Here is a 54,535-nt window from a genome sequence, read left to right on the forward strand (position 1 = left end):
CATCGTCTCTATGGACAGAAAGCGGACGTGCGACCTGATTAGCAATCGGCGTGCCGCACGCTGACGCGAGACGAGGGCATGACGGATGCTGTTTCTCTCATCGCGAGAACAGCGTGATTCAGACGGGAGAATGTCATGACCAAGGTAGCCGATGTAATGACACGAGACGTGCAGGCGATCGCGTCGGGCGACACGATTCGCCGCGCGGCCGAGCTGATGGACGAATTGAACGTAGGCGCGCTGCCGGTATGCGACGGCACGCGGCTCAAGGGCGTCGTGACGGATCGCGATATCGTGGTTCGCGCGGTATCGGCGGGCAAGGATGCTTCGTGCGCCGTGCAGGAAGTGGCGAGCGAGCCGGTGGAATGGTGCTTCGAGAGCGACGATATCGAAGACGCGATGCGCCGGATGGAACGGTTGCAGATACGCCGTATGCCCGTCGTGAACGGAGAAAAGCAACTCGTCGGGATGCTTGCGCTGGGAGATATCGCGACATGGTCGGACGGCGAAGTTGCGTCGACGCTCGGCGCGATATCGACGCCGTCCGTGCCGAGTCGCGATGAACCGAAATAGCGTCGTGTCGAAGTCCGTCCGAGCGGTACGGGATTTGCTCGCGTTGCGACAGGATGCGCGTCCCTTCAAACACCGGGAGCCGGCCGCAATCGGCCGGAATCGACAATGCTGTTTCTGTTCGTCGAAGATGATGCAAACGTCGCCGCGGCTTTCGCCGAACTGGCCGCCTCGCTCGGCCATCACGCGGACGTCGCGCGTACCGGCGGCGAGGCGCTGCGCATGACAGGCCAGACTCGCTACGACTCCGTGTTCATGGATATCGGCTTGCCGGATATCGACGGACGCAAGCTCTGCGAATTCGTGCGCTGCGCGGGCGCATCGACGGAGGCGTGCATCGTCGCGGTGACCGGTACGCGCGGATTCGACATGGATTCATCGCGTCAATTCGACGGCTATCTGCGCAAGCCCGTTACCGCATCGGAACTCACGGATGTCATACGAAGCTGCTGAGGCGCCGTGCGTGCGACGTTGCGCGGATCGCGCGGCTACGTATCCTGCATAACATTCGCTTGAGGTGAGCGACGCTACGATCGCAGCACGACAACGCACGTGCTGCCTTCATGAACCGATACTTCACCAACACGCAGGGCGCCATCCGCCGCATCATCGATCTGAAGCGCAACGGGCCCGAGGCGAGCCGCGCGAACGTCGTCGGCCAGCAGAAGGACGGCACGGAAGTCCACGGACTCGAGCAAGTGCTTCTTCACTTGCGCATCGGACGCATCGCCCATTTCACTTGCAGCGGTTCATATGTTCAGGAGATCGTCTTCGTCAGCTAGCGACGAAGACGGCATTCGCTAGCGTCCCCTGATCGCATAGAGCCGCGTCGGTAACGCGACGGGGCTTTGCGGATCGAACCAGTTCATGTCGGGAATGCGCGAATCCGTGACGTAGATCGTGCCGTCCGCGCCTTCCGAGAACGTGTCGGGCCAGACGAGACGCTTGTCGCGCAGCAGCGTCGTGAAGCGATCGCCGTCACGCACGCGGATCGCGTGATGTTCGACCGACGACACGTAAAGGCGTCCGCGCTCGTCGAACCAGAGACCGTCCGCGGGACCGTCGATGCCGACCGCTTCGACGCGCGACGAAACCTGCTGCGCGCTCAACTGCGCGTTCTGAAGCGCGTCGGTCGCGATGCGATACAGCGTCTTGCCCTTCACCGCCTGCCAGTACAGATAGCGCCCATCGGGCGTCAGCGCGATGCCATCGGCGGAAAAGCTCACGCGCCGTCCGTCGGTCTGCTGCAGCGGCTTGCCGTCGACCATCACGGTCACGCTTTTGTCGGCCTGCGTGCTCGGGTCGCCGTCGAGCACGCGGCGCGCCGAGCCGGACGCCGTATCGACAACGACGATCGCGCCGCGCACGCCCGAATCGGTGATATAGACGAAGCGGCCGTCCGGGCTGATGCGGACATCGTTGAGATAGCTGCCTTGCGGTGCGATCGTTTCATCGAACGAATAGACATGCGCGACGCGGTTCGATGCCAGATCGATCTGCACGAGCTTCGGCGCGCCCGGCACGACGAGCGACTGCGCCGGCGCACCCGGATCGATGACCCACAGATTGCCGCGCTTGTCCGCGACGACGGACTGAACGCAGACCCAGTGATCCTGCGGCGTGACTTCATCGCGACGTGAATTGCGCCAGCTATTCCAATCGGCATCGGGATAGGGTCGCAGGTCGCCGGTGCTGCCGAGCTCGGCGACGGATATCGGCGCGTCTTCCGTCCAGCGCGGAAAGTTGACGAAGGTGCGGCCATCGGGCGTCACGGTAACGCCGGTCACTTGATGCTCGAAGGTCGCGACGAGCTGAAGCCTGGCATCGCCGCGTTGCCGGTCGTGTCGGCTGGCGGTTTCCTCTGCGCTGGCCATCGGCGAGAGGGCGGCGAGGCTCAGAACGAGGAGGGTTTTGACGAGCGGTCTCATGATCGGCTCCGATTCGGGGATGCGCCATTTCAGCAATCGCAATGCCGTGGCATGGGCACAGGCGATGCTCGCATCGTGCAAACCTCTCAGCGACTCAAGCCGAATTGACAATCATACGAAGACGCCCCCGACGCATCGGCCGGTTCGATGCGCTGCGCATGTGCGTGCAATCGCTCATCGCGAGCGTGCTGACGTATGCGTGCATGAATTTCATCGGTTCATCGAGTACAACGTGGGGCGTTTTTTCCAGCCTGTTCGCGCTGCAGGTGAGCTTCGACCGCAGCCTCAAGTACGGCGTAGGCCAGATGATCGGCGCGGCAATCGGCACCGTGGTGGGCCTCGCGACGCTGCATTTCTTTCCCGATGCCGCCGATGCCTTCCCGCGGCTCGGTCTCGCGACGCTCGTCACATGCCTTGCGTCGACGCTCTTCCCGACGACGAACTACAGCATCGTCGTGGCGGCGGCGCTCGCGCTCGAACCATCGGCGGGCGTTGCAGGCGCGGTGTCGCGCGCCGAAGCGATCGCGCTGGGCGCGGCCATCGGCATCGGTGTGTCGTCGAGCGTGTGGCCGCAACTGTCGCGTTCGCGCGCCTTCGAGATCATGGGCGAGCTTCTCGATGACTGCCGTGCGTTGCTCGCGACGATGCCGATCCTCGGTCCGCTCGAAAACCGCGAACGCGTCGATGCGCTGCATGAGCGCTTTCTGCGCCATCTCGTCGAAGCGCGCGCGGTCTGCGGCGAGACGCGCGTGCGTGCGCGCTTCGAAACCGGATCGTCGCTCGGCGCCGCGCTCGTCGCTTTCGAAACGCTATGGCATGGACTGGTGCTGCTCGATCGCATCGGGCAATCGCAATGCGGCTGGCTGACGAACGAGGAAACGGAGCCGCTCGCGGAGCGCATCGAACCCGTGCGCGATTGCGCAAGCGGCTATCTGCAGGCACTGGCTGCATGGATGCGCGGCGGCGCACCGCTGCCGCCTGCCGAACGCTTCCTCGGGCCGCTGAACGATGCGTCCGCTGCCGTCCAATCGGATATCGCGAACGTGATTCTCGGCTACGCGAACGACTCACGGCAGTTGCAGGCGTTGTCGACGCTGTCGTTCGCACTGGAACAGATCAAGGCGAATCTCGCGAATATCGCCGGCGTGCTGGAAACACGCTTCGATCGATCCGCGTAAGCCGTTTGCAAGACGACGGCACACCATCTGCTCTGTCTTCCGACCACCTACGGCGATCGGATATGAGCAAGAACAGCAAAGCGAACAAAGGCATGCCCGCGCCCGATGACCGGCAGGCGCTTCTGACCGAACTGCGCCGTTGCAAAATGGCGCGCTCGCCGCACGCGTACGTCAGGGGCAATACCGAACGATTCTATGAGTGGGTGATGGAGGCGAACGGCGATTCGTTGCCTCGCGGCCCGGCGGTGTGGATTTGCGGCGACTGCCACACGGGCAATCTCGGACCGATTGCCAATGCCAAAGGCAAAGTGGAAATCCAGATTCGCGACCTCGATCAGACGGTGATCGGCAACCCGGTGCATGACGTCGTTCGTTTGGGCTTGTCGCTTGCGACGGCTGCGCGCGGATCATCGTTGTCGGGGCTGAACGTCGTGCGAATGATCGAGGCGCTGGCCGCAGGATATGAATCGGCATTCGCGGATGAAGTCATCGACATCAGGCGTCCCGAACCCGTTCACGTGACGATGAAGGAAGCCGTGCATCGATCGTGGCAGCATCTCGCGCGCGAGCGCATCGAGGACCTGCATCCGACGATTCCCTTGGGCAAACGCTTCTGGCCGCTTGCCGGAGACGAGCGAAAGGCGATCGAAGCGCTCTTCGCCGATGAGGACATCGCAAGCCTGCCGACGAGCCTGAAGGGACGCAAGGATTCGGGCGAGATCGTCGTGCTGGACGCGGCGTACTGGGTAAAGGGTTGCAGCTCGCTCGGCCGTCTGCGTTATGCGGTCCTGCTCGATGTCGATGGTGGCGTCGTCGAAGGCGACGACCTGTGTCTGATGGACATCAAGGAAGGCGTGAAGGCCGCCGCGCCCCGTTACGACGACGTCGCGATGCCGCGCGACAACGCCTTGCGCGTCCTCGAAGGCGCGCGAAACCTGTCGCCGTTTCTCGGTGAACGCATGCGCGCGGCCCGCCTGCTCGATCGCGGCGTGGTGATCCGCGAGTTGTTGCCGCAGGACATGAAACTCGAGATCGAGCAACTCGGCAAGGATGACGCGATGCACGTCGCGCATTATCTCGCGGGTGTCGTAGGCAAGGCGCATGCGCGTCAGATGGACGACGCAACGAAGCGCGAGTGGCGAGCCGAACTCGGCCGCAATCGATCGAAGACCATCGACGCGCCGCTATGGCTTTGGAACAGCATCGTGCAGTTGGTGAGCAGCCACGAAGCGGGCTACCTCGAGCATTGCCGCCGTTACGCGACCGACGCGTGAGGGTACGCATCGCTTCAAAGCATCGGCATATGCAGATGATGCGGATCGGCCATCATGTCCGCCACGCGCCTTAGCGCTTCGCGGCAATCCTCGCGATCCTGTGGCCCGCCGAGACACAGCCGCAGCGCATTCGGCGGATTGCCATCGGTAGAGAACGCGGCGCCGGCCACCGCGCCGATGCCTTGATTGCGTAACTGCAACGCGAGTTCCGGCGCGCTCCAGTCGGACATCGAAGGCACGGGCAGCCAGAGATGAAACCCTTGCGGATCCGCGTCGAAGGCGAGACCTCGAAGCTCCGCCGACGCGATAGCCTGCCTCGCCGCCGCTTCATCGCGAATGGAATCGAGCACGTCGGCGGCGGTGCCATCGTTGATCCATTGCGTTGCGAGCAGCACGGTGAACGGGCTCGGCATGACCGACGTCGCCCGCAACGCTCCCGCGATGCGCTGAGTCTGCCGCGACGTCGGCGCCTTCAGATACGCGACACGCAACCCCGCGCCAAGCGTCTTCGATAAGCCGGTTACGTGATACGTCAGTTCGGGTGCGAGTTCGGCAAGGGTGGCGGGTGCATCGCAAGGCAACATGCCGTAAGGCTCGTCCTCGATGATCGGCACGTTATAACGCAAGGCCACATCGGCCAGCGCTTCGCGCCGCTGCCGCGTCAACGTCAACGTGCTCGGATTCTGCAAGGTCGGATTGCAATAGAAGCCGCCGGGCTTTTCCGTTCGGCACAATGCCTCGAACGCATGCGGCAGCGGCCCTTCATCGTCGCGCAACACGGCTTGCAGACGCACGCCCAGTTGCGATGCGATCGCCTTGATCCCCGGATAAGCGAGCGAATCCAGACAGATCATTTCACCCGGCCGCGCAAGCTGCGAAACGAGCGCGACGAGCGCGCCATGAATGCCGGGACAGACGAGCACGGTATCGACATCGACATCGGGAATGCGCGCCTTGAGCCACTCGCGGCCCGCAACGCGATCCGCCGTCGTGCCGCCGAAGTCCTGATAGCGCAGCAACTGAAACGGATCGGCGCGTTCCATCAGACTCGCCGCCGATGCACGCAGCCGCGCCGCGAGCGCGGGCGGTTCGGGTGGCATGTTCATCGACATCTCGACACTGCTGCCGCCCGCGAGCGGCAAGGTCTGCGTCCTGCCGCGCACGAACGTGCCGCTGCCCGCGCGTGAATCCAGCAGGCCGCGTTTGCGCGCTTCGGCATACGCGCGCGCGACGGTCGTGTAGTTGAGCCCGAGCAGATCGGCGAGGTCGCGCAGACCGGGCAGCCGGTCTCTCGGACGAAGCCGGCCGCTCGCCAAGTCTTCCTCGATCAGATCGGGAATCGTCAGATAAGCGGGCTTTCTGCTGTCTTCAAGCTTCCTGACCCAGTGATGCGCAAGCTGATTCATGACCGCGATGTCTCCGGCGATGGTTCGGATGACCTTAGCATGACAAAACAATCGATCGAAAAGAGATCGCATGCGCTGATCGCACTTGATTGCATTGATCGCATCGATGCACGGCTTCGGTGTGCCGCGCACCATGCACACGCTTTTCTGCGCTGAAATCGTGCGTGGGGTAGGCGGGCATGAGCGAGGCGGCGCGTCGCGAAGGCCCGTGAATCAAGGCTTCCGCAAAAAATTTTCGCTTCGCGCATGCAAGATCGTTTTGCTTGATTGCAAAGTGATTGCATTTCGCGGGCCAATCATTGGCATATCCGTTGCGTTTTAGCGTTCGCCGTCGCGATGAATGCGATCGACCACGATCGAGAGCGACGGCTCGTTCGCGAACCCATACATCGGAGAATGCCATGCCCGCAGTCAATCAACCGCTTCACAAGAACGGCGACTTTCTGGTCGACTACGAAGAGAAAGTCTTCGAGGATGTGAAGGCCGAACCCGGCGAAAAGGCGCTCGTCACGTTTCATACGGTTGCGTTCGAAGGCTCGATCGGCTTCGTGAACATGCTGCAGGCCACGCGTCTGCAACGCAAGGGTTTCGATACGTCGGTGCTGCTCTACGGTCCCGGCGTCACGCTCGGTCTGCAACGCGGTTTTCCGACGCTCGGCGACGAAGCCTTCCCCGGCCATCTCAACTTCAACAAGCAACTGCAGAAGTTCATGGCCGAAGGCGGCAAGGTGTACGCGTGCCGCTTCGCATTGCAGGCGCTTTACGGACACGGCGAAGCCTCGCTGATCGAAGGCATTCGTCCGATCAACCCGCTCGACGTGCTCGATCTCCAGTTGCTTCATCGCAAGGAGAATGCGCTCGTCATCCATACGTGGACCGTGTGACGATCATGGCCGATGCCCTTTCGAAAAAGCGCATCGTGCGCGCCGCCGCCGTGCAGATCACGCCGGACTTCGAGCGTCCGAACGGCACGCTCGACCGCGTCTGCACGGCCATCGACGAAGCCGCGGCGCAGGGCGTGCAGCTCATCGTGTTCCCCGAGACCTTCGTGCCGTATTACCCGTATTTCTCGTTCGTGCGCGCGCCGGTGGCATCGGGCGCCGATCACATGAAGCTCTACGAGGAAGCGGTCGTGGTGCCGGGGCCGGTCACGCAGGCGGTGGCCGAACACGCGCGGCTCGCGAACATGGTCGTCGTGCTCGGCGTGAACGAGCGCGATCACGGCAGCCTGTACAACACGCAGCTCATCTTCGATACCGACGGCAAGCTGCTGCTCAAGCGCCGCAAGATCACGCCGACGTTTCATGAACGCATGATCTGGGGACAAGGCGACGCAGCCGGTCTCAAGGTCGTCGAAACGGGCGTCGGACGAGTCGGCGCGCTCGCGTGCTGGGAGCACTACAACCCGCTCGCGCGCTATGCGCTGATGACGCAGCATGAAGAGATCCATTGCAGCCAGTTCCCCGGCTCGCTGGTCGGTCCGATCTTCGCGGAGCAGATCGAAGTGACGATCCGCCATCACGCGCTCGAATCGGGCTGCTTCGTCGTCAACGCGACGGGCTGGCTCACCGATGCGCAGATCGAAGCCGTCACGCCCGACCCGAATCTGCAACGCGCGCTGCGCGGCGGCTGCAACACGGCGATCGTCTCGCCCGAAGGCCAGCATCTCGCCGAGCCTTTGCGCGAAGGCGAGGGCATGGTGATCGCCGATCTCGACATGGCGCTCATCACGAAGCGCAAACGCATGATGGATTCGGTCGGTCATTACGCACGGCCCGAACTGCTGAGCCTCGCGATCAACGATCGCCCGGCATCGCCCGTCACCTCCTTCAAGGACACCGAACACGATGAGCGCCCGAGAGAACCTGCCGGCATCGACACGGCAATTGATGACTGAGCTTCAGTCGACGGGCCTGCGGCTCGTCGATCCGCGCGCGGGCGTGTCGAGCCGGCGCGGCGGCGCGGGACCGTCGGATCACAAGGCGGTCACGGTCGATGGCGTGACCATCATGGTGCCCGTGCATACGAGCACCGCGTGGGAATCGCCGTTCGTCGCCGGAGAGCCCGATGCGAACGGCAAGAGCGCGCTGATGCGCAACACCATTCCGATCGCGAGCATCAGCTTTCCGAAGGCGCCGCGCTTCTATGCGATGCAGACGCTCGACGGCGTGCCTTACTCGCACATCGCGACGCTGCATAGCGCCGACGTGCTCGCGACGACCGTGCTGCAAACCTGCATCCGCTACGAGAGCCGGCGCAAGTCGTGCAAGTTCTGCGCGATCGGCCAGTCGCTCGCGGCGGGGCGCACGATCGCGCGCAAGACGCCGGAGCAGCTTGCCGAAGTCGCGCGCGCAGCCGTGCTTCTCGATGGCGTCAAGCATATGGTGCTCACGACCGGCACGCCGCCCACATCCGATCGCGGCGCGCAGATCCTTTGCGAAAGCGCGTTCGCGATCAAGGCCGCGGTCGATCTGCCGATCCAGGCGCAATGCGAGCCGCCCGACGACGATCGCTGGTTCCAGCGCATGAAGGCAAGCGGCATCGACACGCTCGGCATGCATCTCGAAGCGGTGACGCCTTCCGTGCGCGAACGCATCATGCCGGGCAAGGCGACGGTGCCGGTCGCGCGTTACATGGAAGCCTTCGAGGCGGCGGTCGCCGTATTCGGACGCGGACAGGTGAGCACGTACATTCTCGCGGGGCTCGGCGACAGCGCGCAGGCCATCGTCGATACGGCGCGCGAGCTCATCGCGCTCGGTGTGTATCCGTTCGTCGTGCCCTTCGTGCCGATCAGCGGCACGCCGCTCGAAGATCATCCCGCGCCCACGCCCGAATTCATGCGCTCGGTGCTGGCGCCCATCGGCGCGATGCTCGCAAACGCCAACATGCGTTCCGCCGATATCAAAGCGGGCTGCGGCAAATGCGGCGCGTGCTCGTCGCTTTCTTCGTACGAGGTGTGACATGTTCGTCGAAGCCATCGAGGGCGATGCATTCGATCTCGCCTATACGCCGGTCGAATATCGCGTCAAGTGGGCAACGCTGCCGTGGGAAGCGGATGAAGCGTACAAGCTGCGCCGCGCGGTGTTCTGCATCGAGCAGGGCGTGTTCGTCGGCGACGATCGCGACGAGATCGACGAACGCGCGCAACTGCTCGTTGCGCTGAGTTGCGTCGCGGGCATGCCGGAGCAGGTCGTCGGCACGGTACGCATCCACGAGACGCAGCCGCGCGTGTGGCTCGGCTCGCGGCTCGCCGTGCACGCCGCTTTCCGTTCGCACGGCAAGATCGGCTCGACGCTGATCCGGCTCGCGGTGTCGAGCGCACACGCGCTCGGATGCGAGACTTTTCTCGCGCATGTGCAGGCGCAGAACGTGCCGCTTTTCCGGCGTCTGCGCTGGGACACGCAGCGGGAAGAGACGCTCTTCGGCCGCCCGCATCATCTGATGCGCGCGCAACTCGATGCGTATCCGCCGTGCGTCACGCCGCAAAGCGGATTCGTCGCGCTGGCGCGGAGGCCGTCGTGAACGCGCTGGCCGGTCTCGTCGAACGCTTGCGCGAGAGTCGCGGCTTTCGTCACAAGAGCGATATCTCGGGCGTGTTGTCGCGGCTGCCTGAAGGCGCTCAGGCCGTGCCGATAGGCGACGACTGCGCCGCGATTCCCGATGGCGACGGCTATCTGCTCTTCGCCATCGAAGGGCTGGTGAGCGACTTCGTGCGCGCGATGCCGTGGTTCGCGGGCTACAGCGGCGTGATGGTGAACGTGAGCGATATCTACGCGATGGGCGGACGTCCGCTCGCCGTCGTCGATGCGCTGTGGAGCGGCGACGCGCAAGCGGCATCCGAGGTGCTCGCGGGCATGGCGGCGGCATCGTCGGCGTATGGCGTGCCGATCGTCGGCGGCCATAGCAACGTGCGCAGCGACCGCGCGCAGCTCGCGGTGGCGATCGTCGGGCGGGCCAGGAAGCTTTTGACGAGCTTCGACGCGCGCCCCGGCGATGCGCTCGTGATGGCCGTCGATTTGCGCGGCCGTTTCGAGGAGCCTTATCCGTTCTGGAACGCATCGGTGAGCGCGCCTGCTGGCCGCGCGCGCGGCGATTACGAACTGCTGCCCGCGCTAGCCGAAGACGGCCTGTGCGATGCCGCGAAGGACATCAGCATGGCGGGCGCGCTCGGCACCGCGCTGATGTTGCTCGAATGCTCGAAGGCCGGCGCGCGCATCGATCTCGATGCGTTGCCCTGTCCCGAAGGCGTCGATTTCGAGCGTTGGCTCACGGCGTTTCCGAGCTTCGGCTTCGTGCTGTCCGTGCGTCCCGAACAGGTCGATGAAGTGCTCGCGCGCTTTGCTTCGCGCGACCTCGCGAGCGCGGTGATCGGCCAAGTGGATGCATCGCGTGAAGTCGTGTTGACGCGCGACGGCGATGCCGCGTTGCTATGGAACCTGCACGAGGAGCCGTTCATATGCGCGCGATGAACCCCGCAACCGAGGCTACACCATGCCAGTGATGCATTTTCTGATTCGTTGGCCCGACGGCGTCGAGGCGAACTGCTATTCGCCTTCGACGGTCGTCGGCGAGTATTTCGCGGCAGGCGAAAGCTATAGCGTCGGCGATTTCGTCGCGCGTTCGCGCGAGGCGCTGCACATCGGCTCGGAGCGCGTGCGGGAGAAATACGGCTTCGCGTGCTCGGCCGCGCTCGATCAGCTTGCGCGCATCGAAGAGGATGCGAGCCGCTTCAGCGAAGCGCACGAGGCACGCGTCACCGTGCTGGCGCTCGATTGACTCACTTGTCGAATGGTAGAGGGATTGAATATGTCGAACATCGATTCAGCACAGACCGCGCCGGCGCATTACAGCGTGATCGTCATCGGCGGCGGACAGGCCGGGCTTTCGGCCAGCTACTTCCTGAAGCAGGCCAGCATCGATCATCTCGTGCTGGAAAAGCACAGCGTCACGCACACATGGCGCACGCAGCGCTGGGACACGTTCTGCCTCGTGACGCCCAACTGGCAATGCGCGTTGCCGGGGCATCCGTATCAGGGCGCGGACCCGCACGGCTTCATGAAGAAGGACGAGATCATCGACTATCTCGATGCGTTCATCGCCAAGGTGAATGCGCCGGTGCTCGAGGACGCGGCGGTCACGCGCGTCACGCGCGACGCGCAAGGACGCTTCGCCGTGACGAGCACGCGCGGCGCGTTCACGGCGGATCAGATCGTGGTCGCGTCGGGCGGCTATCACACGCCGATCGTGCCGCGCATGGCCGAGCGTCTGCCCGCTGACATCGTGCAGGTGCAGTCATCGGAATATCGCAACGCCGGTGCGCTGCCGCCCGGCGCGGTGCTCGTCGTCGGCTCGGGTCAGTCAGGCGCGCAGATCGCGGAAGATCTGCATCTGTCGGGACGCAAGGTTCATCTCGCGGTCGGCGAGGCGCCGCGTTGCGCGCGGTTTCATCGCGGTCGCGATGTCGTCGACTGGCTCGCGGACATGCGCTATTACGACATGCCCGTGACCGATCATCCGCTGCGCGAAGGCGTGCGCGACAACACCAATCATTACGTCACGGGCCGCGACGGCGGACGCGACATCGATCTGCGCCGCTTCGCGCTCGAAGGCATGGAACTGTTTGGCCGGCTCGAAGACTTCCGTGACGGCAAGCTGCGTTTCGCGACCAACCTGCGCGCGAATCTCGATGACGCCGACGATACCTATAACCGCATCAACGCGAGCATCGACGGTTTCATCGCGAAGCACGGCATCGACGCGCCTCCCGCCGCGCCTTATGTACCCATCTGGCAGCCGCAGGAAGAGCGCGCGGAGCTCGACCTGCAGGCGAGCGGGATCACATCGATCGTATGGTGCATAGGGTTCACGCCGGACTTCGCGTGGCTCGATGCGCCGGTGTTCAACGGACGCGGTTATCCATCGCATACGCGCGGCGTGACGGCGGTGAAGGGCCTTTATTTCGTCGGCTTGCCGTGGCTGCATACGTGGGGCTCGGGCCGCTTCTCCGGCGTGGCGCGCGATGCGCAATACATCGTCGATGCGGTGTGCGCCGAGCGGGCAAACGCGCCGGAGCGCGCGTCGATCGCGTGCGCGTAAAGGAAGCTCATGCCTCGTCACGACGATACGTATCGCGCCGGCATGCCGCAGCTCAATTGCGCGGGGCTCTCGGAGAACTGGCTGCTGAAAGAGTGCGGCGACCGGCATTGGGACGCGCTCGCACGCGAAACGGCGAGCGACTTCATCTCCGACGAAGGCGGCCGCGCGTATGCCGCGTTCACGTCGATCCGGCTGCGCGCCGAAGGCATGCACGATGTGCGCGAGAACGACGCGCTCTGCATACGCACCGAGCTTTCGCGTGTGGGTCCGGTGCGGCACTTCAGCGAGCATCGCGTAAGCGGCAAAGGCGGCACGATCGCCGCGTTGTCGATGATGTCCACCTTCGTGCGACGCACCGAAGCGCGCAACAATCGCTCGGTCGCGCGGGCGAGCTTTGCGAACCTCAAAGGCGAGATCGCGCCGATGAATCCGCTCATCGCCGACATGCAGGATAGGGCGCGCAAGCTGCGCCTGCGTGAAGCAGGAGCGAGCATCGACGGATTCGCTTTGCACGAGGCAGAATGCGCGCCGGTCGAGTTTTTGCCATGCCCGTACAGCGACTTCAACGGCGCCGACTTTCTGTACTTCGCGAGCTTTCAGGCGTTCGTCGATCGTGCGGAATGGCAAACGTGGCGTCTCGCGGACTTGCCCGCGCTCGTGTCGCGCGAGCTGCATTATCACGGCAACATCAACGTCGGCGAAGGGCTGCGGGCCACGTTTCGGCGCGCGTCGATCGACGATGCGCGCATCGCGCACTGGTGCGAGATCGAGCGCACGCGCGATGGCGTGAAGATCGCCGACGTGCTGACACACAAGACACGGAGACGCGCATGAACCGCGTGCCGCGCAAGCCGCTTTACACGGCGGCCGATCTGGAAGGTCTCGCGCATCTCGACTCGATGCCCGGCGCCGCGCCGTTCGTGCGCGGACCGTATCCGTCGATGTACACGACGAGACCGTGGACCCTCCGCCAGTACGCCGGTTACGCCGATGCCGCCGATTCGAACCTCGCGTTTCGCCGGGCGCTCGATCGCGGCGCGCAGGGCTTGTCCGTCGCGTTCGATCTGCCGACGCAACTCGGCTACGACTCGACCGACGATGAAGCGCGCGCCGATGTCGGTCTTGCGGGCGTGGCCATCGATACCGTCGACGACATGGCGCGTCTTTTCGAAGGCATCGCGCTAGAACGCGTCTCCGTGTCGATGACGATGAACGGCGCCGTGCTGCCCGTGCTCGCGGCGTACATCGTCGCGGCGGAGGAACGCGGCATCGCGATGGCGTCGCTCTCCGGCACCGTGCAGAACGACATCCTCAAGGAGTTCATGGTGCGCAACACCTGCGTGTTCGCGCCGGAACCGTCGCTGCGAATCGTCGCGGATGTCGTGCAGTTTTTGAGCGAGCGGATGCCGCGCTTCAAGGCGCTGTCCGTTTCGGGTTATCACTTTCAGGAAGCGGGCGCGGATGCATCGCTGGAGCTGGGGCTGACGTTCGCCAACGCCCGCGCGTATGTGCGTGCGCTGCGCGCGCGCGGCCTGAACGCGGATGCCGTCTGCGAGCAACTCAGCTTTTTCTTCGGCGTCGGCGCGGACTTCTTTGCGGAGATCGCGAAGCTGCGCGCGGCGCGGCTCATCTGGTCGGGCATGGCCGAGGAAGAGGGCGCGACGTCGGCGAAGAGTCGCGCGCTGCGGATGCATTGCCAGACGTCGGGCTGGTCGCTCGGCGCGACGCGCACGCAAAACAATATCGTTCGCACGACCGTCGAAGCGATGGCGGCAGTGTTCGGCGGCACGCAATCGCTGCACACGAATGCACATGACGAAGCGCTTGCGTTGCCATCGGCATCCGCTGCGCAGCTCGCACGCGACACGCAATTGATTCTTCAGCACGAGATGGGGCTGTGCGAGGTCGTCGATCCGTGGGCGGGTTCGTACATGATGGAATCGCTGACGGCGAGCGTCGCGGCTCAAGCGCGCGAGATCGTCGACGAAATCGAGGCGCGCGGCGGTGCGCTCGAAGCAATTCGCACCGGGTGGGTTCATCGGCGGATTCAGGAGCGTGCGGCGGCGACGCAGGCGCGCATCGATTCGGGAACGCAGACGATCGTCGGCGCGAACGCGTTTATTGCCGACGATGCCGACGACGATGCGCCCGCCTGTCTCGCGATCGATGGCGAACGCGTGCGCGTGCAGCAGTCGCACAGAATCGCCGACGTGCTGCGCCGGCGTGACGAATCTCGCGTGCGTGCCGCGCTCGCCGCATTGACGCGCGCCGCACGCGACGATGCCGGCAATCTGCTCGCGCTGACGATCGATTGCATGCGCGCCCGCGCGACCGTGGGTGAATGCACGCGCGCGCTCGAAGCCGTGTGGCCGCGTCATGATCCGGCATCGGCGAATACGACACGCGTGTACGGTGAATGTCGCCATGACGACGCATGGCACGCGGCGTGCGCTCGCGTTGCGCAACTCGGCGAAACGCTCGGCCGAAAGCCACGCATGTTGATCGCGAAACTGGGACTCGACGGACACGATCGCGGCGCGAATGTCGTGGCGTGCGCGCTGGAAGATGCAGGCTTCGATGTGACGGCTACCGGATTGTTTGCATCGCCGGCGCAGGCCGCGAAGCTCGCTGCGCAACGGCCGTACGATGTCATCGGCGTCTCGTCGCTTGCCGGTGCGCACGGCACGCTCGTGCCTCGATTGCTGCGCGAGCTTGCGGAGCGCGACGTGCACACGCCGCTCGTCGTCGGCGGAATCGTGCCCGACGAAGACGCCTTCTTGCTGCGAAAGAAAGGCGTCGCCGACATATTCAATCCAGGTTCGACGATGCACGAGATCGTCGAACGGCTGGTGAAGTTGATCTGCCCGGACGCGCGCTCCGAATCGCGCCTGGTCACTTCGCAGGCCGACTTCAGATGACGTCGCTCAGCGACTTGATCCATCCGGCGATGACCACGATCCCGAGCATGGCGACGACCGCTTTGCGAACCATCGACAAGCGGTCATGTCCGTCCGAAGACCTGCCCAATTTGCCGGCGAGCGCGCCGATCATCGAAGCGGGAAGGGCGGCCAGCGACGCCACGCCGAGGTACAGCAGCACCGACGTCATGCTCGACTCGAACGTCGATTGCGCGTTGAGGTCGATGGTCACGAGGCCGCCCACGCTCATCACCGCGCCCGCGATCGATCCGGCGCACAAGCCGTAGAGCGCGTTGAAGGCGCCCCGACGCGACGCCGCGATCAGCGCCGCGAGCGCCGCCGTCAGCGCGATCGGCATGACGATCGCGAAGCCGCTTTCGCCCGCGCGTTGCGCGACGTGCAGCAGCGCGGAGAACGTCGCGTAGATCGTGCTTTCGGCATCGTGCGGAAGGAAGCGGCGAAACCGCAACAGTTCGATCCAGAGACAGAAGACGAGCCCGGCGATGATGCCCGTCGACAGCGCGCGGCCCGGTCGGAACTCGGGAAGACGCAAGCGGAATGCGTCGTCGAGAAAGACCCACGACGACGGCGCGAGCTCGCGGCGCGCGCGGCCGAACCATCGCGATGCCCACGGAAAAAGCCACGACCCGAACGCCGCGATGACCACCGGCGGCGCGGCCATCACGAGCGACGTATAGAACGTCTGATGCGGCCCGAGCGTCACGATCGACATCGACGCGAACGTGCCCCACGCGAACATCCCCGCGACGCCCGCGATGGAAACCGCGCTCGTCAGCCTGAGCGCGAAAAGCGGCGAGCGGCTTCTCACGGCGACGCCAGTCCACGCGGCGGCCGAGCGCGCGATCCAGTCGCAGATCATCCAGCATCCGATGGCCGCGAGCACGAGCGCGACCGCGTGGACTTCGAGCACCGTCGTCAGCGTGTCGGCGGTCATGCGCGGCTGGGCCGGGCCGCCCCAAAGCAGCCCCGCGCCGAGGAGCATCTGATTGACGAAGTAGCCGAGCGCGAACACGGCGCCCGCCGCCGCCGTGCCCTTCACCGGATCGCGGCCGTTCAGCACCGCTGCATAGGCGCCGCGCCAGACGCCCGTCGTGAGCGCGCCGATCGCGAAGATCATCACGGCGAGCGGCACCACCGCCGACGCGATGATCGTCACGCGCAAGACCGCCGCTTGCGCTTCGCCGGGCACGAGGCCGAGCACGAGACCGTTCATCGTTTCGATGACGACGCCCGCGCCGAAGCCGATGCCGAGCGCATCCCACTTGCCGAGGCGAAAGAGCGGCGTGGTGTCGGCGAGCACGGCGCGACGCGCGTCGCCGCGCGGATGCAGGCTCAGGAACGTGCGCGCGCGCTTGTTGCTGTCGTCGCGCATCCGCGCGAGCACACGATCGACGTGAACGGGCGAGCCGTCCCATTGCGACGCTTGCACGTCCGCGTAAAACTCCCTCACGCGCAGCACGGACGCGCCTGACAGCAGCACGAGCGCGCTCCACAGCCCGGTCTTTGCGAGCAGCCAGGCGGTGTCGCGCAGCGCGTGCCCGGCAAACAGAGCGACGCCGAGCAAGGGAACGACGCTCACGATGACGAACGCGAAACACGCGGCAATCGTCATGAACGTCTTGTCGATGTCGCGGTTACGGATGTGCGCCAGTTCATGCAGGACGATCGCGCGGAAGGCGGCGCGATCCGCGTAGAAATAATTGGCGACGAACGCGCCGGAGAGCGCGACGTAATAGTCGCGGCGACGCCCGAACGTGACCGGCAGGCCGGTCGCGAGCGGATTCCAGACGAACGCGGGCGGCGGATTCAACTGCGCCTCGCCGCAAAGGGCGATGAGGGCATCGAAAAGACCGGGCGGATCGTCCTTTGCGATCGGCACGAGCCGCTGCGACATCAGCTTCCACGCGGGAAAGCGCCAGTAGAAGACACCGGCGAGCGCGAGCGTCGCGACGATTCCCGCGCCTTTCCACGCCATTTGCGGCCGCAGAAGCGCCATGCAATGCGCGAATTGCGGTGCGAACTGCACACGCATTTCCGAAGCGGACAGCACGTCCCGAGTCAGTAATCGCGGATCGAAAACGCCCGCGAACATATCCGACGCGCACGCGACGAGCTTTTCCGTCGCCTCGACGTGCAGGCTTTCCCAGAAATGCCCATAGAACTGGATGCTGACGCACACGATAAGCACGATCAGCAGATCGAACCTCAGCGCGATGTCGGACGGAAACGGCAACGGATTGAGCCGCGGCCTGCCCGTGTTCGTCGTGACGGATTGCAGCACGATTCGCTCACTTCTTCGGCAGGGCCAGTTGCGCGACGACGGCATCGGCAAGGTGCGCGGCTCGTGCGCGATCGAGACGCAGGCGCGAGCCGGCCGCGATCACATGGCGATGGACTTCGCCCAACTGTTCGGGGCTCAGGATCGCGACGGCTTCGGGTTCTTCGCCCCGGAACATCTTCCGCACGCGCGCGGACACTTCTTCGCCGATGGCCGTTTCCGCCGCCTTGAGCGCGATGCCGCCGAGGATCGGCATGATCTCCGACACGACCTGAAGCACGAGCGGCGTGAAGAGGATCGAGAACGATTCGGCGCCGAAGCCGAGCGCGGCATCGCGATTTTTCGATGCCCTCATCGCGGCGTCCGGATCGGCAAACCACGCCGCGCTCGCCGCCGCGAAAAGCGGCAGCTCGTTCGGCGCGAGCTGCATCAGGACATTGCGGGACAAGCCCCGGATCAGATCGTGTTCGGCGGTCGAGTCCATGTGTTGTCTGAACGCGTGGCTGCGTCTTCGTGTGTGGAAGAAAAGTGTTCGTCGTTAAGGACGAAGCAGCGCATCCGGTTCTGAACCGTTGCGGTCAACACTTCCGAACAAAATGTGCGCTACCGCACGTTTCGCCGCCTTTCAGTTTGTTTTAACGATTGAAGCCCGTTCGCTGATAACACGACTAGCTCGACTGACGCGACTCAAAAAAGGGCATGTTTTCGCTTCACTGGTGCTCGGTGAAAGCACGCGTCACTTCCCAAACGTTTGCTTCGTAAAACTCAATCGTCAGACAAACAGGCGCGAACCTTGCATTGATCGGGATACGAAACCGACCCTACGAAGAAGCCACATATCCAATCCGCAAGCTATCGTCGATCTGACACATGAAGTCAAACGCCTCGCCTCGGGCAAGATCAGCGACATCAACGATATCAACCGCGAGACCACGTTCCTGGCACTGAACGCGCTGATCGAAGCTGCCCGCGCCGGCGATGCGGGCAAGGGCTTCGCTGTCGTCGCCAAGCAGGTGAAGCATGTATCGACACGCATCTCCGACATCACGGCCGGCCTCAACAAAGAGCTTGCCGGATCGCTTGCGACGCTCACGGAACTCGGCGACAGCATGATCGAGCGGATGCGATCGCTCGACGGTCAGCGGTACACGGACCTTGCGTTGAACATGATCGACATCATCGACCGCAACCTGTACGAGCGCTCCTGCGACGTGCGCTGGTGGGCGACGGACTCGGCATTGGTCGGATGTCTCGCCGATGAGCGCGCGGCGGCGCGCGATCATGCCTGCAGCCGCCTCAAGGTCATCCTGGATAGCTACACGGTTTATCGGGATCTCTGGGTCGTCGATGCGAACGGCGTGGTCGTGGCGAACGGACGTCACTCGACTTACGCGGTGCGCGGGCAGAACGTGGCGGGCGCGGAGTGGTACAAGGCCGCAATGAAGACGGCGTCGGGCGCGCAATACGTGGCGTCGGATGTCGAGACAGTCGCGCCGCTCGACAACGCACAGGTCGCGACGTATTCGACGGCGATTCGCGAGGGCGGCGCGCCGGATGGTCGCGTGCTCGGAGCGCTCATCATCTTCTTCGACTGGGCGCCTCAAGCCGAGACCGTCGTCAAAGGCGTTCGCCTGAGCAACGAAGAGTGGGCGCGCTCGCGCTGTCTGATCCTGGATTCGTCGTTTCGGGTGATCGCCGCGTCGGATGGCAAGGGCATCCTCAACGAGCGCTTTCGCTTGCAGACGGGCGGCAAGGAATCGGGCTTCTACCGCGATGCCGGCGGTGCAGTCGTATCGTTCGCAGCGACGCCCGGTTACGAGACCTATCGCGGTCTGGGCTGGTACGGCGTCATCTGCCAGATGCCGGCATGAGACATCGGCGGTCGCTCAACGGCGCGGACTTCGCTTCTTGCGCTCGCGAAGTTCGCTGCCTGTATCGACCGGCGTGAAGGGCGCCTGAAACCGGCCGACCAGGAAATCGATGAACGCGCGCGCGCGAGCAGTCTGATTCTTCTGCCGCGGATAGTAGACGAAGAGATCGGCCGAGGGCAGCACGGTGTTCGGCATCACGAGATTGAGCCTTCCGCTTTGCACGTACTTCGCGAGATCCCATTCCGAGCGGATCAGAATGCCGTGTCCGTCGAGCGCCCAGCGAAGCACGATATCGCCGTCATTGCTCGACAGCGCGCCCTTGACCTTGATCGCCTCGATGTGGTCATTGACGATATAGCGCCACACGCCGTAGGCATCGTCGTTCTGTCGATGAATGATGCAGCGATGCCGAGCCAGTTCTTCGACGCGCTCCGGCGTGCCGTACTTCTCGAGATATTTCGGCGACGCGCATAAGAACCGCCGGTTGCTCATGATTCGCCGCGCACTGAGCCGGCTGTCCGGAAGATCGCCGAAGCGTATCGCCAGATCGAACGCGCCTTCGATCAGATCGACAGGACGGTCCGTTACTTCGAACTGGACTTCGACGCCCGGATAGCGCTTCGCGAATTCCGAAACGATCGGGGCGATGGTCGTCCGGCCGAATCCGAGCGTTGCATTGATGCGCAACGGGCCTTGCGGATCGCGGCTCGCGACCGATAACGCCTCTTCCATCTCACGCACCTGTCCGACGATGTGAGTCGCGTAGCGCAGATACGTTTCCCCTTCAGGCGTGAGGCTGACGCTGCGGGTCGTCCGGTTGACGAGGCGCACGCCGAGCCTTTGCTCGATGACGCCAAGCCGCTTGGTCGCGGCGGGCGGAGACAGATCGAGCGCACGCGCCGCCCCCGACAAACTCCTGAGCTTCGCAAGCAGGATAAAGAACTCGAAGTCGGTCGCGGTCTGCGTTTCGGTATTCACCAGATGTGAATAATGATGTGAACGGAAGTGCAGTTTAGCAGCGTTCGTCGCGGGTAAGCTACGTTCCACGTTGCAGCCGCCGGGTTGCAATACCTGCCAAGACCCTGGAGACATTGCCGTGAGAATCGTCGAAATCCGCGAGAAGACCGTACCGATCAGCTCACCCATCCGTAACGCCTACATCGACTTCAGCAAGATGACGTTGAGCGTGGTTGCCGTCATCACCGATGTCATGCGCGATGGCGAGCCGGTCGTCGGCTACGGCTTCAACTCGAACGGCCGCTACGGCCAGGGCACGCTGATGCGCGAGCGCTTCATTCCGCGCATCCTCGAAGCCGATCCCGCTTCGCTCATGAACGACGCAGGCGACAATCTCGACCCGCACAAGATCTGGGCGACGATGTTCACGAACGAGAAGCCGGGCGGTCATGGCGAACGCTCGGTCGCCATCGGCACGATCGACATGGCGATCTGGGACGCGGTCGCGAAAATCGAGGGCAAGCCGCTATTTCAACTGCTCGCCGACCGCTATGGCGACGGTGAGCCGGACCGCAGGATTTTCGTGTACGCGGCGGGCGGTTACTACTATCCGGGCCAAGATCACGAAACGCTCAAGGACGAGATGCGCAGCTACATCGATCGGGGTTATACGGTCGTGAAGAAGAAGATCGGCGGAGCATCGCTCGATGAAGACCTGCGCCGTATCGACTCCATCCTGAGCGTGCTGCAGGACGGCCAAAAGCTCGCAGTCGATGCAAACGGCCGCTTCGACCTCGACACGGCCATTCGCTATGCGAAGGCGCTCTCGCAATACGACCTCTTCTGGTACGAAGAGCCGGGCGACCCGCTCGACTTCGAACTGCAAGCCACGCTGCGCAACTACTATGCCAATCCGATGGCGACGGGTGAAGACCTGTTCTCGATGCAGGACGCTCGCAATCTCATCCGTTACGGCGGCATGCGTGCCGACCGCGACTGGCTTCAGTTCGACTGCGCGCTGAGTTACGGTCTCGTCGAATATCTGCGCACGCTCGACATGCTGCGCGAGCACGGCTGGTCTCCGAGCCGATGCATCCCGCACGGCGGCCATCAGATGTCGCTGAACATCGCGGCGGGCTTGGGTCTCGGCGGCAACGAGTCGTATCCGGACCTGTTCCAGCCATACGGCGGCTTCCCCGACGGCGTCAAGGTCGAGAACGGCTACATCACGATGCCGGACCTGCCGGGCATCGGCTTCGAAGGCAAGTCCGATCTCATCGTCGAGATGAAGAAGCTGCTTACCTGAGCGGCAATGCGCTGCGCGCGCCGTCTACCGACTCAGCCTTCTTCCTGACCGACTGCCTTCGACACCTCCGCGGGCGTCTGAAACTGCTGATCCGGCAACGCATCGAGCGCGGACATCACGTCTTCGCTTGCGCCGTTGCTGCGCGCGGTTTCGACGAGCGTCTGCTTGTCGGCGGGATAGTCGACGCCCTTCAAGGCTTTCTGCATGTCGATGAACACGCTGTTGGAACCGCCGGAGGATGAGTTGCTTGCCATGATTCGCTCCCTTGATCAATGAATCATGGCCTTCGACAGCAGCCGTTGTGCCTGTCCAGCGCGGGGCACGGCATCGCAATTGCTGACATATGCCGCGATCGACCATTTACTCAGGAGGCTTCCATGAAGGCACATTCGGCTCTCGTTACACTCGTCGCGGCAGGTTTCATCGGCGCGGCGCCTATCACCGTGCTGGCACAGACGCAGGCAGCGAGCACCACCCAGGCCAACGACCTGCCGGCGGTGGACAAGGCTTTCGTACAGGCCGCCAGCGAATCGAGCTCGACCGAGATCGACACGGCCAAGCTGGCGACCAGCCAGTCGCAGGACAAGGACGTGAAAAGCTTCGCGCATCACATGATGATCGATCATACGAAGCTGACGATGCAGCTGAAGATGGCGGCGCCGCATGGCGTCGAAGTGCCGAAGGACAATTCGGACACGACGGTTATCGATGCGCTCAAGCCGCTCAAGGGCAAGGAATTCGACACCATGTACATTCAGAAGGTCGGCGTCGAAGGGCATCAGAAGGCCGTCGCCGCTTTCCAGAAGGAAGCGCAGGAAGGCCAGAACGCCGACCTCAAGAAGGCGGCGCAGAAGGCGCTGCCGACCATCCAGAAGCACCTGAAGATGGCGCAGGATCTCGCCGCGAAGAAGGGCGTGCAATAAGCCCGGCTGACGGTTTCGGAGCACCGAAGCCGAAGCGATGGACGAAGCCCCGCGCGGAACCACGCGGGGCTGCTTTTTCTTGCGGGCTCGCTGGCGCGTCTACGAGGCAGCGCGGGTTCGCCGGATTCATCAGACCGAACGGGTAACGCATGTCAGATACACGAACCGGATCCCTGCTCTCGCGCCGCGCGATAGCCGGCGGCGCGGCTGTCGCGTCGATCGGTCTTGCCGCATGGACGGCCATGCGAGCGCGGCGCGCGGAACGCGACTTTCCGCCCACGGGCCAATTCATCGACGTCGATGGCGTGCGCCTCCACTATCTCGACGAAGGAGAAGGCCCGGTCGTCGTCCTGCTGCATGGCAATCTGGTCGCGTCGCAAGACTTCGTGGCGAGCGGATTGTTCGAGCGGCTCGCCCGGCGTCACCGCGTAATCGCCTTCGATCGTCCCGGCTTCGGGCACAGCGAGCGGCCGCGCGCGCGCATCTGGACGCCGCAGGCTCAGGCCACGTCGATCCAGCTTGCGCTTAAAAGGCTGGGACTGACGCAAGCGGTGGTCGTCGGTCATTCGCTCGGCAGTCTCGTCGCAGCGGCGATGGCGCTCGAACCACGTCTGGACATTCGCGGGCTCACGCTGATCTCGGGTTACTACTATCCCACTGCGCGCGCGGACGTTGCGATCAGCGCGCCCGCGGCCATGCCGATCGTCGGCGATGTGCTGCGCTACACCGTGTCGCCGATCGTCGCTCGCATGATGTACGGCCGCACGGTGCAGGCCATGTTCGCGCCGCGCGCCGTACCCGATGCCTTTCACGGCCATGTACCGCGCGAACTGGTCTTGCGCCCGTCGCAGATGCGCGCGACGGCAGAGGACGCCGCTTGCATGATTCCGGCCGCGGCATCGATGTCCGGGCGATACGGCGAGATCGACGTGCCGGTTCGCATTTTTGCCGGCAGCGACGACGCAATCGTCGATACGGACTCGCAGTCGGGCCGTCTTTACAAGGACATCGCACAAAGCGCGCTTTCGATCATGCCGGGCCTCGGGCACATGGTGCATTACGACGACGCGGGCCGCATCGGCGACGCCATCGAGACGATGGCGCTCGAATAGCCGCGACTGCGCATCCAGAACCGTTAGGCAAGCTGATCAAGATTGCACGGCACGCGAATTGCGCGGAGAGAAGCGGGCGCCGGTCGAGCCGGCGCGTCCCATCAACCCGATCCCGAACCGGAGGCATCATGGCATCGAAAACGTTGCAGGACCTTTTCATTCATGCACTTTCCGACGTGTACAGCGCCGAGAAGCAACTGACGAGAGCGCTGCCGAAGCTCGCACGGGCGACGACCAACGGGCAACTGAAGCAGGCGTTCGAGACGCATCTGGAGGAAACGAACGGGCAGATCGAGCGCATCGATCAGGTGGTCGAACTCTTCGGCGTCAAGTTGAAGCGCATCAAATGTGCGGCGATGGAAGGTCTCGTCGAGGAAGCGCAGGACGAAATCGAAACCTTCGAGCAGGGCCCGATTCGCGACGCCGCGTTGATCGCCGCCGCGCAAAAGGTCGAGCACTACGAGATCGCGACCTACGGCACGCTGGCGACGCTCGCGAAGCAACTCGGCAACGAGGACGCGATGAAACTTTTGCTCGATACCTTGCAGGAAGAGAAGGCCACGGACGAGAAACTGACCCAGCTCGCGAAGACGCAACTCGCCGAGGAAGTGCAGCAGAAGGGCTGAAATTCGTTCACTCTGGAGATGAAGATGGCAGGCGACAATTCATACAAGCCGGGCGAGATCGTGAAGGTCTCGGGTATCTACTCGGTGGTCCACGATGACGGCAAGGACACGTTCGAAGTGACCTGCGTGGAAGGCGAGCACTTTCCGCCCACCCGGAGCGGAAAAGGCGCGCACTTCGAGCTGAAGTACGGCGCCACGCATGCTCACAAGCATGGAAATCTCAAAGGAACGGAAGCCCGGTCCTGATCGACGCCTTGCCGTAAGCGCGACATCGACGCACGCCGACAGGGTTCGGCGTGCGTCGTTTTCTTTGCGGCTGTCACACGACATGCCGGGCTCCCGCAGTGGCATACGAACTGCTAACAGCATCGCAACAGACCAGAACCTTTCGGAAGGCCGAATCATGGACATTCCCCGTCAGGCCGTGTCATTCCTCACCTCGCGCGGACTCATGCTCGCGACAGCCGAATCGTGTACCGGCGGATTCATCGCCTCGCTGGTGTCGTCGGTGCCCGGCAGCGGAAGCTGTCTCGACGTGGGCTTCGTCACGTACTCGCCGACTGGCAAGGCCGGCTTCCTCGGCGTGCGCGAGGACACCATGCAGCAGCATGGGCTGACGAGCGAAGCCGTCGCGCGCGAGATGTCGGAGGGCGCGCTGCGGCAGGAAGCATGTTGCGCGCAGATCGCGGTATCGAATACGGGCGTCGCCGATGCGGTGCCCGACGGGCCGCCATCGGGTACGCAGTGCTTCGCGTGGTCGTATCGTGCGCGCGATGGCACCATCGTCACCTTCAGCGAGACGAAGAAATTCGAAGGCGAACGCAACGATGTCCGGCGCGAAGCGGCGCTTTATGCGCTATCGCGCATCGAACACTACTTCGATCAGCAGCACGCACAGCGAGTCAGGGAGAAACGATGAACGAGCAAGCTACCGATTGGCGCAGCTGGCAGGCAGCCGTGATTCGCGAACTGGGTGTCGCGAGCGATTTCGACGTCGAAGCCGAGCGCGAGCGGCGCATCGACTTTCTTTGCGGCTATCTCTCATCGCAGGGACTTCGCACTTACGTACTGGGGATCAGCGGCGGCGTGGATTCGTCGACGGCGGGGCGCCTCGCGCAACTGAGCGTCGAACGTCTTCGCGCGAGCGGTTATGAGGCGCACTTCGTCGCGCTGAGACTGCCCTATGGCACGCAGCGCGATGAGGAAGACGCCCGGCTCGCGCTCGATTTCATACGTCCGGACGAAACGCTGACCGTCAACGTCAAGGGCCCATCCGACGCCATGCTCGCGGCGCTCAAAGAGGGTGGCGCGCAGTACACGGACGACTTCCAGGAAGACTTCGTGCTCGGCAACATCAAGGCGCGCGAGCGCATGATCGCGCAGTACGCCGTTGCGGGCGCGCGGGTGGGCGTCGTCATCGGCACCGATCACGCGGCCGAATCGCTGATGGGATTCTTCACGAAGTTCGGCGACGGCGGCGCGGACGTGCTGCCCTTGTCCGGTCTGAACAAGCGCCGCGTGCGTGCGCTTGCGCGTTCGATGGGCGCGGTGGATCGCCTCGTGATGAAAGTGCCGACAGCCGATCTCGAATCGCTTACGCCGCAACGCCCCGACGAGGATAGCTATGGCGTGAGCTATGAAGACATCGACAACTTTCTGGAGGGCAAGGAAGTCAGCGAAGAAGTGCTGCTGACCATTCGCCGCTTCTATACGGCGACGCGCCACAAGCGCGCGCTGCCGGTCGAAGTGCCGCGCGAAGACCGCTCTGCTTGAGGCATGGCGTGCGTGTTCATCACCTCAACTGCATATCGAGTTGTCCGCTCGGCGGCAAGCTCTTCGATGGCCGCACGCCCGGCCTTCTGCGCCGGGGCGAACTGACGTGCCATTGCCTGCTCGTCGAAACGGGCGAAGGTCTCGTTCTGATCGATACAGGCTTCGGATTGCGCGATGTCGCCGATCCGCGCAGCCGCCTGTCGGCGTTCTTCCTGCTGATGCTCAAGCCGGACTTTCGCGAGGAGATGACCGCGCTACGCCAGATCGAACGGCTGGGCTTTTCGGCCAGCGACGTGCGTCATATCGTGCTCAGTCATCTCGACTTCGATCACGCGGGCGGCCTCGATGATTTCCCGCACGCGAAGGTGCATATGCTGCGCATCGAGCGCGACTATGCGGTGCGTCAGCAGACGTGGCTCGATCGGCAGCGCTTCAGACCTCAACAATGGTCGACGCAGGCGAACTGGCAACTTCACGATGCCACCGCCGGCGACCGCTGGCATGGCTTCGAATGCGTGCGGCCGCTCTCGGATTCGTTGGACGATATCGCACTCGTGCCGCTCAGAGGACACACCTTCGGTCATGCGGGCATCGCGGTACGCAAGGAAAACGGTTGGCTGCTGCTGGCGGCCGACGCGTATTTCTTTCATACGGAGATGGATCTCGAACATCCGCGCTGTACACCGGGACTGGCGTTCTATCAATGGATGATGGAAAAGGACCGCGCGGCGCGGCTAAGGAATCAGGCGAGGCTGCGTGAGCTGTGCGCCAGCGTCGATTCGCGCGGCAAGCTCGACGTGTTTTGCAGCCACGACCCGATCGAATTCGAGCGCATGGCCGGACGATCGGCGGGCATTCCGGCCGACGCTTTCATACGGCCCGCGCGCTCGTGGGCGTAACGCGGCATGTCGCATGCTCTCCCGGTTTGGTCCAACCATAACCGGCGAGATCATCATGCGAGTACAGCTCAAACCACTCAGCGAACAAGTGATCGTCATCACGGGGGCGACGAGCGGTATCGGTCTCGTCACCGCGAGAATGGCGGCGAAGCGCGGCGCGCGCCTCATGCTCGTGGCGCGCGACGAAGCGGCGCTCAAGGCGCTGTCGGACGAGTTATCGCACGGTGACACCCAGCGAGCGGCTTACGCCGTTGCGGACGTGGGCGACGCGGCACAGTTGCAGGCCGCAGCCGATGCGGCCATCGCGCGATTCGGGCGCTTCGATACATGGATCAACAATGCGGGCGTATCGCTCTATGGCCGATGTACCGACGTCCCGCTCGAAGACCAGCGCAAGCTCTTCGATACGAATTTCTGGGGCATCGTGAACGGCTCGCTCAGTGCGTTGAAGCATCTGCGCGAGCATGGCGGCGCTTTGATCAATCTCGGCAGTGAATTGTCGGATGTCGCCATTCCGCTGCAAGGGGCATACGTCGCGTCGAAACATGCGGTGAAGGGCTATACCGATGCGTTGCGCATCGAGCTGGAAAACGATCGTGCGCCGGTGTCCGTCACGCTCATCAAGCCTGCGGGAATCGACACGCTCTTCGTCGAGCACGCGCGAAACTATCTCACGCACGAGCCGAAGCTGCCGCAACCGGTCTATGCGCCCGAGGTGGTCGCTAAAGCGATATTGCATTGCGCCGAGGTGCCCGAGCGCGATGTCCATGTCGGTGGGGCGTCGCGCGCGATGGCGTCGTTCGGCCAGCGCGCACCGCGACTGTATGACAGGCTGGTCAGTCTCGTCGGCGTGAAGGCGCAACTCACGCGGCAGCCTCATGGCGAAGGCGACGCGTTGTATGAAGGGGCGGGCAGTCTGCGCGAACGGTCGGGCCGCAACGGCAAGGTGCGCGAGCGAAGCCTTTACACCGATGCGCGCATCGATCCGCCCGGCATGCGCGGCGTGGCGATGGGCGTCGCCGCCTTGCTGCTGCTCGACGCCGGCCGCCGCTATCTTCGGGCGACGCGCAAACCGAGGTTCGAGTAAGCGCGTCGTCGAGTCATCTTCGAGATCAGCGAGAGGACGGCGATGCGCCGGCGGGCTCGCCTCCCGGCAATTCGTTGCCGCCCATGCCAGGCTCGGTCGCCAGTTGCTGCTGCGCGATGATCCAGAACTCGTCCGAGCGGCCTTCAGGGCCGCCCGCTTCTTCCCAAAGCCGATAAGCGAGTGCCCGAATCTGTTCTTCGCTAGCCGGGACGTCCATGATGCTTTCCTCCTTTTCAGCGAACGAGCGATGCTCAGCGCGCGGCGAGCATGCCCACGACCACGCCGACCAGCGCGGCCATCGTGATCGCCTTCCACGGATTCTCGTGCACGAAGTCGTCGGTCGTATCGGCGGCGGCGCGGTACTTTCGGGTCATCGCGTCTTGCATGTCGGCGAACCGGGCCTTCGCATCGGAGCGCAGATTGCTCGTCGACGTTGCATCGTTGCCTGCATCCCATGACTTCGATGCTTCGCGAAAGCTGCTGTGGTCTCCATTCGAGGATGTCATGTTGTCGCTCGTCGGGAATTCATAGGCGCTGTCGGCTCTTTCGGTCTCGATAGCGTTGACGGGTTCGAGCGCGCGGTCGTTGTCAGCCATGCTTGCCTCCACTGGAAATCGTTTGAATGCGATGAAGTCGCGGTGCGCGTCGAGAGACGCGCATGTGCGTGGCGCAATCGGCGTGCCGTCCTGACGAAACGAAAGTCCCGCGTGTATGGCATATCCGTTGCTCCATGATTCGCCGACTTTCATCGCTAATGGAGCGTACAAATGTTTCCTGTTCTGATGCAGCCTTTCTTCTCCGTCGCGCGCACGAATCTCGAGACGGGCTTGCGCGCCGCTTCCAGTTTTGCGGTCGGTTTCCGGCAACTCGGAGAACTGAACGAAAAGACGATGAAATCCGCGCTCGCCGATGTGCGCGTTCAGTGGGGCGCGCCGCAGGCCAGCGAAGCGCAGCCTGCATTGCCGGTCGCGTTCCTGTCGTACGCAAGCGATCTGCTGTCGATCATCGCCGCGACAGCCGCCGATGTCATCGATGCAATAGGCGCCACGTCATCGCAGCCGGACCCGGGCGCGCCGAAACTCGTGCTCGCGGAATCGATCGAGCCGCCGGCATCGGTGAGCGCATCGGGCGAGACCGCAATCGTCGACGCGACCGGCGCGGTCGTGGCCCACGTCCCCAAGTAAAGCAAACGACAGGCACGACGACTGCTGCGTTGCCGGCAACGCATCCTTTTTCCATCGAATGAACACATCCTCCTCGCCGCCGCCCGCGCGGCATCGTTCGCCTTCGTCCGTGCCGAAGTGGATCACGATCGTCTTTCTCGTTCTGTCGGGGCTTTACATGGCCGTCGGCGGCGGATGGCTGATCGCGGTGGGCGGCTCGCCATACTACGTGGTCGCCGGCGTGGCGATGCTCGTGATCGCGTGGCTCGTCTGGCGCGCCAACGGCCTCGCGCTGTGGCTCTACGCGGCGCTGTTGCTCGGCACGCTGATATGGGCGATCGTCGAGTCGGGCTTCGACTTCTGGGCGCTCGCGCCGCGTCTCGATGTGCTTGTCATCGTCGGCATATGGATGGTGCTGCCATTCGTGCTGCGCATCTTTACGTGGCCCCGGCAGTCCGGCGCACTCGCGCTCGGTGCGACCATCGTGCTGTCGGGCATCGCGCTCGCATATGCGGTGTTCAACGATCCGCAGGAGCTGGACGGCACGGTGCGCGCGGCGCCGTCGGCTGCCGCCACTGCGCCCGCGCAGCAAGATGGCGACTGGCGCGCTTACGGCAATACGCAGACCGGCACGCGCTATTCGCAACTCGCGCAGATCAACGCGGGCAACGCGCACGAACTGAAGGAAGCCTGGCGCTTTCGCACGGGCGACATGAAAGGCCCGAACGATCCGGTCGAGATCACCGATGAAGTGACGCCGCTCGCCATCGACGGCACGCTCTTCTTCTGCACGCCGCATCAGAATGCGATCGCGCTCGATGGCGCCACGGGCAAGGAGAAATGGCGCTTCGATCCGAAGCTCAAGCCCGATCCGAGTTTCCAGCACGTGACTTGCCGCGGCGTGTCGTACTACGAGACGCCCGCTGCCGAGCAGGCGCGCGCTGCCGGCAACACGACGAATCTGCCGATGTGCGCGCGCCGCATCGTGTTGCCCGTCAACGATGGGCGTCTCTTCGAACTCGACGCCGCGAGCGGGAAGCCGTGCCCCGAGTTCGCGACGAACGGCGTGCTGGATCTTCAGCATCTGCAGCCGGTCAAGACGCCCGGCCAGTACGAGCCGACGTCGCCGCCGATCGTCACGTCGAAAGTGATCGTCGTCGCGGGCGCGGTCACGGACAACTACGGCACGCGCGAGCCGTCGGGCGTGATCCGTGGTTTCGACGTGAACACCGGCAAGCTGCTGTGGGCCTTCGATCCCGGCGCGCACGACCCGAACGCGATCCCCGACGATCAACATAGCTACACGCAGAACTCGCCGAACTCGTGGGCGCCCGCTGCCTACGATGCGAAGCTCGATCTCGTCTATCTGCCGATGGGCGTGACGACCCCCGATATCTGGGGCGGCAACCGCACGCCCGATCAGGAGCGCTATGCGAGCGGGCTGCTCGCGCTCAACGCATCGACGGGCAAGCTGGCGTGGTTCTATCAGACCGTGCATCACGATCTCTGGGACATGGACCTGCCCGCGCAGCCGACCATCGCGGATATCAGGGATCAGAGCGGCAACATCGTTCCGGCGATCTACGCACCGGCTAAGACCGGCAACATCTTCGTGCTCGACCGTCGCACCGGCAAGCCGATCGTGCCCGCGCCCGAGCAGCCGGTCCCGCAAGGCGCGGCCAAGGGCGATCGCCTCTCGCCGACGCAACCGTTCTCGCAGCTCACTTTCCGGCCCGCAAAGAACCTGACCGACGCGGACATGTGGGGCGCGACGATGTACGACCAGCTCATGTGCCGCGTGATCTTTCATCGGCTGAAGTACGAAGGGCCGTTCACGCCGCCGTCCGAGCAGGGCACGCTCGTGTTCCCCGGCAATCTCGGCATGTTCGAATGGGGCGGGCTCGCCGTCGATACGGACCGACGCATCGCAATCGCCAATCCGATCGCGCTGCCGTTCGTCTCGAAGCTCGTGCCGCGCGGCCCCGGCAATCCGATCGATCCGCCGCAAGCGGGCCAGGCGGGCACCGGCACCGAAGTCGGCATTCAGCCGCAATACGGCGTGCCGTATGGCGTGGAGCTGAATCCTTTCCTGTCTCCGCTGCGTCTGCCTTGCAAGCAACCCGCGTGGGGTTATGTCGCCGCGCTCGATCTCGACACGAACAAGGTGATCTGGAAGAAACGCATCGGCACGACGCGCGATGCATCGCCGATTCCGGTTCCGTTCCGCATGGGTATGCCGATGCTGGGCGGACCGATGACGACCGCCGGGCACGTCTTCTTCATCGGCGCGACGCAGGACGATTACCTGCGCGCCTTCAGCACCGACACCGGTGAAAAGCTCTGGGAAGCGCGTTTGCCCGCCGGCGGCCAAGCCACCCCGATGACCTACGAAGCGAACGGCAAGCAGTACGTGCTGATCGCGGCGGGCGGTCACGGCTCGTTTCTGACGAAGCTCGGCGATTACGTGATCGCGTATGCGCTGCCGGACAAGCATTGACCGCGACTCGTCCCGCCTGATCGATCGATTCGGGCGGGACGCGGAGCCCGGCTAGTCGCCTTGCTCGTCGAGGTTCTTGCTCGATGAATTCGATCCTTCCGTGTCCGGTTTCGACGACTGGTCTTTTCCGGACTCGGTTGTCGATACGTCCAGTTCATCGAGCTTTTTGTCGATTTTTTCCTTGTCGCCGCGGTCCAGCGCTTCGCGAGCCGCGCGGTCTTTTTCGCGCTCGTCCTCTGCATTGGCTGCGTTGTTTTCCGGCTGGTTCATGCTTTCGTCTCGGTGGTCGATATCAGGGATGGGATCGTGCGGACGCGTCATCGCGTATTGAGCCGCACGAAAGCGTCGATCCAGTCGCGGGCCCAGATCCTTGCGTACGCGATCGCGTCTTCGCGCGTGTCGAATCCGGCAAGATCGCCGCTCATGAAGATCTGGCCCTCGCTTCCGTTTTCCGCGGGCATGGTGATTCGCGCGTGGGCCATGAACTCGCCGTCTGCCCGGCGCGGGGTGGGATCGATGTCGAAAGTAAGGGAAGTGGGGCCCATGGCGTTGCTCCGGCTGACATCTGATCGGACGCGGCGACGTCGCGCTTCCTTACATCAGCATTGATCGGGCCTGGCAGGATCGGCTTCGGTACGCTCGCGCCTCACGACGCCGATCACCAGCGCAGCAGCCTGGGCCCGAGCCAAGCGCCGATGCCCGCGGGCAGCATCATGCCGATTGCGTACCACACGCTCCAGAACGCCGGGCTCATCTCCGGGCAATGCAGGCAATAGGCGACGGTGGCGATCGCGCTCGCGAGCAGACCGGCGACCGCGCCCACGAGGCGAAGGCGTGTGGGCGCGAGACTCTTCATCGCCCAGAACACGGCGGGAAAAGTCGGGACCGACAGCAGCAGAATGTTGAACGGACACGTACGCCACGACTGGCCGAGCACGATGGGCAGACGTTCGGCCGGCGCGGCGCCCTCGAGCACCAGCCAGCCCGCGAGCCACACCGCGACGAACGGCACGCCGACGAGCGCCCACGCATAACCCGCACGAACGCCCGGACGCCCGAGCCGCGTCACGGCGATGAACGCGCCGATCGCCACCACGAACGGATACGCCATCTTGGCCCAGAACACCGGCGTGCGCGCGATGCTCGCGAGATCCGGCCGCACGCCGTAGACGATGGCCATTAGGATCACCGAGCCGAGCGCGCCCAGCAGCAGCGCCCTGGCGAAGCGCCGCGCCACCGCGCCGCGATCGATGCGCGTCACCTGATTCGAGAGCAGCCCGATGAGGTCGTCGGTTTTCATCGCAACCCCCGAAGCCGTGCGGCGAGCGCCTTGAGCCCACGATGCACGCCGACCTTGACCGCCGATTCCGACAGCCCCGTGATGCGCGCGGTTTCCATCACCGACAAGCCTTCGAGTTTCATATGCACGATCGGCAGGCGCTGCTTGTCCGGTAAGTCCTCCAGCAATTTGCCTATGTCGCGCCGCGCTTGCGCGGGTTCGTCGTCGGAGACGGCGAGCAAGTCGGCATAGTCGTCGATGGGATCGTTCAGGGATTCGCGGCGTGCGCGCGAGCGGAAATAGTCCATCAGCTTGTAGCGCGCGATTGCGTGCAGCCACGCGGTCAGCGGTTCGTCGGTGCGATAGGTGTGACGCGCATTATGCACGGCGAGCAGAATGTCCTGGACGAGATCTTCGACATCGTCGCGATGCTGCGGAATGCGTCTGCGCAGATAGCCGCGCAAGTGCCGCGTAAGCGCCTGCAGAAAATCGCGGTATGCGTTCGGGTCGCCATCGAGTCCGGCGATGAAAAGCACTCTCAGGCGGTTTTCCGCTTCTTGCAAGATGGTTCCCGTATTGGCGAGACGGCCGGACGGCGATTCATACACGACGCCTGACGTGCGCGTACGGGGCGCGGACGCGTCGTGTGTCAGATCGGGCGCTTCAGAATAGACGAAGCCGTGATGCGCCGCAATAGCGCTCACGAGGGTCGAAAAGGCGCCGTCGCGGTCCATCTTTTTCATTGCGCAAGCGTGTTGAAAGCCGTGCGTATCCGCATGACGAACTCCTTGCATGTCTTGTGAGCTAGTTCGTCTTTGCGTGCCGATTGGTTACACGACGGGAAACAGAAAAAGAAAAACCCGTCTGTAACCGAACGCGGACTCGCGACGAATTCACCCGTATCCGACGCTTCATCACGGGGACCGACATGCAAACGACACTCACGCAGACGCGCGAAACCGCGCAACGCATTCCGCCCATTCATCCGCTCTGGCTGCGCATCACGCATTGGCTCAACGCGTTCGCCGCGCTGATCTTGATGCTTTCGGGCTGGCGCATCTACGACGCTTCGCCGGTGTTTCCAGGCATCGTCATTCCGACGTCGATCACGCTCGGCGGATGGCTCGGCGGGGCATTGCAATGGCATTTCGCCGCGATGTGGCTGCTGGTCTTCAACGGCATCGTGTATCTCGCGCTCAATCTCGCGAGCGGCCGCTTTCTTGCAAAGTTCTTTCCGCTCTCGCCGCGCGCCGTCCTGCACGATCTGATCGCGGCGCTCACCGGCAAGCTTTCGCACGCGGACCTTCGTCAATACAACGCGGTGCAGAAGCTCGCTTATCTCTTCGTCGTGATCGATCTGATCGTGCTCGTCCTGTCCGGTCTCGCGATCTGGAAGTCGGTGCAGTTTCCGTTGCTGCGCGAAATGATGGGCGGCTATGACCGCGCGCGCGTCGTGCATTTCGGCGCGATGGCGTTGATGGCTGCGTTCGTGGTCGTGCATGTCGCGATGGTCGCGCTCGTGCCGCGTTCGCTGCTCACCATGCTGCGCGGCCGCTGATCGGGAGACTCGCGATGAACACGAACGACAGAAAGATCATGAAGCTCGACCGCGCCTCGATACTCGCGGACGCGCGCCGCGAACTCGACATGCCTTCGCGGCGTCTCTTCGGCAAGCGCATGCTGACGCTCGGCGGCCTGTCGCTGTTGACCGGCTGCTCCATCACCGATGAAGACTCGGTCAACACGTTCCTGACCGCCGTCTCGCGCCTGAACGATCGCGCGCAGGCGCTGCTCTTCGACCCGAAGCGTTTCGCGCCCACTTATACCGAAGCGCAGCTCACGCGACCGTTTCCGTTCAACGCGTATTACGGCATCGACGACGTGCCGCATGTCGATGGCGGCGACTATCGGCTGAAGGTGAGCGGCCTCGTCACGGGCAAGCGTGTGTGGACCTTGCCCGAGCTGTATGCGCTGCCCCACGCGGAGCAGATCACGCGGCACATCTGCGTCGAAGGCTGGAGCGCGATAGGGCGATGGGGCGGCACGCCGTTCTCCGAGTTTCTGCGTCGCGTGGGCGCGGACACGACCGCGAAATACGTCGGCTTTCGCTGCGCGGACGACTACTACGAAAGCATCGACATGCCGACCGCGCTGCATCCGCAGACCTTGCTCACGTTCGAATACGACGGCGAGCGTCTGCCCGCGAAATACGGTTATCCGATGAAGCTGCGCATGCCGACCAAGCTCGGCTACAAGAACCCGAAGCACATCGTCGAGATGTTCGTCACCAATACGTATCCGGGCGGCTACTGGGTCGACCAGGGCTACAACTGGTTCGGCGGTTCCTGATCGCCGCACCGCATTTTTTGCTTTTCAACCCACGAAGGAGATGCACCATGAAGCGACTGATCACCGCAGTGTTTGCAACCATGATGGCGCTCGGCGCTTCGTCCGCGTTCGCGCAGGCGAGCGGCGCGATGTCCAACGACGCCATGTCTCACGATGCCATGAGCAAAAACAGCATGTCTCACGACTCGATGAGCAAGGACGCGATGTCGCACGACTCGATGAAGAAGAGCGACAAGATGAAGAAGAACAACGCGATGGGCATGGACCATCCGGCTTCGGGCGCGATGTCGCAGTAAAAGCGAAGGCCGGGTGCGCGCCCGGCCTTGCTTACCCGTGATTAGTCGGCGAGGAATTCCTTGATCGCCGCCGCGATCTGCGCCGCGTGCGTTTCGAGCGCGAAGTGGCCCGTATCGAAGAAGCGCACGTCCGCGTTCGGGATGTCGCGCTTGAACGCTTCCGCGCCCGGCGGCAGGAAGAACGGATCGTTCTTGCCCCACACGGCGAGAAACTTCGGCCGATGCTCGCGGAAATACGCCTGAAACGCCGGATAAAGCGCGACGTTGTTGCGATAGTCGGCGAACAGATCGAGCTGCACCTCGTGCGCGCCGGGACGGTTCAGATAGTAGTCGTCGAGCGAGTAACCATCGGGCGAAACCGCCGACGCATCGGGCACGCCGTGCGTGTATTGCCACTTCGTCGTGTCCTTCGTGAGCATCGCGCGCAACGCATCGCGATTCGTCTGCGTCGGCGTCTGCCAATACGCGCGGATCGGACTCCAGCCGTCGCTCAGTCCTTCCTCATAGGCATTGCCGTTCTGCGAAACGATCGCCGCGATGCGTTCCGGATGCTTCAGCGCGAGGCGGAAACCGGTCGGCGCACCGTAATCGAAGACGTAGACCGCATAGCGATCGAAGCCGACCCGTTCCGTGAAGCGGTCGATCACGCCGGCGATGTTATCGAACGTGTATGCGAAGCTGTCGCGGCTCGGCATGTCGGAGAGGCCGAAACCGGGAAGATCGGGCGCGACGATATGAAAGCGGTCGGCCAGGAGCGGAATCAGGCCGCGAAACATGTGGCTGGAACTGGGAAAGCCATGCAGCAAGAGCAGCTTCGGCGCGTCTGCCGGACCGGCTTCGCGATAGAACACGTTGAAACCGTCGACGTCGATATGGCGATGAGCAATGGTGGACATGGTTGTTTCTCCGCGAGTGAGGGCGTTCGTTCGTGTAACCGTTAAACGTCTGCGATGAAGGTTACTTATCGACTGGGTAACTTGTCAAGTGCGTTTTTAGCGGTTACGATGAAGTCATCGTAGAAACACCGCTGGACCGAAGAAATGGAATACCGCTCACTTCCCGCATTCTTCGTGGCTGACGCGCCCGGCCTCGACTTTCTCAACTCGGTTGCCACGCCGGTCGATGAACCCGTCGACTGGCTCGCCGACGGCGAGGGCTTTTTGTCTTGGCTCGAACAGGCGAGCCTCGTGCCCGCCGACGTGCTTGCGCACATGCGTTCGCAAATCGCACCCGCCGAACTGGACGAGGTCGCGGCGAAGGCGCGCGGCTTGCGCGAATGGTTCAGATCGTTCGTGCAGAAGAACAAGGGGCGGCCGCTCGCGGCTAAAGACCTGCGCGAACTGGAAGCGCTGAACACCGTGCTGAAGCGCGATGAACAACACGGCGCGATCGTCGCGGATGCGAGCGCTTCGAGCGGGCTTGCATTCGCGATGCAGCGCCGCTATCCGACGGCCGAGTCGCTGCTGATGCCGATTGTCGAGGCGCTCGCGAAACTCGTCTGCGAAGAGGATTTCACCTACGTCAAAGCGTGCGAAGGTCCGACATGCACGCTGCTATTCGCCGATCACACGCGCGGTCACGCTCGCCGCTGGTGCAGCATGGCCAGTTGCGGGAACCGCGCGAAAGTCGCCGCGCATCGCGCGCGGCTCAGGGAAGGAAAGGGCGGTTGAGTTCTAATGGCGTGACGCGAGATCGAAGGTCCGGCCCCTGCTCGAGGTTACCGGACGCCGGGACAAGGTCGCGCACTCATTGTTCGCCGCAGGTCTGGAGCTCTGGTGTCGCGTGCGACGGTTCACTGGATCGGCGGCACCACGCCGAGCTTTTCGGCCAGCATTCTCTCGTAGACTCCGAAGTGCAGATCGACCTCTTCCTGCGTGACCACCGTCACGGAAATATTGATCTTCGTGGGCTGCAGGCCGAGGACCGTCGCGATCGCCACCTCCAGTTGCGGCGCACATAACCGGTCGTCGGCGAACGTGGTGCCGACGGCAATCTCGTAAGCAGATTCCTGCTGGAAGACGACTTCAACGAGCCGCGCACGCGCGCTCATGTTGCTGTCGATCGCCAGCCGGATGACCTCGACCGCCGTACGCATCGTCTCGGTCGGAAAACCCCTTGTCGAGCGCAGCCGGATTCGGTGCCGGCCCAGGGTCAGCCAATCGTATTCGAATTCCATGATGTCCTCGCATGGTCCGTCGGAAGCGTCGTGAAGATAGGGTGCGAGCATTCCAATTCAAGAGCGGAAAGTCGCAAAAATCCCCTTGAAATTTCCGCTCGGGATCCTATCTTGAATTCCGCTCAGGCAGTCGCGCCAGCAGTCCGGCGCGCTGCGTGTTTCGATTTGTTTGCCCGCAGCATGGCAGACGAACTGGAGCGCGTAGGCCGGTTCGTCTTCCTGCTGGTTTCAAGGAGGAAATGACCATGAGCGATCTCTACTTCGGGACCGACCTTTTCAGCGAGTTCGACCGTCTGCAACAGCAGATGGCGAGCCTCTTCGGCGGTTTCCCCTCCAGCATCCGTTCCGGGCGCTCGGGCGCCTTCCCGCAGGTCAACATCGGTTCGACCGACGACTCGATCGAGATCGTCGCGTTCGCGCCGGGTGTCGATCCGGCCAGCCTCGATGTATCGATCGACAAGGGGCTGCTGACCATCAGCGGCGAGCGCGGGAGCGCACAGCCGGAAGCCGGCGACGACACGCGTACCTATGCGCAGGAGCGGTTCGTCGGCGCTTTCCGGCGCGTCATCGAGCTGCCGCAGCACGCGGACCCCGACAAGGTCACGGCGCAGTACACCAATGGCTGCCTGACCGTGAGCATCGGCAAGCGGGAGACGTCGAAGCCGCGCGCCATCACGGTTCAATGAAACGCGTCGCAGAACGTAGGAGGACATCATGAACGACACGACCAAACTTGCCAGGAAAGACGACACGACGGTGGCTCGGCGCGACGACGAGCAGTCGCCACGCCGGATCACGCTGGCGCCGCCCGTCGACGTCTTCGAGGATAGCCAGGGCGTCACTCTGTGGGCGGATCTGCCCGGCGTGACGAAGGACCGGCTCGATGTGAAGGTCCACGACGGCAACCTGTACATCGAGGCCGAGGCGGTGGTGCCCACGCCGGCAGGACTGCGCCTGCAGCATGCGGAGATCCGCCAGCCTCATTTCGCGCGGGCGTTCTCGCTGGGGGCTGACTTCGACGCATCGAAAATCGATGCGAACCTGAAGAACGGCGTGCTGAAGCTGACGATACCGCGCCGCGACGAAGCCCGGCCGCGCCGAATCGAAGTGCGTACGAACTGAGGCCGGCGGGCGGGCAGCAACGACAGGAGAACGTGGGTGGCGGCCGTCTGCCGCCACCCTCCGACTGCGCAGACCCGGATGCGCACCGTCATCAAGGAGCGCTCGCGCGGACATACACGCGATTGCCGGCCATCGGCCAGGGCAGGCACCCAAGAAGCGCCTCGTCGGGGCTTTCGCCCAGGCAGGGCACATTCTTTGCGCAGCAAGGGGCATTGCAAGGAGATCCCAGCATGACCCAGAAATCCGCCGATCCGCAAGACAACCCCAAATCGCACCCGACGTCGAACGCGGAAAAAGACCCCGCCGACTGGACCACAGGCGATGAGCCGATGACCGGCGCGCAGGCGTCTTACCTCAAAACGCTCTGCGAAGAAGCCAAGGAGCCTTTCGACGAAACCCTGACGAAAGCCGACGCGTCCCGCCGCATCGACGAACTTCAGCAAAAGACGGGGCGCGGTAAATCAGGCTGACGGCACGCGTCCGAATCCGGCACGCGTGCCTAAATTTTCCGATTCTGCAGCCGTAAACGAGTCATGTCAGATCGTCTTCGGCCGGAAGAAGGCTTAACGAGCGCATGCGTGTCGACCTCATCACCCTTTACCTGTTAGCGATAGGAACGCTCCTCGCCAGCAGCGCGCTGACGCTCTGGGAGCGCCGGTCGTATCCGCGGCGCAGGCGCGAACTCGGCGTGCTCGCGGCCGGTTATGCGACGCTCGCGCTCGGCTGCGCCGCCGCGTCGATGCGGCACGGCGTGCCCGGCCTCCCCGGCGTCGTGGGGGCCGCGGTGTCGAATCTCATCATCGTCGGCGGGTATCTGCTCAATCTGCAAGGCGTCGCGCTCCTGAACGGACGCCGCTACGGCCGGTTCGCCGTCGGCATCCTGTCGATGCTCGCGCTCGCCTGGGCCATCGCGGGCAAGCGCGGCGAAGCGGTCATGTGGGCGTACATCAGCGCCATTCCCATTGCCGTGGTGTGCGGTCTGACTGCGCGCGAACTCCTCGGCACGCGGGATTCGAAATGGAAGCAGTCGCGCAACATCGCCGTGGCCGTCACGGGCGGCCACGCGCTCTTCTACGCATTCAGGGCCGCGATTCTGCCGTGGCTGGCGGCGTCGTTCGGACCGCAGTTGCTGGCGATCGCCGGTCAGGCGACGATGTATGAAGGCGTGCTCTATTCCGTCGTTCTGCCGATGACGCTCCTGCGCCTCGCGCGCGACGAAGCCCACGCCGATCTGCGACGCGAATCGCAGACCGATTACCTCACGGGTCTCGGCAACCGCCGATGGTTCTTCGAAGAAGGCGCACGCGTCATCCGCGAAAGCGACGCCTTTCCGCCGGCGTCGTGTCTCGCGCTCGACCTCGACCGCTTCAAGGCGATCAATGACCGCTTCGGCCACGAAGCCGGCGATGACGTACTGAAGTCGTTCGCGAAGATTCTGCGCAGCGTGCTCGGACGCGATGTGATCCTGGCGCGCATCGGCGGCGAAGAGTTTGCCGCGCTGTTGCCGGGGCACGAAAGCGCCCGCGCGAAAGACCTGGCCGAAGCCGTCGTTCGCCGCTTCGCGCAGACCGTCACGCGCACGGCGGGCGGCGTGGAGATCGAGGCGACGGTGAGTATCGGCATGGCACGCATCGGCACCGATGAAGACACGCTGGAAAAAGTGCTCGCTGCCGCGGATCGCGCGCTCTACAGCGCAAAATCGCGCGGCGGCAACCGGCTTGAAATCGCGCGAGCCGCGACGGCCCGCGCGAATCTCGACGATGCGCCGGACCGCCGTCTGACGGCACTCTGAGCGTTCATTCGCCTGGGTCGAGCAGCCCGTTGCAACACCCGGACGATCACCGGCTGCTCAAGAGCTTGTCGAAGTCACGATCGAGTCCGGCCAACGATGAATCGATCGTCTTGCGCTTCTCGGCCACCCATGCGTCCTGCTGCGCGATCTTCGCTCTTGCCGCAGTCAGCATGCGTTCCATCTCGGCCGGTTGAGGCCCGCCGACGGTACGCCGGTTATCGACGATAGCCGCCGGATTCAGCGTCGAACGAAATTCCTCTTCGCTCATCGGCAGCACGCCGTTGCCGTAGCCTTTGGTCGTTTCGGCGTAGATGCGCTGCGCCTGATCGTAGGGGAAATCGCTGGGCTTGATATCGTTCGCTCGCGCGTATTCCACGACCTCCGACGCGAAGTGGTGGCCCAATCGGAAAGGCAGCTTGTATTTGCGCATCAGCACGTCGGCGACTTCCTGCGATGCGGTCCAGTCGCTGTTCAGTTCCTCCAGCGCCCGGCCCTGATCGATCACCAAAGCCTTGAGAATGTCGTCCCATTTGCGCAGGACGGTGATAGCGCTGTTCACCATTTCCTTGTTGTCCCTGACTTCCTTCGCGTCCGGCATGCCGGGCGGCAGATTGTGTGCGCGAATGACCGGTCCCATCGCGAGCGTGATGGCAGTCGATGCATCCGCGCGTGTCGAATTCAGCAGGCCCGGATTGCGCTTCTGAGGCATCGCGCTGGAAACGTAGGTGTTGTTGCCGCCTTCCTGAAGCAGAATCCACGGACGCGGCTGCGCATATTGCGTCATGACGTCCTCGATGAAACTGCCCGCATGAAGCGCGATGCTCGTCACGATCGAGCCGACTTCTACCGGATGATCGACCGCGGCGATCTGATGCGCGTCGTAGGCGTTGTCGACGATGTCGGCGAAGCCCAGATATTGCGCCATGCGAACGCGGTCCAGCGGCCAGCTCGTGCCGTTCAGCACCGTGGTTCCCATCGGGCACAGATCGATGCGTGCGTACGCTTCGCGGATGCGCTGCGCGTCGCGATCGAGGGCGGCAGCGTAACCGAGCAGATAATGCCCGTAGCTGTTCGGCTGGGCGGCGACGCCATTGGTGTAATTCGGCACGATGGTGCGCTCGTGCTTTTGCGCCAGCGTCACGAGCGTCGCGGATGTCTTGTTCAACTGTTCGGCGAGGCGCAGCATATCGTCGCGCAAGATGGCGGCGCGATACGTGGCATGCATGTCCTGGCTGGAGCGCCCGGCGTGCAGCAGCGTCACATCCATTCCTGCGGCTTGAATCAGCAGCGGCTCGAATGTGATGACGGTGGAAGGGCGCTTGCCGCCGGGTTGATTGCCGTCGTGAATCACTTTGGCGAGGCCTGCCGCGATGCCGGGCACCAACGCCTTGTCCAGCAACCCTTCCTGACTATTGATGACCGCGGTAGCCTTGTTGATTTCGCCGAGCCAGTAAAACTCGTCGCGGTTCGTCGTCTGCTGGGCGCTCGCGGGCAACGCATGGAGAAGAATCGCGAAAGCGAGCGGAATTACCTTCTTTCTGAGCATGGTCTCGATTGTCCTTGTCGCTGCAGTGACAGCGTTTGTTCGAATAGCCGTTGCGCCGATAGCGAAGAGCGCATTCTAAACGCGGGCCTTTTCATCCATCATCGCAATCGATGAAGCGGGTCATCGCGGTGTCTCCTCGATCTCGCAAGCGCGGCGGGTTCATCGATGCGAATCTGGAACCCGAGCTTTCGCGCCGCTTTCGATGGCGCGCGCCGCCGATGCGCGCTTCGTAAAGCTAAAATTGCGGTTTTAGCCCGGAATACGTGCATGTCCTTCGCCTCGCTTGGCCTGATCGGTCCGTTATTACGTAATCTGCAGGACCTCGAATATCGGACACCTACGCCGGTGCAGGCGAAGGCGATTCCTGCCGTGCTCGGCGGCAAGGACGTCATGGCTGCGGCGCAGACCGGCACTGGCAAGACGGCGGGTTTTGCGCTGCCGCTGTTGCAACGGCTGGTGCAGCACGGTCCGCCGGTGTCCAGCAACCGGGCGCGCGTTCTGGTGCTGGTGCCTACGCGTGAGCTGGCAGAACAGGTGCTGCAGAGTTTCATCGAATACGGCAAAGGCCTCGACTTGCGATATCTGGCCGCCTACGGCGGTGTGAGCATCAATCCGCAGATGATGAAGTTGCGCAAGGGCGTCGATGTGCTCGTCGCCACGCCGGGCCGTTTGCTGGATCTCAATCGGCAGAACGCGGTGCAGTTCGATCAAGTGCAGACGCTCGTGCTGGACGAAGCCGACCGCATGCTCGATCTCGGCTTTGCGCGCGAACTCAACGCTGTCTTTGCGGCGTTGCCGACCGAGCGCCAGACGCTGCTGTTCTCCGCCACCTTCACCGACGATATCCGCGCGATGGCGGCGGGCATTCTGCGCGGGCCGGTCAATATCAGCGTCAGTCCGCCCAATGCGACGGCCAGCAAGATCAGGCAGTGGGTCGTGCCGGTGGACAAGAGAAACAAGCCTGATCTCTTCATGCATCTCGTGGCCGAGAACAACTGGGAACACGCGCTGGTGTTCGTCAAAACCCGCAATGGCGTGGATTATCTGGCGGCGATGCTGGATGAAGCGGGATACGCCGTCGACACCATTCACGGCGACAAGCCGCAGCCCGCGCGCTTGCGTGCGCTCGAGCGCTTCAAGACGGGCGAAGTGAGCATGCTGGTCGCCACCGACGTAGCCGCGCGCGGGCTGGATATCGATGACTTGCCGCTGGTGATCAACGTCGATCTGCCGATCGTCGCGCAGGACTATGTGCACCGTATTGGCCGTACCGGACGCGCGGGCGCCAGCGGTGTGGCGGTGTCCTTGGTGTGTGCCGATGAAGCGCCGCAACTGGCCGCGATCGAAGCGCTGATCCGGCAAACGCTGCCGCGTGAAGAAGAGCCGGGTTTCGAGGCCGAACACCGCGTGCCGCAAACCAGCGCGACGGGCCAGATCATCAAGAAACCCAAAAAGCCGAAGAAGCCCAAAGTCGCGCCGGCCTCGACGTCCCGCGTTGCGGACGCGGACAAAGGCATGATCTCGCCTGGCAGCAATCCTTTCGGCGTGCAGAAGCCACGCGGCAAATCCGCCGGCAAGCCAGCGGCGGGGTCGCGCAAGCCCGCTGGTAAATCCGCTGATGGGCGAAGCAAACGGCGACCCTGATCCGGTCTGAACCTCAGCGTGGCGATAAACAACCGCTAGTGGCCGAGAGCAATCAGCGAGACCCTGTCATGGCACGGCGGTCGAGCGTGACGTCACGGATGCGCCGCGCGGCCACGATCCGCTCTTCTTTAGCCTTTCGAATCCGCTGAACAACCGGCCGTTTTCGAGTCTGATCGCCGGATCGCGGTGCTGACGCTTGCCTTACGCTGATGACGTCGATGGTCGGCTTTCCGAAAGCCGCATCGGACACATCAAGCGCGGTTCATCGCCGCGCCCGCATCCTTATCGGTAAGGTCATCGTGAAGCCCATTCTTTTCACCGCCGCGGCGAGCGCGGCGTTTTCCCTGTGTCTGTCCGCGTGCGGCGGATCGACTCCGTCGACGTCGGGCGGCGTATACATGGGCCCGGTCGCGAACGCATCGGTGACCGTGCATGAGATCGCGGCCGACGGCACCGTCGCCGACAAGGCTTCCGCCATCGCCACGACCGGCAGCGACGGCACGTTCAAGCTGACGGGCACGCTGCGCTATCCGCTGCTCGTGCGCGTGACGGGCGGCAGCTTCGAGGAAGAAGCGAACGGCACGGCGACGACGCTCACCGGCGAACTCGACGCGGTCTATCTGAGCGCGCCTTCGCAGATGGTCGTCTCCGCGTATTCGAATGCGATCGTCGCCGATGCGCGCGCCGCGGGCGGTCTTATCGCGGGCAATATCGCGGCGGCTATGGCGCGCGTGAACGCGTTCGCCGGCGATATCGACGTGCAGCAAACCATGCCGGCACTCGTCGCGGCCGGCACGGCGTCGACGGTCACGGACGGCGCGAAGATGGCGCTCGCCCTCGGCGCGGAGTCCGAAAGCCGCACGGCCGACGGCAGCAGCATCGAGGCGAGCACGCAGGACATCGTCGCGCAGGCGGCCAACGGCGACACGCTGACGTCGTGTCACGCGGGCGCGGGCAACATCGCGGAAGACGGCACGGTGAGCGCGCCGGGCGGCGGCAACTGCTCGATCACGACGGGCGCGGCGACGTACATGTCGAATCCGCGCAACCGCTCGGGCATCAGGTCGGTCGCACAGATCGAGCCGGTGATGCCAGGCGCGGTGCAGACCGCGAAGGGCAGCGCGAGCACGTGCGGCGACCGCGTCGCGCTTCTGACCGATAACCTCGCGCTCTTCGATGGCCGCCGAAACGACGTGCAGGCGAAGCTCACCGGCAAGCTGACGAAGACCAACTGGTCGACGCTCAAGACGCCGAGCAGCTGGGGGCCGCTCGCCGGCCAGTACGGCGCGATCCAGGCGCCCGCCGGGTGCGCGGATATCGGCACGTTCCAGCGTGAACTGGTGATCGCGGTCGAGAATTACTGGGTCGATCAGAACATCAACTATTGCCACCACCATATTCCGGGCTGGCTGCCGTTCGACGATTCGTCGGATGCCGATCCGAAATATCGCAACTCGTCCAAGGGCAGCACGTCGGGCGGAAAGACCGATCCGGCGCAGAAGTACGGCATGACGTGCACGGCGCAGCGCAGCGGCGTCGACGGCTCCCAGGTCGTGCAGCGCAAGGGCGAAACGAACGCGGCCGCGCTCGAGCCGGCGCAGATTCAGTGGCACGGCGTCGACTGCTCCGACTTCACCGCGTGGGTCTACAACTTCGCGGGCTTGACCACGGACAATCGCGAAGTCGAAACCGGCATCACGACGCAGGCGTGCATGACGCCCGCGGGCGCCACGACGACGCCGAAATGGGCGGGCGTCAAGCAAATGGGCGTGTTGCTCGACATCAACCACGGCAATTTCGATGCGACGTCGAAGCTGCTGTTGCCGGGCGATCTGCTCTATATCACGCAGGCGCCGAAGAAGGTCAACGGCGTGACGGCGCCCGAAACGGCGACGTCGACGATCGCGTTGTCGCACGTCGTCACGTGGACGGGCAAGACGTGGTCGCAGTTGCGCAACGGGCCGGACGGCTGGCGCTACGATCCGGCGCACATCGGCGAGCCGGGTTCGCGTCTGGGCGGCGATCTCGCGTACATCCTCAACGACGACGACGTCGAGGCCGCGCTGAAGCGTCTCGATCCGTACATGATCATCGACAGCCATTACGCGGGTCCGGCGTATCGCCCGTTCTACGGCTGGTATCGCGGCAGCGTGTCGAACGCGCGACGCATCATCGATGCGGACGCGGCGCGCGCGAACCCCGAACTCGCCGATCTGATCATCGAGCAACGTTCGACGCGCGCGGCCACGACGACCACGCTCGGCCAGATCGTGCTGGCGTCCAATCGCGGTCTCAAGAACGGCTACACGCTGCAGTACACGCAAGGCAGCAACGGCGCGATCGCGGACTGCGAACGCGTGGGCATCGCTAAATAGAGCGGCGTAAAAGCCGTCAAGCAACGGCGCGGCAAGACCACGGACAGTCGCCTCTTCGGCGCACTGCTGGACGTTTTTGGCCGCGCCGCTTCGACTAGGCGAGGACGCCGCCGCGGCCGGGTAGCGTGTGTTCGAGGCCGCCCTCACGAGCGACCCTGTGTACGCGCCAAGCTACGGACATTACTTCCCGTACATGTCGAAATCGAAATACCGTGCTTCGATCTTGCGATAGGTTCCGTCGCGCAGCATTTCGGCGAGGGCGCCATTCAACGCCTCACGCAGTTCCGGATCCGATTTGCGCACGCCGGCGGCGTCGCCGTCGCCCATGATCTTCGCGTCATAGACCACATCGCCCGCGAATGCGAAACCCTTGCCCGCGGGCGTCGCCAGAAAACCCAGCTTGCCCTGCACGGCATCCATCAGCACCGCATCGACGCGGCCCGCCGTCGGATCGGCATACGCCTGGTCGTAGCTCGGATACGCGACCACTTCGACGCCGGACGATGCCCACTTTTCCCGCGCATAGGTTTCCTGCACCGTGCCTTGTTCGACGGCCACCCGCTTGCCCGCGAGCTTCGACGCGTCGGGCAGCAGATGCGCGCTCTCCTTGGCGATGAGGCGCGTCTGGTTGCGGTACAGCCGGTCCGTGAAATCGATCTGCTCGCGGCGCTTCGCGTTCGCTGCCATCGATGACAGGATCACGTCGAACTTGCGCGCCTGCAGGCCGGGGATCAGGCCGTCGAAGCTGCTTTGCACCCAGACGCACTTCGCCTTGAGTTTCGCGCACAGTGCATTGCCGAGGTCGACGTCGAAGCCCACGACCTGACCGTCCTTCGCGACCGATTCGAACGGCGGATAGGTCGGGTCGACGCCGACGCGGATCGTGCTCCATTCCTTGGCCGATGCCATCGTGCTGACGGCCATCAGGGCGAGCGCGGCGGCGGTCGACATCGTCTTTGCGCGGGTGGTCTTCATTGGGGGCTCCGTGTGTGGGGTGTCGTTTCGTCTGTCGTGGATGGATTCAACTGGGAAATTCGCCGCGTGCGAAGTCGTCGTCGAGCGCGATGGACTCGGCGATTTCATCGACCGTGACCGGCTTGATCGGCGCGCGGATGCGGTAGTAACCGACATCGCCGACCGCGCGCTCCTGCACCTGCGCGATCAGTTCGCCGACCGTCGTGCCGCACCATCGGCCCTGACACGGGCCCATGCCGCAGCGTGAGAATGCCTTCATCTGATTGGGTCCCTGGCAGCCCAACGCCGCGATCGCGCGAATCTCGCCCGCGGTGACTTCCTCGCACCGGCACACGATTACGTCGTCGGCGGGACGGCGCAGCGCGGCGGGCGGCGCGTAGAGCGCATCGAGCAGCGGACGCACGGCGAGATGGCGTTTCATCGCAAGCCGCGCAGGACGGCTGCGTGCATCGCGGGCTGGCGCATCGAGCGCGCCGAGTTCGCGCGCGATATCGAGCGCCGCAAGCGTGCCCGCGTGCGCGGCGGCCTTCGCCCCGCCGATGCCCGCGCCATCGCCCGCGATCCACACGTTCTTCACGCTGCTGCGCCCGCGCGCATCGGTGCGAGGCCGCCAGCAGGCCGACGACGCATCCCATTCGTGCTCGCAAGCGAGCGCGCGCGACAGTTGCGTCGACGGAATCACGCCCTGATGCAGCAGCACGAGCGACGTGCCGATCGATCGGGACGCGCCTTGTTCATCGACGAAACGCACGCGTTCGACCCGTCCTTCGCCTTCGATCGAAAAAGCGCCAGCACGGCGATGCACCGGGATGCCCGCGCGCTTGACCGCGCGCATCATGCGCAGACCCTTGAGCAGATAGTCGGCGCCGGCGAGTGCGGGGAGCGCATGAGGCAGCGCGGCGCGCCAGGCATCGCGCGGTGTCGTGTCGATGATGGCCCGCACACGGCGTCCCGCATTCAGCAATTGCGATGCGAACAGCCACAAGAGCGGTCCGCAGCCGGCGAGCACGGCGTCTTGCGAGGGCGCCAATCCGGACGACTTCAGCAGCGTCTGCGCCGCGCCGACGCCCATCACGCCCGGCAAGGTCCAGCCGCGCACGGGCCACGGACGCTCCTGCGCGCCGGTCGCGACGAGCACCGCGCGCGCCGAAACGTCGAGCGTGCCGCCGGGCTCGCCGTCGTGCGCGCGGCGCGTGAGCATGGCGACGGCGCGGCCGTTTCCGGACTCGATCTGCCATACGACGCAGCGCGCGAGATGGGTCGCGCCGCTGGCCTCGAAAGCGTCGATCAGCGCGCGTCCCGCGAGATAGTCGTCGCCGAGCACGGATGCATCCGCGAGCGGAGACCGCGACGCGTTGCGATAGATCTGTCCGCCGGGCGCTTCGCCTTCGTCCGCGACTAACACCTCGAGGCCCGCGCGGCGCGCGACGATCGCCGCCGACATGCCCGCAGGCCCGGCGCCGATGATCAGCAGATCGCACTTCGACTGTGCCGGATGCCGTGTCATGCGAGTCTCGCCTTGCCGGACATCGGACGCACACGCATGCCTTCGCGCACGCGCGTCATGCACGCCTGCACGTTCGGCACGCCGTCGATTTCGACCAGACAGTCGAAGCACACGCCCATCATGCAGAACGGTCCGCGCGGTGCGCCGCTGACCGGCGTGTTCCGGCACGCCAGCGTGCCGCTTTCCAGCAGCGCCGCCGCGACCGTGTAATGCGTCGGCACCTGCCGATGCGCGCCGTCGATGTCGATGCACACCAGCGGCGTCGACAGCGTGGCGAGGGATTCGAAGTGCGTGGGCATGTCTAATTCGAAAAGCGCGTGGCGACGAAAGGATGAAGAATCGCGGGACGTGCGCCGCCCGCGATCCACGGTGCGATGACGTCCGCGTGCGCGGCGGCGAGCGTCACGCCGCTATGACAAATGGCGAGGAACGCGCCGGGATGCGCCGCCGATTCCTCGTAGACCGGCAGTCCGTCCGGCGTCATGATGCGCAACGCGCCCCATGCCCGCACGATGCGCGCATGCGCGAGTGCCGGAAACGCGGTGCGTGCGCGCCGGGCAATATCGGCCATGACGGCGCGTGTCTGGCCGTCGTCGAAGCCGACCTGCTCGGCGGAGTCGCCGAGGAGCACGGAGCCTTCGCGCGTCTGCCGCACGACCAGCGTCGGATAGTCGAGAAACGGCGCGAGCCGCTCGGTCACCATGATCTGACCGCGCAGAGGCGTGATCGGCGCGTTCATGCCGACCATCGGCGCGAGGCGCTTGTTGTCGAGACCCGCGGCGAGCACGACGCGTCCGGCTTGCAGCATGCCGTGCGTCGTGTCGATCTCGAAGCGGCCCGCGCGAGGGCGAATCTCGCGCACCTCGCTATGCGGAAGATACGTGCCGCCGTGCGACGCAAAGGCCTGCTGCATGGCGCGCAGCGTGTAGAGCGGGCTCGCGTGGCCATCGTGCGGCGAATAGAGCGCGCCCGCAAGTTCGTCCGATGCCGAAGGCACACGCGCCTTGAGCGCGTCGATGTCGAGCACTTCGTAGTCGAGCGATGCGTCCTGCGCATGAATCGATTGGAGCAGCTGCCGGCCGGCTTCGAGCTGCTCGGCCGTCTCGCACAACTCGATGCCGCCGGGCCGTTCGAATCCGGCGTCGATGCCCGTTTCGCGCTTCAATTGCGCGGCGAAAGCGCTCCAGCGCTCCGACGACTCGCGCGACCATTGCGCATACGGCAGGCATCGTCCGCCTTTGCCCTGCACCCAGACAAGGCCGAAATTGCCGCGCGCCGCGCGATGCGCGGAGTCGGCTCCGTCGCACACGGCAACGCGCTGGCCCGCACGCGCGAGCCCGTAGGCGATGGCCATGCCGACGAGTCCGCCGCCCGCGACCACGATATCGAACCGGCAGCATGTGTTATGGGCGAGATCAACGTGCATGAATTGCGCTTTGTGCCTGCATTGATGTATCGAGACGCAACTTTCGGCGGATAAAAAACGCCCGTCAAATGCCGAATGATCGGTCATCTATAATTCAATGTTATGGAAATGTCCGAGCTCAAAATCCGGCAGATCGAAGCGTTTCGCGCGGTCATGCTTCGACACACCGTCACGCGCGCCGCCGAGTCGCTGCATATCTCGCAGCCCGCGGTGAGCCGTCTTATCGCCGATCTCGAAAGCCGCGTCGGCTTCGTGCTGTTCGAACGGCAGCAGGGGAGGCTTGCGCCCACGGCCGAAGCGCGCGTGCTGTTCGAGGAAGTGGAGCGCGCGTTCGTCGGACTGGACCGGATCACGCAGGCGGCCCACCAGATTCGCGCGATGCGACGCGGTTCGCTGCGCGTGGCAGGGTCGCCCGCCGTCGCGCTCGATCTGCTGCCGGCGGTGATCGCGCGTTTCGTCGAGCAGCATCCGGGCATCGACGTGAGTCTGCTCGCGCACAGTGCGACGACGGTGGTCGACAAGGTTGCGTCCGGCCAGTGCGACGTGGGCCTGACCGCCGAGGCTATCCCGCATCCGGCCGTGAAGAGCGAGCGGCTTCCGAACGCGGTGATGCGATGTATCGTGCCGCGCGGGCATCGCCTGGCGCGCCGTGCATCGTTGAGTCCCTACGACCTGCGCGGCGAGCCCTTCGTTTCGTTTCCGCACAGCTTCGACGCCCGCGCCGCGATCGACCGCGTCTTCGTGGAAGCGGGCGTGACCCGCAATCTCGTGATCGAGGCGCAGTTATCGCAAGCGATCGTGGCGCTGGTCGCCAATCGAGCGGGAGTCGCGCTCATCGACCCGGTGACGGCGGCCTACGCACGGCAACGTGTGGCGGTGAAGCGTTTCGCGCCTGCCGTGCACGATCATTTTTATATCGTGACGAATGCCTCCCGGCCCGTTCCCGTTGTGGCCGACGCGTTTTGCGACGCCGTGCGGGAGGCCTTCGGACGGGTTGTCGCTGAGGTCTGACTTCATGCGGAACTCGCCCCGGTTTCATCCGTGATGGATGTCGAGACCCGCGCACGCTCGTCACCGTGCAGCGACTGCCGCATCAGCCGCCAAGACGTCCGTAGCGAATCGAAACGTCAAGAATCTTAACGGTCCGCCGTTCCAACGTCTTGCAAAATCGCCCGAAGCCCCGCCCGACGGGGCTTCGGCCCATATGGCCCGGACCTTGCCTTATTGGCGGCTACACAACCCGGAGCCGCACATGATCGAACGAGGCCGAGCCGCCACGCTCACCCACACCGTCACATCCGCGGATCTCGCATCCGCCCACGCGCGCGACGCGGACGAGCGCTACCCCGACGTGCTGTCCACGCCCGCGCTCCTGTCGCTGATCGAGCGCGCTTCTGCCGATGTGCTGCGCGACGCCATCGGTGACGGGCAACTGTCCGTCGGCGTGACGACGCATCTCAACCATCTCGCGCCGACGCCGCTCGGCGCCGAAGTATCCGCGACCGCGACCTTCCGCGACATCGACGGCGCGCTGTACTGGTTCGACATCGTCGCCACCGATGCGGGCGGGCCGATCGGCACCGCGAGCCACGCGCGGGCGATCGTCGAGCGGTCCGCGATCGAAGCACGCGCCGCCAAACGCCGCCGCGCCGAATAACGCCAACACGACAGAGGACCACACATGAACGTAGCAGTTCATTCGCCGGCGCGCGGCGTCTACTTCGACGAAGCGTTCGAGACGCTCCCGCTCGACGAAGTGCGGCGTCATCAGGATGCGTTATGGGCGTCTCACTGGCCGTATCTGCGCGCGATGTCCGCGTTCTATCGCACGAAGCTCGAGCGCTGGGCCGGCCGCGACGACATCACGCTCGACACGCTGCAGGAGATGCCCTTCACCGAGAAGGACGACTTGCGCGTAAGCCAGGAGAACGCGTCGCCGTATGGCGATTACGTCGCGTGCACGGAGAGCGGCATCGCGCGGCTGCATCGTACGTCGGGGACGACGGGACGGCCGCTGATCCTCGCCAACAGCGCGCGCGATGCCGCGGATATCGCCCGCGTCGGCGCGCGCTCGATGTGGGCGGCGGGACTGCGCCCGGAGCATCGCGTCGTGCACTGCCTCAACTACTGCATGTGGACGGGCGGCTTCACCGATCACACGATTCTCGAAGCCGCCGGCGCGACCGTCGTGCCGTTCGGCGTCGGCAACACGCGGCTTCTGATCGATTCGATCCTGAATCTCGGCATCGACGCGATTTCGTGCACGCCGTCTTATCCGGCGCTGATCGAGCAGGTGCTGCGCGAGACCGGCGGCCCCGCGCCGCGCGATCTCGGGCTGAAGCTCGGGCTTTTCGGCGGCGAGGCCGGTCTCGACAATCCGGAGTTGCGCGCCGCGATGGAGGAGAAGTGGGGCTTCGCGGTGCGCAATGCGAACTTCGGCCTTTCGGAAGTGCTGAGCATTCTCGGCGGGCAAACGGACTGGACGACCGATCTGCTGTATCACGCGGCGGACGTGGTGTTCGCCGAGATCATCGATCCGCACACGCTCGCGCGTCTGCCGATCGAAGCCGGCACGACGGGCGAACTCGTCTGCACGCATCTGCGCAAGCAGTGCCAGCCGCTCGTGCGTTATCGCACGCGCGACGTCGTCACGGTGACGGCCACCGACGCCGGCCCCGATGGCCGCAGCGCCTGGCGCTTTCGCGTGACGGGCCGCACCGACGACATGTTCAACGTGCGTGGCGTCAACGTGTTCCCGGGCGCGGTGCGGCTCGCGGTCGAGGCGTTGCCGCAATGGGCCTCGGGCATGTTTCGCATCGTGCTGAAAGGGCCGGGGCCATACGACCGCATCGCGATGACGGTCGAGGCCGCGAACGGCTTGCCCGTCGCACGCTGGAACGATGCCGCCGCGCGCATCGAGGCGGCCGTGCGCGAACGCATCGGCGCGAGCGCGGCTGTGACCATCGTCCCGTTCGAGCACTTTCCGCGCACCGAAGGCAAGACACGCTGGATCGACAGGGAGCCCGCATGAGCTACGTCAGGACACGCACGGAAGGACCGCTTCGGGTGGTGACGCTCGACCGCCCGGAGCGCATGAACGCGATCGGCGGCGCGCTGCTCGACGATCTGCACGAGGCGCTGCAAGAAGCGAACGACGACGCCTCGTGCCGCGTCATCGTGCTGACGGGCGCGGGCCGCGCGTTCTGCGCGGGCGACGATCTCAAGGAGTTCGGCGAGCAGAGCGCGACTGACGCAAGCATTCGTCTGCATATCGAGCGCATTCAGCGCATCACGCGCGATCTGATGTTCAACGCGAAGCCCGTCGTCGGCGCGGTGCATGGCTTTGCCGTCGGCGGCGGCTTCGAATGGATGCTCAATTGCGACATGGTCGTGGCGTCCGACGATCTCGTCGCGTTCTTTCCGGAGATGGCGTGGGGCCAGTTCGTCACGGGCGGCGTCACGCATTTGCTGCCGCAGGCGCTCGGCCATCAACGCGCAATGGAATTGTGGCTGCTCGGCGAGCGGCAAAGCGCGCAATCGCTGATGTCGATGGGACTCGTCAATCGCGTCGTGCCACGCGACGCCATGCTCGATACGTCGATCGCGCTGGCCTCGCGCATCGCGGAGCAATCGCCGGGATCCATCGCGCGGCTGAAGCGCCTCGTCACCACGCAATTGAGCGAATCGCTCGCACGGAGTCTCGAACTCGAGTTCGACGCGACGATCGACGCCTTCGCCGATCCCGACGCCGCCGAACGCGTCAAGCAGTTCGCCACGAGAAAGGAGCGCGCGCAATGAACCCCAAAGCCTTGACGTTCGATTACTTCGGCACGCTCGTCGATGTGGATCGCGGCGGCACGCTCGGCATCGCGGAAGTGTTGCGGCGTCTGTCGATCGAGACCGGCGACGCGATGTTCGACATCTATCTCGACTGGGATATTCGCAATGTGCGGCTGTATCGCGGGCAGGCGTATGCGCGTTACCGCGACGTGGCGGGCGAGGCGCTCGCCGCCGTGCTCGATGCGCGCTGGCCCGGCGCGCGCAAGGGCCACGCGCTGGACGAGCTGACCGACCTGTTTCTCGCGCATCTCGTCGAGGCGTCGCCCGCGCATGAGGACGCCGAGCCGTTTCTCGACTGGGCGGCGTCGCGCTATCCGCTGATGCC

General features: G+C 64.3%; 60 protein-coding genes (1 of these 60 running past the window's edge). 41 read left to right on the forward strand and 19 right to left on the reverse strand.

The genetic code is table 11. The features are described from left to right. Nucleotides 1–135 precede the first annotated feature (135 nt). The 3 genes from LDZ23_RS33870 to LDZ23_RS33880 all read left to right on the forward strand — a co-directional run bounded on the left by LDZ23_RS33870 (nt 136) and on the right by LDZ23_RS33880 (nt 1,352). Complete coding sequence (locus LDZ23_RS33870) at nt 136–573, forward strand: CBS domain-containing protein (RefSeq protein WP_033535648.1); 438 nt, start codon at nt 136–138, stop codon at nt 571–573. 105 nt (nt 574–678) lie between these two features. Next, nucleotides 679–1,023, forward strand: a complete 345-nt coding sequence (locus LDZ23_RS33875) for a response regulator (RefSeq protein WP_008345740.1) — start codon at nt 679–681, stop codon at nt 1,021–1,023. A 110-nt stretch (nt 1,024–1,133) separates the two neighbouring features. Next, the gene (locus LDZ23_RS33880) at nt 1,134–1,352 is read left to right on the forward strand and encodes a hypothetical protein (RefSeq protein ID WP_008345738.1); all 219 of its coding nucleotides are present in this window, start codon (nt 1,134–1,136) and stop codon (nt 1,350–1,352) included. A gap of 18 nt (nt 1,353–1,370) precedes the next feature. On the opposite strand, the gene LDZ23_RS33885 is transcribed toward LDZ23_RS33880, so the two are convergent. After that, the gene (locus tag LDZ23_RS33885) at nt 1,371–2,498 is read right to left on the reverse strand and encodes an L-dopachrome tautomerase-related protein (RefSeq protein ID WP_051078957.1); all 1,128 of its coding nucleotides are present in this window, start codon (nt 2,496–2,498) and stop codon (nt 1,371–1,373) included. A gap of 158 nt (nt 2,499–2,656) precedes the next feature. Here LDZ23_RS33885 and LDZ23_RS33890 point away from each other — a divergent pair, with 158 nt between their 5' ends. Both LDZ23_RS33890 and LDZ23_RS33895 read left to right on the forward strand, forming a co-directional pair. Next, nucleotides 2,657–3,676: an FUSC family protein gene (locus LDZ23_RS33890; protein ID WP_008345734.1), complete on the forward strand. Its 1,020-nt coding sequence runs from the start codon at nt 2,657–2,659 to the stop codon at nt 3,674–3,676. Nucleotides 3,677–3,738: 62 nt separating this feature from the next. Then, the gene (locus tag LDZ23_RS33895) at nt 3,739–4,950 is read left to right on the forward strand and encodes a DUF2252 family protein (protein WP_008345732.1); all 1,212 of its coding nucleotides are present in this window, start codon (nt 3,739–3,741) and stop codon (nt 4,948–4,950) included. Nucleotides 4,951–4,964: 14 nt separating this feature from the next. Here LDZ23_RS33895 and LDZ23_RS33900 read toward each other — a convergent pair whose 3' ends face one another. Beyond that, nucleotides 4,965–6,356, reverse strand: coding sequence for an aminotransferase-like domain-containing protein (locus LDZ23_RS33900; RefSeq protein WP_008345729.1), 1,392 nt, complete (start codon nt 6,354–6,356; stop codon nt 4,965–4,967). Between the two features lie 401 nt (nt 6,357–6,757). Between LDZ23_RS33900 and LDZ23_RS33905 the strand changes: the two genes are divergently transcribed. The 9 genes from LDZ23_RS33905 to scpA are packed head-to-tail and all read left to right on the forward strand — an operon-like array spanning nt 6,758 to nt 15,370. Then, nucleotides 6,758–7,240 carry an MSMEG_0572/Sll0783 family nitrogen starvation response protein gene (locus LDZ23_RS33905; RefSeq protein ID WP_008345727.1) on the forward strand — a complete coding sequence of 161 codons (483 nt, stop codon included), beginning with the start codon at nt 6,758–6,760 and terminating at the stop codon, nt 7,238–7,240. 5 nt (nt 7,241–7,245) lie between these two features. Next, nucleotides 7,246–8,253 carry a Nit6803 family nitrilase gene (locus LDZ23_RS33910; RefSeq protein WP_033535685.1) on the forward strand — a complete coding sequence of 336 codons (1,008 nt, stop codon included), beginning with the start codon at nt 7,246–7,248 and terminating at the stop codon, nt 8,251–8,253. Next, nucleotides 8,246–9,316 carry an MSMEG_0568 family radical SAM protein gene (locus LDZ23_RS33915; RefSeq protein WP_244808879.1) on the forward strand — a complete coding sequence of 357 codons (1,071 nt, stop codon included), beginning with the start codon at nt 8,246–8,248 and terminating at the stop codon, nt 9,314–9,316. Before LDZ23_RS33910 ends, LDZ23_RS33915 begins: the two co-directional genes overlap by 8 nt. A gap of 1 nt (nt 9,317) precedes the next feature. Continuing rightward, entirely contained in the window at nt 9,318–9,878 is a 561-nt protein-coding gene (locus LDZ23_RS33920) for an MSMEG_0567/Sll0786 family nitrogen starvation N-acetyltransferase (protein ID WP_008345722.1), read from the forward strand. Then, nucleotides 9,875–10,825, forward strand: a complete 951-nt coding sequence (locus LDZ23_RS33925; protein WP_008345719.1) for a sll0787 family AIR synthase-like protein — start codon at nt 9,875–9,877, stop codon at nt 10,823–10,825. Before LDZ23_RS33920 ends, LDZ23_RS33925 begins: the two co-directional genes overlap by 4 nt. A 22-nt stretch (nt 10,826–10,847) precedes the next feature. Then, nucleotides 10,848–11,132, forward strand: a complete 285-nt coding sequence (locus LDZ23_RS33930) for an MSMEG_0570 family nitrogen starvation response protein (protein ID WP_008345717.1) — start codon at nt 10,848–10,850, stop codon at nt 11,130–11,132. 30 nt (nt 11,133–11,162) lie between these two features. Then, nucleotides 11,163–12,452, forward strand: coding sequence for an MSMEG_0569 family flavin-dependent oxidoreductase (locus LDZ23_RS33935; RefSeq protein WP_008345715.1), 1,290 nt, complete (start codon nt 11,163–11,165; stop codon nt 12,450–12,452). Between the two features lie 9 nt (nt 12,453–12,461). After that, nucleotides 12,462–13,286, forward strand: coding sequence for a Pnap_2097 family protein (locus LDZ23_RS33940; RefSeq protein WP_008345713.1), 825 nt, complete (start codon nt 12,462–12,464; stop codon nt 13,284–13,286). Then, the gene (gene scpA, locus LDZ23_RS33945) at nt 13,283–15,370 is read left to right on the forward strand and encodes a methylmalonyl-CoA mutase (protein WP_008345711.1); all 2,088 of its coding nucleotides are present in this window, start codon (nt 13,283–13,285) and stop codon (nt 15,368–15,370) included. The genes LDZ23_RS33940 and scpA overlap by 4 nt, the downstream gene beginning before the upstream one ends. Here the strand turns inward: scpA and LDZ23_RS33950 are convergent. Further along, nucleotides 15,363–17,672, reverse strand: a complete 2,310-nt coding sequence (locus tag LDZ23_RS33950; protein ID WP_008345709.1) for a M48 family metalloprotease — start codon at nt 17,670–17,672, stop codon at nt 15,363–15,365. The two genes, scpA and LDZ23_RS33950, sit on opposite strands and share 8 nt — an antisense overlap. 7 nt (nt 17,673–17,679) lie before the next feature. Further along, nucleotides 17,680–18,153 (reverse strand): hypothetical protein, encoded by a 474-nt coding sequence (locus LDZ23_RS33955; RefSeq protein ID WP_008345708.1) that lies wholly within the window; start codon nt 18,151–18,153, stop codon nt 17,680–17,682. A gap of 352 nt (nt 18,154–18,505) precedes the next feature. Here LDZ23_RS33955 and LDZ23_RS33960 point away from each other — a divergent pair, with 352 nt between their 5' ends. Then, nucleotides 18,506–19,540, forward strand: coding sequence for a methyl-accepting chemotaxis protein (locus tag LDZ23_RS33960; RefSeq protein ID WP_008345706.1), 1,035 nt, complete (start codon nt 18,506–18,508; stop codon nt 19,538–19,540). Nucleotides 19,541–19,555: 15 nt separating this feature from the next. Here LDZ23_RS33960 and LDZ23_RS33965 read toward each other — a convergent pair whose 3' ends face one another. Further along, nucleotides 19,556–20,518 (reverse strand): LysR family transcriptional regulator, encoded by a 963-nt coding sequence (locus LDZ23_RS33965; protein WP_008345704.1) that lies wholly within the window; start codon nt 20,516–20,518, stop codon nt 19,556–19,558. A 118-nt stretch (nt 20,519–20,636) separates the two neighbouring features. Between LDZ23_RS33965 and LDZ23_RS33970 the strand changes: the two genes are divergently transcribed. After that, entirely contained in the window at nt 20,637–21,803 is a 1,167-nt protein-coding gene (locus LDZ23_RS33970) for a mandelate racemase/muconate lactonizing enzyme family protein (RefSeq protein WP_008345702.1), read from the forward strand. Nucleotides 21,804–21,835: 32 nt separating this feature from the next. Here the strand turns inward: LDZ23_RS33970 and LDZ23_RS33975 are convergent, their stop codons facing one another. Continuing rightward, on the reverse strand, nt 21,836–22,057 hold the full coding sequence (locus LDZ23_RS33975) for a DUF2795 domain-containing protein (protein WP_008345700.1): 222 nt from the start codon (nt 22,055–22,057) through the stop codon (nt 21,836–21,838). 123 nt (nt 22,058–22,180) lie between these two features. On the opposite strand from LDZ23_RS33975, the gene LDZ23_RS33980 reads away from it, so the two are divergent. The 8 genes from LDZ23_RS33980 to LDZ23_RS34015 all read left to right on the forward strand — a co-directional run bounded on the left by LDZ23_RS33980 (nt 22,181) and on the right by LDZ23_RS34015 (nt 28,223). Next, entirely contained in the window at nt 22,181–22,726 is a 546-nt protein-coding gene (locus LDZ23_RS33980) for a DUF4142 domain-containing protein (protein WP_008345698.1), read from the forward strand. 149 nt (nt 22,727–22,875) lie between these two features. Further along, entirely contained in the window at nt 22,876–23,838 is a 963-nt protein-coding gene (locus LDZ23_RS33985) for an alpha/beta fold hydrolase (protein WP_008345696.1), read from the forward strand. 128 nt (nt 23,839–23,966) lie between these two features. Further along, nucleotides 23,967–24,464 (forward strand): YciE/YciF ferroxidase family protein, encoded by a 498-nt coding sequence (locus tag LDZ23_RS33990; RefSeq protein ID WP_008345694.1) that lies wholly within the window; start codon nt 23,967–23,969, stop codon nt 24,462–24,464. Between the two features lie 24 nt (nt 24,465–24,488). Continuing rightward, nucleotides 24,489–24,710, forward strand: coding sequence for a hypothetical protein (locus tag LDZ23_RS33995; protein WP_008345692.1), 222 nt, complete (start codon nt 24,489–24,491; stop codon nt 24,708–24,710). Between the two features lie 157 nt (nt 24,711–24,867). Continuing rightward, nucleotides 24,868–25,383, forward strand: a complete 516-nt coding sequence (locus LDZ23_RS34000) for a CinA family protein (protein WP_008345691.1) — start codon at nt 24,868–24,870, stop codon at nt 25,381–25,383. After that, nucleotides 25,380–26,237 carry an NAD(+) synthase gene (gene nadE / locus LDZ23_RS34005; protein ID WP_008345689.1) on the forward strand — a complete coding sequence of 286 codons (858 nt, stop codon included), beginning with the start codon at nt 25,380–25,382 and terminating at the stop codon, nt 26,235–26,237. The genes LDZ23_RS34000 and nadE overlap by 4 nt, the downstream gene beginning before the upstream one ends. A gap of 8 nt (nt 26,238–26,245) precedes the next feature. After that, nucleotides 26,246–27,136: an MBL fold metallo-hydrolase gene (locus tag LDZ23_RS34010; protein ID WP_008345687.1), complete on the forward strand. Its 891-nt coding sequence runs from the start codon at nt 26,246–26,248 to the stop codon at nt 27,134–27,136. A 55-nt stretch (nt 27,137–27,191) separates the two neighbouring features. Continuing rightward, on the forward strand, nt 27,192–28,223 hold the full coding sequence (locus tag LDZ23_RS34015; RefSeq protein ID WP_034471084.1) for an SDR family oxidoreductase: 1,032 nt from the start codon (nt 27,192–27,194) through the stop codon (nt 28,221–28,223). A gap of 25 nt (nt 28,224–28,248) precedes the next feature. Here LDZ23_RS34015 and LDZ23_RS34020 read toward each other — a convergent pair whose 3' ends face one another. Next, on the reverse strand, nt 28,249–28,440 hold the full coding sequence (locus LDZ23_RS34020; protein ID WP_008345682.1) for a DUF2934 domain-containing protein: 192 nt from the start codon (nt 28,438–28,440) through the stop codon (nt 28,249–28,251). 34 nt (nt 28,441–28,474) lie between these two features. Then, entirely contained in the window at nt 28,475–28,819 is a 345-nt protein-coding gene (locus tag LDZ23_RS34025) for an ElaB/YgaM/YqjD family protein (RefSeq protein WP_244808880.1), read from the reverse strand. 171 nt (nt 28,820–28,990) lie between these two features. Between LDZ23_RS34025 and LDZ23_RS34030 the strand changes: the two genes are divergently transcribed. Next, nucleotides 28,991–29,407 (forward strand): hypothetical protein, encoded by a 417-nt coding sequence (locus LDZ23_RS34030; RefSeq protein ID WP_008345679.1) that lies wholly within the window; start codon nt 28,991–28,993, stop codon nt 29,405–29,407. A 58-nt stretch (nt 29,408–29,465) separates the two neighbouring features. Beyond that, nucleotides 29,466–31,883, forward strand: coding sequence for a glucose/quinate/shikimate family membrane-bound PQQ-dependent dehydrogenase (locus LDZ23_RS34035; RefSeq protein ID WP_008345677.1), 2,418 nt, complete (start codon nt 29,466–29,468; stop codon nt 31,881–31,883). 51 nt (nt 31,884–31,934) lie between these two features. On the opposite strand, the gene LDZ23_RS34040 is transcribed toward LDZ23_RS34035, so the two are convergent. The 4 genes from LDZ23_RS34040 to LDZ23_RS34055 all read right to left on the reverse strand — a co-directional run bounded on the left by LDZ23_RS34040 (nt 31,935) and on the right by LDZ23_RS34055 (nt 33,725). Next, a complete protein-coding gene (locus tag LDZ23_RS34040; RefSeq protein ID WP_235366133.1) occupies nt 31,935–32,204 on the reverse strand; it encodes a hypothetical protein in 270 nt (89 codons plus the stop codon). Next, complete coding sequence (locus LDZ23_RS34045) at nt 32,201–32,428, reverse strand: hypothetical protein (RefSeq protein ID WP_008345673.1); 228 nt, start codon at nt 32,426–32,428, stop codon at nt 32,201–32,203. Before LDZ23_RS34045 ends, LDZ23_RS34040 begins: the two co-directional genes overlap by 4 nt. A gap of 113 nt (nt 32,429–32,541) precedes the next feature. Beyond that, a complete protein-coding gene (locus LDZ23_RS34050) occupies nt 32,542–33,183 on the reverse strand; it encodes a DUF1109 domain-containing protein (RefSeq protein WP_008345671.1) in 642 nt (213 codons plus the stop codon). Further along, nucleotides 33,180–33,725 carry a sigma-70 family RNA polymerase sigma factor gene (locus tag LDZ23_RS34055; RefSeq protein WP_033535687.1) on the reverse strand — a complete coding sequence of 182 codons (546 nt, stop codon included), beginning with the start codon at nt 33,723–33,725 and terminating at the stop codon, nt 33,180–33,182. Before LDZ23_RS34055 ends, LDZ23_RS34050 begins: the two co-directional genes overlap by 4 nt. Nucleotides 33,726–34,090: 365 nt before the next feature. Here LDZ23_RS34055 and LDZ23_RS34060 point away from each other — a divergent pair, with 365 nt between their 5' ends. From LDZ23_RS34060 to LDZ23_RS34070, 3 genes are read left to right on the forward strand one after another with little or no spacing between them, the layout of a single operon-like run. Continuing rightward, on the forward strand, nt 34,091–34,720 hold the full coding sequence (locus LDZ23_RS34060; protein WP_008345667.1) for a cytochrome b/b6 domain-containing protein: 630 nt from the start codon (nt 34,091–34,093) through the stop codon (nt 34,718–34,720). Nucleotides 34,721–34,734: 14 nt separating this feature from the next. Continuing rightward, nucleotides 34,735–35,511: a molybdopterin-dependent oxidoreductase gene (locus LDZ23_RS34065; RefSeq protein WP_008345666.1), complete on the forward strand. Its 777-nt coding sequence runs from the start codon at nt 34,735–34,737 to the stop codon at nt 35,509–35,511. A 47-nt stretch (nt 35,512–35,558) separates the two neighbouring features. Further along, on the forward strand, nt 35,559–35,807 hold the full coding sequence (locus tag LDZ23_RS34070) for a pentapeptide MXKDX repeat protein (protein WP_244808881.1): 249 nt from the start codon (nt 35,559–35,561) through the stop codon (nt 35,805–35,807). Nucleotides 35,808–35,848: 41 nt separating this feature from the next. Here LDZ23_RS34070 and LDZ23_RS34075 read toward each other — a convergent pair whose 3' ends face one another. Next, entirely contained in the window at nt 35,849–36,703 is an 855-nt protein-coding gene (locus LDZ23_RS34075; RefSeq protein ID WP_244808882.1) for an alpha/beta fold hydrolase, read from the reverse strand. A 144-nt stretch (nt 36,704–36,847) separates the two neighbouring features. Here LDZ23_RS34075 and LDZ23_RS34080 point away from each other — a divergent pair, with 144 nt between their 5' ends. After that, complete coding sequence (locus tag LDZ23_RS34080) at nt 36,848–37,477, forward strand: CGNR zinc finger domain-containing protein (protein WP_008345661.1); 630 nt, start codon at nt 36,848–36,850, stop codon at nt 37,475–37,477. Between the two features lie 122 nt (nt 37,478–37,599). On the opposite strand, the gene LDZ23_RS34085 is transcribed toward LDZ23_RS34080, so the two are convergent. Then, nucleotides 37,600–37,983, reverse strand: coding sequence for a hypothetical protein (locus LDZ23_RS34085; protein WP_033535688.1), 384 nt, complete (start codon nt 37,981–37,983; stop codon nt 37,600–37,602). Nucleotides 37,984–38,228: 245 nt separating this feature from the next. On the opposite strand from LDZ23_RS34085, the gene LDZ23_RS34090 reads away from it, so the two are divergent. The 4 genes from LDZ23_RS34090 to LDZ23_RS34105 all read left to right on the forward strand — a co-directional run bounded on the left by LDZ23_RS34090 (nt 38,229) and on the right by LDZ23_RS34105 (nt 40,897). Beyond that, nucleotides 38,229–38,669 (forward strand): Hsp20/alpha crystallin family protein, encoded by a 441-nt coding sequence (locus tag LDZ23_RS34090; RefSeq protein ID WP_008345658.1) that lies wholly within the window; start codon nt 38,229–38,231, stop codon nt 38,667–38,669. 28 nt (nt 38,670–38,697) lie between these two features. Beyond that, nucleotides 38,698–39,105 (forward strand): Hsp20/alpha crystallin family protein, encoded by a 408-nt coding sequence (locus tag LDZ23_RS34095; RefSeq protein WP_008345656.1) that lies wholly within the window; start codon nt 38,698–38,700, stop codon nt 39,103–39,105. A gap of 230 nt (nt 39,106–39,335) precedes the next feature. Beyond that, on the forward strand, nt 39,336–39,575 hold the full coding sequence (locus LDZ23_RS34100; protein ID WP_008345654.1) for a DUF3072 domain-containing protein: 240 nt from the start codon (nt 39,336–39,338) through the stop codon (nt 39,573–39,575). Nucleotides 39,576–39,679: 104 nt separating this feature from the next. Next, on the forward strand, nt 39,680–40,897 hold the full coding sequence (locus LDZ23_RS34105) for a GGDEF domain-containing protein (protein ID WP_008345652.1): 1,218 nt from the start codon (nt 39,680–39,682) through the stop codon (nt 40,895–40,897). Between the two features lie 46 nt (nt 40,898–40,943). Here LDZ23_RS34105 and LDZ23_RS34110 read toward each other — a convergent pair whose 3' ends face one another. Continuing rightward, nucleotides 40,944–42,443, reverse strand: coding sequence for an argininosuccinate lyase (locus LDZ23_RS34110; RefSeq protein ID WP_008345650.1), 1,500 nt, complete (start codon nt 42,441–42,443; stop codon nt 40,944–40,946). A gap of 267 nt (nt 42,444–42,710) precedes the next feature. Here LDZ23_RS34110 and LDZ23_RS34115 point away from each other — a divergent pair, with 267 nt between their 5' ends. Together LDZ23_RS34115 and LDZ23_RS34120 are read left to right on the forward strand one after the other, a co-directional pair. Then, nucleotides 42,711–44,087 (forward strand): DEAD/DEAH box helicase, encoded by a 1,377-nt coding sequence (locus tag LDZ23_RS34115; protein ID WP_008345649.1) that lies wholly within the window; start codon nt 42,711–42,713, stop codon nt 44,085–44,087. Nucleotides 44,088–44,365: 278 nt separating this feature from the next. Next, a complete protein-coding gene (locus LDZ23_RS34120) occupies nt 44,366–46,462 on the forward strand; it encodes a hypothetical protein (RefSeq protein ID WP_033535689.1) in 2,097 nt (698 codons plus the stop codon). Nucleotides 46,463–46,642: 180 nt separating this feature from the next. On the opposite strand, the gene LDZ23_RS34125 is transcribed toward LDZ23_RS34120, so the two are convergent. The 4 genes from LDZ23_RS34125 to LDZ23_RS34140 are packed head-to-tail and all read right to left on the reverse strand — an operon-like array spanning nt 46,643 to nt 50,370. Next, a complete protein-coding gene (locus tag LDZ23_RS34125; protein ID WP_244808883.1) occupies nt 46,643–47,437 on the reverse strand; it encodes an ABC transporter substrate-binding protein in 795 nt (264 codons plus the stop codon). A gap of 46 nt (nt 47,438–47,483) precedes the next feature. Continuing rightward, complete coding sequence (locus LDZ23_RS34130) at nt 47,484–48,944, reverse strand: NAD(P)/FAD-dependent oxidoreductase (protein WP_034471093.1); 1,461 nt, start codon at nt 48,942–48,944, stop codon at nt 47,484–47,486. Beyond that, complete coding sequence (locus LDZ23_RS34135; protein WP_008345641.1) at nt 48,941–49,243, reverse strand: (2Fe-2S)-binding protein; 303 nt, start codon at nt 49,241–49,243, stop codon at nt 48,941–48,943. The genes LDZ23_RS34130 and LDZ23_RS34135 overlap by 4 nt, the downstream gene beginning before the upstream one ends. Nucleotides 49,244–49,245: 2 nt before the next feature. After that, nucleotides 49,246–50,370, reverse strand: a complete 1,125-nt coding sequence (locus LDZ23_RS34140; RefSeq protein ID WP_051078950.1) for an NAD(P)/FAD-dependent oxidoreductase — start codon at nt 50,368–50,370, stop codon at nt 49,246–49,248. Between the two features lie 102 nt (nt 50,371–50,472). Here LDZ23_RS34140 and LDZ23_RS34145 point away from each other — a divergent pair, with 102 nt between their 5' ends. The 5 genes from LDZ23_RS34145 to LDZ23_RS34165 all read left to right on the forward strand — a co-directional run. Next, on the forward strand, nt 50,473–51,381 hold the full coding sequence (locus tag LDZ23_RS34145) for a LysR substrate-binding domain-containing protein (protein ID WP_008345638.1): 909 nt from the start codon (nt 50,473–50,475) through the stop codon (nt 51,379–51,381). 241 nt (nt 51,382–51,622) lie between these two features. Beyond that, nucleotides 51,623–52,027: a thioesterase family protein gene (locus tag LDZ23_RS34150; protein ID WP_008345636.1), complete on the forward strand. Its 405-nt coding sequence runs from the start codon at nt 51,623–51,625 to the stop codon at nt 52,025–52,027. A 24-nt stretch (nt 52,028–52,051) separates the two neighbouring features. Further along, nucleotides 52,052–53,401, forward strand: coding sequence for a phenylacetate--CoA ligase family protein (locus LDZ23_RS34155; protein WP_008345635.1), 1,350 nt, complete (start codon nt 52,052–52,054; stop codon nt 53,399–53,401). Then, nucleotides 53,398–54,168 carry an enoyl-CoA hydratase/isomerase family protein gene (locus LDZ23_RS34160; protein WP_033535650.1) on the forward strand — a complete coding sequence of 257 codons (771 nt, stop codon included), beginning with the start codon at nt 53,398–53,400 and terminating at the stop codon, nt 54,166–54,168. The genes LDZ23_RS34155 and LDZ23_RS34160 overlap by 4 nt, the downstream gene beginning before the upstream one ends. Next, nucleotides 54,165–54,535 carry the 5' portion of an HAD family hydrolase gene (locus LDZ23_RS34165; protein WP_008345631.1) on the forward strand. 349 nt of this gene lie beyond the right edge of the window, so 371 of the gene's 720 nt are visible here — the first part of the coding sequence; its start codon is at nt 54,165–54,167; its stop codon lies off the right edge, out of view. Before LDZ23_RS34160 ends, LDZ23_RS34165 begins: the two co-directional genes overlap by 4 nt.

This window comes from Caballeronia zhejiangensis (assembly GCF_022879815.1).
Classification (GTDB): Bacteria; Pseudomonadota; Gammaproteobacteria; order Burkholderiales; family Burkholderiaceae; genus Caballeronia; species Caballeronia zhejiangensis.

Bases quoted from the DNA above. Each gene is read 5' to 3' on its own strand.
- LDZ23_RS33870 (WP_033535648.1), top strand. From the start codon at position 136: ATGACCAAGGTAGCCGATGTAATGACACGAGACGTGCAGGCGATCGCG.
- LDZ23_RS33875 (WP_008345740.1), top strand. From the start codon at position 679: ATGCTGTTTCTGTTCGTCGAAGATGATGCAAACGTCGCCGCGGCTTTC.
- LDZ23_RS33880 (WP_008345738.1), top strand. From the start codon at position 1,134: ATGAACCGATACTTCACCAACACGCAGGGCGCCATCCGCCGCATCATC.
- LDZ23_RS33885 (WP_051078957.1), bottom strand. From the start codon at position 2,498: ATGAGACCGCTCGTCAAAACCCTCCTCGTTCTGAGCCTCGCCGCCCTC.
- LDZ23_RS33890 (WP_008345734.1), top strand. From the start codon at position 2,657: ATGTGCGTGCAATCGCTCATCGCGAGCGTGCTGACGTATGCGTGCATG.
- LDZ23_RS33895 (WP_008345732.1), top strand. From the start codon at position 3,739: ATGAGCAAGAACAGCAAAGCGAACAAAGGCATGCCCGCGCCCGATGAC.
- LDZ23_RS33900 (WP_008345729.1), bottom strand. From the start codon at position 6,356: ATGAATCAGCTTGCGCATCACTGGGTCAGGAAGCTTGAAGACAGCAGA.
- LDZ23_RS33905 (WP_008345727.1), top strand. From the start codon at position 6,758: ATGCCCGCAGTCAATCAACCGCTTCACAAGAACGGCGACTTTCTGGTC.
- LDZ23_RS33910 (WP_033535685.1), top strand. From the start codon at position 7,246: ATGGCCGATGCCCTTTCGAAAAAGCGCATCGTGCGCGCCGCCGCCGTG.
- LDZ23_RS33915 (WP_244808879.1), top strand. From the start codon at position 8,246: ATGACTGAGCTTCAGTCGACGGGCCTGCGGCTCGTCGATCCGCGCGCG.
- LDZ23_RS33920 (WP_008345722.1), top strand. From the start codon at position 9,318: ATGTTCGTCGAAGCCATCGAGGGCGATGCATTCGATCTCGCCTATACG.
- LDZ23_RS33930 (WP_008345717.1), top strand. From the start codon at position 10,848: ATGCCAGTGATGCATTTTCTGATTCGTTGGCCCGACGGCGTCGAGGCG.
- LDZ23_RS33935 (WP_008345715.1), top strand. From the start codon at position 11,163: ATGTCGAACATCGATTCAGCACAGACCGCGCCGGCGCATTACAGCGTG.
- LDZ23_RS33940 (WP_008345713.1), top strand. From the start codon at position 12,462: ATGCCTCGTCACGACGATACGTATCGCGCCGGCATGCCGCAGCTCAAT.
- scpA (WP_008345711.1), top strand. From the start codon at position 13,283: ATGAACCGCGTGCCGCGCAAGCCGCTTTACACGGCGGCCGATCTGGAA.
- LDZ23_RS33955 (WP_008345708.1), bottom strand. From the start codon at position 18,153: ATGGACTCGACCGCCGAACACGATCTGATCCGGGGCTTGTCCCGCAAT.
- LDZ23_RS33975 (WP_008345700.1), bottom strand. From the start codon at position 22,057: ATGGCAAGCAACTCATCCTCCGGCGGTTCCAACAGCGTGTTCATCGAC.
- LDZ23_RS33980 (WP_008345698.1), top strand. From the start codon at position 22,181: ATGAAGGCACATTCGGCTCTCGTTACACTCGTCGCGGCAGGTTTCATC.
- LDZ23_RS33985 (WP_008345696.1), top strand. From the start codon at position 22,876: ATGTCAGATACACGAACCGGATCCCTGCTCTCGCGCCGCGCGATAGCC.
- LDZ23_RS33990 (WP_008345694.1), top strand. From the start codon at position 23,967: ATGGCATCGAAAACGTTGCAGGACCTTTTCATTCATGCACTTTCCGAC.
- LDZ23_RS33995 (WP_008345692.1), top strand. From the start codon at position 24,489: ATGGCAGGCGACAATTCATACAAGCCGGGCGAGATCGTGAAGGTCTCG.
- LDZ23_RS34000 (WP_008345691.1), top strand. From the start codon at position 24,868: ATGGACATTCCCCGTCAGGCCGTGTCATTCCTCACCTCGCGCGGACTC.
- nadE (WP_008345689.1), top strand. From the start codon at position 25,380: ATGAACGAGCAAGCTACCGATTGGCGCAGCTGGCAGGCAGCCGTGATT.
- LDZ23_RS34015 (WP_034471084.1), top strand. From the start codon at position 27,192: ATGCGAGTACAGCTCAAACCACTCAGCGAACAAGTGATCGTCATCACG.
- LDZ23_RS34020 (WP_008345682.1), bottom strand. From the start codon at position 28,440: ATGGACGTCCCGGCTAGCGAAGAACAGATTCGGGCACTCGCTTATCGG.
- LDZ23_RS34025 (WP_244808880.1), bottom strand. From the start codon at position 28,819: ATGGCTGACAACGACCGCGCGCTCGAACCCGTCAACGCTATCGAGACC.
- LDZ23_RS34030 (WP_008345679.1), top strand. From the start codon at position 28,991: ATGTTTCCTGTTCTGATGCAGCCTTTCTTCTCCGTCGCGCGCACGAAT.
- LDZ23_RS34035 (WP_008345677.1), top strand. From the start codon at position 29,466: ATGAACACATCCTCCTCGCCGCCGCCCGCGCGGCATCGTTCGCCTTCG.
- LDZ23_RS34040 (WP_235366133.1), bottom strand. From the start codon at position 32,204: ATGACGCGTCCGCACGATCCCATCCCTGATATCGACCACCGAGACGAA.
- LDZ23_RS34045 (WP_008345673.1), bottom strand. From the start codon at position 32,428: ATGGGCCCCACTTCCCTTACTTTCGACATCGATCCCACCCCGCGCCGG.
- LDZ23_RS34050 (WP_008345671.1), bottom strand. From the start codon at position 33,183: ATGAAAACCGACGACCTCATCGGGCTGCTCTCGAATCAGGTGACGCGC.
- LDZ23_RS34060 (WP_008345667.1), top strand. From the start codon at position 34,091: ATGCAAACGACACTCACGCAGACGCGCGAAACCGCGCAACGCATTCCG.
- LDZ23_RS34065 (WP_008345666.1), top strand. From the start codon at position 34,735: ATGAACACGAACGACAGAAAGATCATGAAGCTCGACCGCGCCTCGATA.
- LDZ23_RS34070 (WP_244808881.1), top strand. From the start codon at position 35,559: ATGAAGCGACTGATCACCGCAGTGTTTGCAACCATGATGGCGCTCGGC.
- LDZ23_RS34075 (WP_244808882.1), bottom strand. From the start codon at position 36,703: ATGTCCACCATTGCTCATCGCCATATCGACGTCGACGGTTTCAACGTG.
- LDZ23_RS34080 (WP_008345661.1), top strand. From the start codon at position 36,848: ATGGAATACCGCTCACTTCCCGCATTCTTCGTGGCTGACGCGCCCGGC.
- LDZ23_RS34085 (WP_033535688.1), bottom strand. From the start codon at position 37,983: ATGGAATTCGAATACGATTGGCTGACCCTGGGCCGGCACCGAATCCGG.
- LDZ23_RS34090 (WP_008345658.1), top strand. From the start codon at position 38,229: ATGAGCGATCTCTACTTCGGGACCGACCTTTTCAGCGAGTTCGACCGT.
- LDZ23_RS34095 (WP_008345656.1), top strand. From the start codon at position 38,698: ATGAACGACACGACCAAACTTGCCAGGAAAGACGACACGACGGTGGCT.
- LDZ23_RS34100 (WP_008345654.1), top strand. From the start codon at position 39,336: ATGACCCAGAAATCCGCCGATCCGCAAGACAACCCCAAATCGCACCCG.
- LDZ23_RS34105 (WP_008345652.1), top strand. From the start codon at position 39,680: ATGCGTGTCGACCTCATCACCCTTTACCTGTTAGCGATAGGAACGCTC.
- LDZ23_RS34110 (WP_008345650.1), bottom strand. From the start codon at position 42,443: ATGCTCAGAAAGAAGGTAATTCCGCTCGCTTTCGCGATTCTTCTCCAT.
- LDZ23_RS34115 (WP_008345649.1), top strand. From the start codon at position 42,711: ATGTCCTTCGCCTCGCTTGGCCTGATCGGTCCGTTATTACGTAATCTG.
- LDZ23_RS34125 (WP_244808883.1), bottom strand. From the start codon at position 47,437: ATGAAGACCACCCGCGCAAAGACGATGTCGACCGCCGCCGCGCTCGCC.
- LDZ23_RS34130 (WP_034471093.1), bottom strand. From the start codon at position 48,944: ATGACACGGCATCCGGCACAGTCGAAGTGCGATCTGCTGATCATCGGC.
- LDZ23_RS34135 (WP_008345641.1), bottom strand. From the start codon at position 49,243: ATGCCCACGCACTTCGAATCCCTCGCCACGCTGTCGACGCCGCTGGTG.
- LDZ23_RS34140 (WP_051078950.1), bottom strand. From the start codon at position 50,370: ATGCACGTTGATCTCGCCCATAACACATGCTGCCGGTTCGATATCGTG.
- LDZ23_RS34145 (WP_008345638.1), top strand. From the start codon at position 50,473: ATGGAAATGTCCGAGCTCAAAATCCGGCAGATCGAAGCGTTTCGCGCG.
- LDZ23_RS34150 (WP_008345636.1), top strand. From the start codon at position 51,623: ATGATCGAACGAGGCCGAGCCGCCACGCTCACCCACACCGTCACATCC.
- LDZ23_RS34155 (WP_008345635.1), top strand. From the start codon at position 52,052: ATGAACGTAGCAGTTCATTCGCCGGCGCGCGGCGTCTACTTCGACGAA.
- LDZ23_RS34160 (WP_033535650.1), top strand. From the start codon at position 53,398: ATGAGCTACGTCAGGACACGCACGGAAGGACCGCTTCGGGTGGTGACG.